The sequence below is a fragment of the Kitasatospora sp. NPDC002227 genome, from assembly GCF_040296285.1.
In the GTDB taxonomy this organism is placed as follows: domain Bacteria; phylum Actinomycetota; class Actinomycetes; order Streptomycetales; family Streptomycetaceae; genus Kitasatospora.
Genome location: NZ_JBEOWY010000013.1, coordinates 101,911 through 156,803 on the forward strand (window position 1 = coordinate 101,911; position 54,893 = coordinate 156,803).

General features: G+C 72.3%; 54 protein-coding genes (1 of these 54 running past the window's edge). 14 read left to right on the forward strand and 40 right to left on the reverse strand.

The annotated features are described in order from the left end of the window. The 3 genes from ABT095_RS14735 to ABT095_RS14745 all read left to right on the forward strand — a co-directional run. Nucleotides 1-670 (forward strand): tetratricopeptide repeat protein (locus tag ABT095_RS14735; protein WP_350529761.1); only part of this gene is annotated, 670 nt, incomplete at its 5' end. 395 nt (nt 671-1,065) lie between these two features. Continuing rightward, complete coding sequence (locus ABT095_RS14740) at nt 1,066-1,314, forward strand: HEPN/Toprim-associated domain-containing protein (protein ID WP_350529762.1); 249 nt, start codon at nt 1,066-1,068, stop codon at nt 1,312-1,314. Nucleotides 1,315-1,381: 67 nt separating this feature from the next. Beyond that, nucleotides 1,382-2,965: a hypothetical protein gene (locus ABT095_RS14745; RefSeq protein WP_350529763.1), complete on the forward strand. Its 1,584-nt coding sequence runs from the start codon at nt 1,382-1,384 to the stop codon at nt 2,963-2,965. Nucleotides 2,966-3,034: 69 nt separating this feature from the next. On the opposite strand, the gene ABT095_RS14750 is transcribed toward ABT095_RS14745, so the two are convergent. The 13 genes from ABT095_RS14750 to ABT095_RS14810 all read right to left on the reverse strand — a co-directional run bounded on the left by ABT095_RS14750 (nt 3,035) and on the right by ABT095_RS14810 (nt 15,283). Further along, on the reverse strand, nt 3,035-3,769 hold the full coding sequence (locus tag ABT095_RS14750) for a prepilin peptidase (protein WP_350529764.1): 735 nt from the start codon (nt 3,767-3,769) through the stop codon (nt 3,035-3,037). Next, nucleotides 3,766-7,065: a LysM peptidoglycan-binding domain-containing protein gene (locus ABT095_RS14755; RefSeq protein ID WP_350529765.1), complete on the reverse strand. Its 3,300-nt coding sequence runs from the start codon at nt 7,063-7,065 to the stop codon at nt 3,766-3,768. Before ABT095_RS14755 ends, ABT095_RS14750 begins: the two co-directional genes overlap by 4 nt. Before the next feature lie 39 nt (nt 7,066-7,104). Further along, entirely contained in the window at nt 7,105-8,103 is a 999-nt protein-coding gene (locus ABT095_RS14760) for a hypothetical protein (RefSeq protein WP_350529766.1), read from the reverse strand. Further along, entirely contained in the window at nt 8,100-8,786 is a 687-nt protein-coding gene (locus tag ABT095_RS14765; RefSeq protein WP_350529767.1) for a hypothetical protein, read from the reverse strand. The genes ABT095_RS14760 and ABT095_RS14765 overlap by 4 nt, the downstream gene beginning before the upstream one ends. Before the next feature lie 32 nt (nt 8,787-8,818). After that, a complete protein-coding gene (locus ABT095_RS14770; protein ID WP_350529768.1) occupies nt 8,819-9,259 on the reverse strand; it encodes a TadE/TadG family type IV pilus assembly protein in 441 nt (146 codons plus the stop codon). Beyond that, the gene (locus ABT095_RS14775) at nt 9,259-9,681 is read right to left on the reverse strand and encodes a TadE family protein (protein ID WP_350529769.1); all 423 of its coding nucleotides are present in this window, start codon (nt 9,679-9,681) and stop codon (nt 9,259-9,261) included. Before ABT095_RS14775 ends, ABT095_RS14770 begins: the two co-directional genes overlap by 1 nt. After that, entirely contained in the window at nt 9,671-10,108 is a 438-nt protein-coding gene (locus ABT095_RS14780; RefSeq protein ID WP_350529770.1) for a TadE family protein, read from the reverse strand. The genes ABT095_RS14775 and ABT095_RS14780 overlap by 11 nt, the downstream gene beginning before the upstream one ends. Before the next feature lie 35 nt (nt 10,109-10,143). After that, nucleotides 10,144-10,398: a hypothetical protein gene (locus tag ABT095_RS14785; RefSeq protein ID WP_350529771.1), complete on the reverse strand. Its 255-nt coding sequence runs from the start codon at nt 10,396-10,398 to the stop codon at nt 10,144-10,146. A gap of 170 nt (nt 10,399-10,568) precedes the next feature. Next, a complete protein-coding gene (locus ABT095_RS14790; RefSeq protein ID WP_350529772.1) occupies nt 10,569-11,501 on the reverse strand; it encodes a type II secretion system F family protein in 933 nt (310 codons plus the stop codon). After that, entirely contained in the window at nt 11,498-12,370 is an 873-nt protein-coding gene (locus ABT095_RS14795; RefSeq protein ID WP_350529773.1) for a type II secretion system F family protein, read from the reverse strand. Before ABT095_RS14795 ends, ABT095_RS14790 begins: the two co-directional genes overlap by 4 nt. Then, nucleotides 12,367-13,683 carry a TadA family conjugal transfer-associated ATPase gene (locus tag ABT095_RS14800; RefSeq protein WP_350529774.1) on the reverse strand — a complete coding sequence of 439 codons (1,317 nt, stop codon included), beginning with the start codon at nt 13,681-13,683 and terminating at the stop codon, nt 12,367-12,369. Before ABT095_RS14800 ends, ABT095_RS14795 begins: the two co-directional genes overlap by 4 nt. Beyond that, nucleotides 13,680-14,501 carry a hypothetical protein gene (locus tag ABT095_RS14805; RefSeq protein ID WP_350529775.1) on the reverse strand — a complete coding sequence of 274 codons (822 nt, stop codon included), beginning with the start codon at nt 14,499-14,501 and terminating at the stop codon, nt 13,680-13,682. The genes ABT095_RS14800 and ABT095_RS14805 overlap by 4 nt, the downstream gene beginning before the upstream one ends. A gap of 11 nt (nt 14,502-14,512) precedes the next feature. After that, nucleotides 14,513-15,283, reverse strand: coding sequence for a hypothetical protein (locus ABT095_RS14810; RefSeq protein ID WP_350529776.1), 771 nt, complete (start codon nt 15,281-15,283; stop codon nt 14,513-14,515). 858 nt (nt 15,284-16,141) lie between these two features. Between ABT095_RS14810 and ABT095_RS14815 the strand changes: the two genes are divergently transcribed. Continuing rightward, nucleotides 16,142-17,782, forward strand: coding sequence for a phosphoribosyltransferase (locus ABT095_RS14815; protein WP_350529777.1), 1,641 nt, complete (start codon nt 16,142-16,144; stop codon nt 17,780-17,782). A gap of 65 nt (nt 17,783-17,847) precedes the next feature. On the opposite strand, the gene ABT095_RS14820 is transcribed toward ABT095_RS14815, so the two are convergent. The 10 genes from ABT095_RS14820 to ABT095_RS14865 form a co-directional block, all read right to left on the reverse strand. Continuing rightward, nucleotides 17,848-18,855, reverse strand: coding sequence for a DNA-processing protein DprA (locus ABT095_RS14820; RefSeq protein WP_350529778.1), 1,008 nt, complete (start codon nt 18,853-18,855; stop codon nt 17,848-17,850). 184 nt (nt 18,856-19,039) lie between these two features. Further along, the gene (locus tag ABT095_RS14825; RefSeq protein WP_350529779.1) at nt 19,040-19,291 is read right to left on the reverse strand and encodes a hypothetical protein; all 252 of its coding nucleotides are present in this window, start codon (nt 19,289-19,291) and stop codon (nt 19,040-19,042) included. Between the two features lie 67 nt (nt 19,292-19,358). After that, complete coding sequence (locus tag ABT095_RS14830; protein WP_350529780.1) at nt 19,359-22,307, reverse strand: type IV secretory system conjugative DNA transfer family protein; 2,949 nt, start codon at nt 22,305-22,307, stop codon at nt 19,359-19,361. Continuing rightward, a complete protein-coding gene (locus ABT095_RS14835) occupies nt 22,304-22,939 on the reverse strand; it encodes a hypothetical protein (RefSeq protein ID WP_350529781.1) in 636 nt (211 codons plus the stop codon). Before ABT095_RS14835 ends, ABT095_RS14830 begins: the two co-directional genes overlap by 4 nt. Before the next feature lie 22 nt (nt 22,940-22,961). Next, nucleotides 22,962-24,092: a C40 family peptidase gene (locus ABT095_RS14840; RefSeq protein WP_350529782.1), complete on the reverse strand. Its 1,131-nt coding sequence runs from the start codon at nt 24,090-24,092 to the stop codon at nt 22,962-22,964. Then, nucleotides 24,089-26,809, reverse strand: coding sequence for a hypothetical protein (locus ABT095_RS14845; protein ID WP_350529783.1), 2,721 nt, complete (start codon nt 26,807-26,809; stop codon nt 24,089-24,091). Before ABT095_RS14845 ends, ABT095_RS14840 begins: the two co-directional genes overlap by 4 nt. Beyond that, complete coding sequence (locus ABT095_RS14850; protein ID WP_350529784.1) at nt 26,806-29,475, reverse strand: ATP-binding protein; 2,670 nt, start codon at nt 29,473-29,475, stop codon at nt 26,806-26,808. Before ABT095_RS14850 ends, ABT095_RS14845 begins: the two co-directional genes overlap by 4 nt. Beyond that, entirely contained in the window at nt 29,472-30,020 is a 549-nt protein-coding gene (locus ABT095_RS14855) for a hypothetical protein (RefSeq protein WP_350529785.1), read from the reverse strand. Before ABT095_RS14855 ends, ABT095_RS14850 begins: the two co-directional genes overlap by 4 nt. Before the next feature lie 110 nt (nt 30,021-30,130). Next, the gene (locus tag ABT095_RS14860; protein ID WP_350529786.1) at nt 30,131-30,457 is read right to left on the reverse strand and encodes a hypothetical protein; all 327 of its coding nucleotides are present in this window, start codon (nt 30,455-30,457) and stop codon (nt 30,131-30,133) included. Next, the gene (locus tag ABT095_RS14865; RefSeq protein WP_350529787.1) at nt 30,457-31,527 is read right to left on the reverse strand and encodes a hypothetical protein; all 1,071 of its coding nucleotides are present in this window, start codon (nt 31,525-31,527) and stop codon (nt 30,457-30,459) included. Before ABT095_RS14865 ends, ABT095_RS14860 begins: the two co-directional genes overlap by 1 nt. Nucleotides 31,528-32,349: 822 nt before the next feature. Here ABT095_RS14865 and ABT095_RS14870 point away from each other — a divergent pair. The 4 genes from ABT095_RS14870 (at nt 32,350) to ABT095_RS14885 (ending at nt 35,690) form a co-directional block, all read left to right on the forward strand. Beyond that, nucleotides 32,350-32,895 carry a hypothetical protein gene (locus ABT095_RS14870; RefSeq protein WP_350529788.1) on the forward strand — a complete coding sequence of 182 codons (546 nt, stop codon included), beginning with the start codon at nt 32,350-32,352 and terminating at the stop codon, nt 32,893-32,895. Nucleotides 32,896-33,315: 420 nt separating this feature from the next. Further along, nucleotides 33,316-33,846 (forward strand): hypothetical protein, encoded by a 531-nt coding sequence (locus ABT095_RS14875; RefSeq protein WP_350529789.1) that lies wholly within the window; start codon nt 33,316-33,318, stop codon nt 33,844-33,846. Continuing rightward, the gene (locus ABT095_RS14880; RefSeq protein WP_350529790.1) at nt 33,843-35,201 is read left to right on the forward strand and encodes a hypothetical protein; all 1,359 of its coding nucleotides are present in this window, start codon (nt 33,843-33,845) and stop codon (nt 35,199-35,201) included. The genes ABT095_RS14875 and ABT095_RS14880 overlap by 4 nt, the downstream gene beginning before the upstream one ends. 36 nt (nt 35,202-35,237) lie before the next feature. Continuing rightward, a complete protein-coding gene (locus ABT095_RS14885; RefSeq protein ID WP_350529791.1) occupies nt 35,238-35,690 on the forward strand; it encodes a hypothetical protein in 453 nt (150 codons plus the stop codon). Between the two features lie 96 nt (nt 35,691-35,786). On the opposite strand, the gene ABT095_RS14890 is transcribed toward ABT095_RS14885, so the two are convergent. Next, complete coding sequence (locus ABT095_RS14890) at nt 35,787-36,134, reverse strand: DUF397 domain-containing protein (protein ID WP_350529792.1); 348 nt, start codon at nt 36,132-36,134, stop codon at nt 35,787-35,789. A gap of 8 nt (nt 36,135-36,142) precedes the next feature. Beyond that, complete coding sequence (locus ABT095_RS14895; protein WP_350529793.1) at nt 36,143-37,003, reverse strand: helix-turn-helix domain-containing protein; 861 nt, start codon at nt 37,001-37,003, stop codon at nt 36,143-36,145. Nucleotides 37,004-37,218: 215 nt separating this feature from the next. Here ABT095_RS14895 and ABT095_RS14900 point away from each other — a divergent pair, with 215 nt between their 5' ends. The 5 genes from ABT095_RS14900 to ABT095_RS14920 all read left to right on the forward strand — a co-directional run bounded on the left by ABT095_RS14900 (nt 37,219) and on the right by ABT095_RS14920 (nt 41,160). Further along, nucleotides 37,219-37,893 (forward strand): hypothetical protein, encoded by a 675-nt coding sequence (locus ABT095_RS14900; RefSeq protein WP_350529794.1) that lies wholly within the window; start codon nt 37,219-37,221, stop codon nt 37,891-37,893. Beyond that, the gene (locus ABT095_RS14905; protein WP_350529795.1) at nt 37,890-38,924 is read left to right on the forward strand and encodes an ATP-binding protein; all 1,035 of its coding nucleotides are present in this window, start codon (nt 37,890-37,892) and stop codon (nt 38,922-38,924) included. Before ABT095_RS14900 ends, ABT095_RS14905 begins: the two co-directional genes overlap by 4 nt. A gap of 197 nt (nt 38,925-39,121) precedes the next feature. Then, nucleotides 39,122-39,340 carry a hypothetical protein gene (locus ABT095_RS14910; protein WP_350529796.1) on the forward strand — a complete coding sequence of 73 codons (219 nt, stop codon included), beginning with the start codon at nt 39,122-39,124 and terminating at the stop codon, nt 39,338-39,340. Nucleotides 39,341-39,897: 557 nt separating this feature from the next. Continuing rightward, complete coding sequence (locus ABT095_RS14915; RefSeq protein ID WP_350529797.1) at nt 39,898-40,359, forward strand: hypothetical protein; 462 nt, start codon at nt 39,898-39,900, stop codon at nt 40,357-40,359. 54 nt (nt 40,360-40,413) lie between these two features. After that, on the forward strand, nt 40,414-41,160 hold the full coding sequence (locus tag ABT095_RS14920; protein WP_350529798.1) for a hypothetical protein: 747 nt from the start codon (nt 40,414-40,416) through the stop codon (nt 41,158-41,160). 99 nt (nt 41,161-41,259) lie between these two features. Here the strand turns inward: ABT095_RS14920 and ABT095_RS14925 are convergent, their stop codons facing one another. The 11 genes from ABT095_RS14925 to ABT095_RS14975 all read right to left on the reverse strand — a co-directional run bounded on the left by ABT095_RS14925 (nt 41,260) and on the right by ABT095_RS14975 (nt 50,118). Continuing rightward, the gene (locus tag ABT095_RS14925; RefSeq protein ID WP_350529799.1) at nt 41,260-41,706 is read right to left on the reverse strand and encodes a hypothetical protein; all 447 of its coding nucleotides are present in this window, start codon (nt 41,704-41,706) and stop codon (nt 41,260-41,262) included. Nucleotides 41,707-41,750: 44 nt separating this feature from the next. Beyond that, nucleotides 41,751-42,650 carry a replication-relaxation family protein gene (locus ABT095_RS14930; protein WP_350529800.1) on the reverse strand — a complete coding sequence of 300 codons (900 nt, stop codon included), beginning with the start codon at nt 42,648-42,650 and terminating at the stop codon, nt 41,751-41,753. A 223-nt stretch (nt 42,651-42,873) separates the two neighbouring features. After that, a complete protein-coding gene (locus ABT095_RS14935; protein WP_350529801.1) occupies nt 42,874-43,608 on the reverse strand; it encodes a hypothetical protein in 735 nt (244 codons plus the stop codon). 174 nt (nt 43,609-43,782) lie between these two features. Next, complete coding sequence (locus ABT095_RS14940; RefSeq protein ID WP_350529802.1) at nt 43,783-44,115, reverse strand: hypothetical protein; 333 nt, start codon at nt 44,113-44,115, stop codon at nt 43,783-43,785. A 209-nt stretch (nt 44,116-44,324) separates the two neighbouring features. Beyond that, complete coding sequence (locus ABT095_RS14945) at nt 44,325-44,933, reverse strand: hypothetical protein (RefSeq protein ID WP_350529803.1); 609 nt, start codon at nt 44,931-44,933, stop codon at nt 44,325-44,327. Nucleotides 44,934-45,041: 108 nt separating this feature from the next. Beyond that, complete coding sequence (locus ABT095_RS14950) at nt 45,042-45,788, reverse strand: hypothetical protein (protein WP_350529804.1); 747 nt, start codon at nt 45,786-45,788, stop codon at nt 45,042-45,044. A gap of 176 nt (nt 45,789-45,964) precedes the next feature. Next, the gene (locus tag ABT095_RS14955) at nt 45,965-46,555 is read right to left on the reverse strand and encodes a DUF6248 family natural product biosynthesis protein (RefSeq protein WP_350529805.1); all 591 of its coding nucleotides are present in this window, start codon (nt 46,553-46,555) and stop codon (nt 45,965-45,967) included. Between the two features lie 147 nt (nt 46,556-46,702). Beyond that, nucleotides 46,703-47,530 (reverse strand): hypothetical protein, encoded by an 828-nt coding sequence (locus tag ABT095_RS14960; protein ID WP_350529806.1) that lies wholly within the window; start codon nt 47,528-47,530, stop codon nt 46,703-46,705. Between the two features lie 105 nt (nt 47,531-47,635). Beyond that, nucleotides 47,636-48,673, reverse strand: a complete 1,038-nt coding sequence (locus ABT095_RS14965; RefSeq protein ID WP_350529807.1) for a single-stranded DNA-binding protein — start codon at nt 48,671-48,673, stop codon at nt 47,636-47,638. A 140-nt stretch (nt 48,674-48,813) separates the two neighbouring features. Then, a complete protein-coding gene (locus tag ABT095_RS14970) occupies nt 48,814-49,206 on the reverse strand; it encodes a hypothetical protein (RefSeq protein WP_350529808.1) in 393 nt (130 codons plus the stop codon). 276 nt (nt 49,207-49,482) lie between these two features. Then, nucleotides 49,483-50,118, reverse strand: a complete 636-nt coding sequence (locus ABT095_RS14975) for a hypothetical protein (RefSeq protein ID WP_350529809.1) — start codon at nt 50,116-50,118, stop codon at nt 49,483-49,485. A 178-nt stretch (nt 50,119-50,296) separates the two neighbouring features. On the opposite strand from ABT095_RS14975, the gene ABT095_RS14980 reads away from it, so the two are divergent. Next, a complete protein-coding gene (locus ABT095_RS14980) occupies nt 50,297-50,920 on the forward strand; it encodes a hypothetical protein (RefSeq protein WP_350529810.1) in 624 nt (207 codons plus the stop codon). Between the two features lie 9 nt (nt 50,921-50,929). Here the strand turns inward: ABT095_RS14980 and ABT095_RS14985 are convergent, their stop codons facing one another. From ABT095_RS14985 to ABT095_RS15000, 4 genes are all read right to left on the reverse strand, one after another. Continuing rightward, a complete protein-coding gene (locus ABT095_RS14985) occupies nt 50,930-51,451 on the reverse strand; it encodes a hypothetical protein (RefSeq protein WP_350529811.1) in 522 nt (173 codons plus the stop codon). A gap of 151 nt (nt 51,452-51,602) precedes the next feature. Then, the gene (locus ABT095_RS14990) at nt 51,603-53,387 is read right to left on the reverse strand and encodes a ParB/RepB/Spo0J family partition protein (RefSeq protein WP_350529812.1); all 1,785 of its coding nucleotides are present in this window, start codon (nt 53,385-53,387) and stop codon (nt 51,603-51,605) included. A gap of 219 nt (nt 53,388-53,606) precedes the next feature. Next, complete coding sequence (locus ABT095_RS14995) at nt 53,607-54,227, reverse strand: hypothetical protein (protein WP_350529813.1); 621 nt, start codon at nt 54,225-54,227, stop codon at nt 53,607-53,609. 64 nt (nt 54,228-54,291) lie between these two features. After that, a protein-coding gene (locus ABT095_RS15000; RefSeq protein ID WP_350529814.1) for a hypothetical protein crosses the window boundary here: on the reverse strand, nt 54,292-54,893 show its 3' portion. It continues 199 nt past the right edge of the window; the window shows 602 of its 801 coding nt (coding positions 200-801); the start codon falls outside the window, past its right edge — the gene reads right to left on this strand; its stop codon occupies nt 54,292-54,294.

A 54,893-nucleotide genomic window follows, 5' to 3' on the forward strand; every position in this document is an offset into this window, starting at 1 on the left:
GGGCGCCGAGCTGCTGGCGCGGCAGGCCGCCGACGCTGGTGACCCCGACGCCTCGGCTCACCTGGCAATGCTCCGGGAGAGGTCGGGGGACCGTGAGAGCGCCGAGCAGCTGTTCCGGCAGGCCGCCGACGCCGGTTTCACCCACGCCCTGGTCCACCTGGCGCTGCTCCGGGTGGAGGCGGGGGATCGTGAGGGTGCCGAGCAGTTGTACCGGCAAGGCGCCGATGCTGGCCACACTGGCGTCTTGATCCACCTGGCGCTGCTCCGGGTGGAGGCGGGGGACCGTGAGGGTGCCGAGCAGTTGTACCGGCAGGCCGCCGACGCCGGCCACACCCGCGCCCTGATCCACCTGGCAGAGTTCCGGGAGGAGGCGGGGGACCGTGAGGGCGCCGAGCAGCTGGTGTGGCAAGCCGCCGATGCCGGCCACTCCCACGCTCTGGCCAGCCTGGCAGAGTTCCGGGAGGAGGCGGGGGACCGTGAGGGCGCCGAGCAGTTGTACCGGCAGGCCGTCGACGCCGGCCACCCCGACGCCCTGAACCACCTGGTGATCTTCCGGGAGAACGCGGGGGACCGTGAGGGCGCCGAGCGGATCCGGCGGTACGGATTGGAAGTTGATGGCTCCGCGGCCGAAGAAGATTCAGGGAAGACGCGAGGGTTAACCAGGAGGTAGCCCCAGATAGCCCCGCCGCGCCGGTGCGCGCCGTCCGTTAGGCGGAGTTGGCGCTCGCGCACCAGAGGCTCCGCTGCGGCAAGGTCGCTGGAGAAGGCGCGGGAGTGCCGACTGCCAAAGCGGTCATAAAGCTGAAAGTATGAGAATGATGGCGAAATGGGGCAAAAATCGAGCCACAGAAACGGCCATAGAACCGCCTGGCGCGATCAGCCCGGTATGGCGCGACCTTGGAGGCGCCGAGAGGCCGGCAGAGAGCCTTCTGCGGGATTTCGGCATCCCGGATTAGGCCCATGGGCCGGACACGAGCCGTCCAACACGACTGCCTGCCCCTGCGCAGCGTCCACCGCTCTCAAATCCCTGAGCGAGCCTGCTCCCGGCGGGAGGATGATGCCGTCATGGGACACCACTCCCACCTCCGGCTGTGCACGGCCGTCGCGCTCTGGTGCCGGGACTCCTACTACCGGGACGTCGCGGCGCTGTTCTCCGAAGGCGACCGCTACTGCCGGCCGGACCTGGACCCGGCCCCGGACGAGGAGGCCGTCGTCTACGGCTACGCGGCGACGATCCGCGGGATGGCCGAACGGCTCGACGCGCAGGGCGTCACGGTCGAAGGGCCTAGAACTTGCACGGCGACGGGCGGTTGACCCTCGGGCCTCTGGCCGCCTTCTCGAAGGCCGTCGCCACTCCGCCTGGGTCTGGAAGAATCCCATCATGGGGAGAACCAGGGGACAGTCGATCGACCAGGTGCAGCTACGCCTGCAGCCACTTCTGAGGGAGAAGCTCAAGGCGGTGGTGTTCGACGCGAACGCCTACGGGGCTGCTCGTCCGAACCTTGATCATCTTCGTCGGCTCGCCGCCCGCCTGGCGGGCATAGGGCTCGAGACCTGGCTGCCGCAGCCCGTCGCGTGGGAGTGGGCTGAGCACCTCGCTCTTGACTGGCGCGTCCTCAAGAACGCGGCGTCCGACGAGCGCCGACGGTTGCAGGATGCGGGCATCGACATCCCGATGCCCTTCGATGACCGCGAGCAGGTGATCGCAGCCGCACTGGAGAACCTGGCCGGCATCCCCCACGTGAGGGTCATCGAGATGACCGGCCTCAGCGCGATCGAAGGTCTGAAGGATCAGGTGCTTCTGCGCGAGCCGGCCAAGCTCAAGGGAGAGACGGCCAAGACCCGGGGGCACAAGACCGGCGCGAGCGACAGCGCCTGGATCCGCGACGTACTCGCACTGGCCGATCCCGACGAGATCCTGATCATCTCCAGCGACAAGGATGTGAAGACCGCTTTCAGGGCCTGGAACAAGCCCGAACCGACCACCCGAGCACTCCACGAACTGCTTCCGACCCTGTTCCACCTTGTCGTTGACGACGGCTCAGCACGGATCGCCATCCTCCGATACCTCCTCACCCAGCTTGAAAGGGCGACCGCCGACGGTGGACAGCTCGACCTCGGCCGAATCGACGGGCTGGAAGCCTCGATCGTTCGCGACTGGGACGGCGACAGCCCCAGGCCCAACACCTACGGCGCCGCCGTCACCAACATCCTCGCGGTCGCTGGCGTAGAGAACGTCACCGTCGAGGCCGACGAGCAGGACCCGGAGGACAGGCCGTCCAGCCGAAGTCACGGGCCACTCCACGTTGGTCCCGCCGATCACCACATCGCCCATGCCACCGCATACTTCCTGGCGGAAGGTGAGCGCGCCGTGCAGACGCTTCTCGACGAAGGAGACTCAGAGTCGTCGGTGCATCCTTACGGCAATGTCCTGGTGCGGGTGAACCTCAGCTTCGACTTCACCGACGGCGTCATCACCTCCATGGAGCCCGAGGCCGACGGCCAGGCGATGCTCGTCGACTATACGTACGACACCACCGAGGAGGCCGAGGCCGCAGTGGCCGAGGCCCTCAACGTCGTGCCCGGGTTCGCGCTGGACGACTACCTCGACGACACGCTGGCGGTGGAGTTCCCAGGCGCTCAGGCGCAGGCGGAGATCAGCATCCGGCGCGACACGGAGGACTGGGAGCTGACCGTCACCCTCATGACCGGGGACGACGACGACCTCGATGTCATCGGCGAGCTCACGGCCGAATGCCGGTACAACGTGGACTCGTGGTACGGCGGCAGCCGCGACGGATTCCAGGGTCCCGACGCCTTCAACGTGGGCGTCAACGGCCCCGATGAGTTGAGCTGGCACCACGGGTTCTGGGCACTGCCGGCCTGGCTCGTCCAGCGCATCGACTGGTCCGCTTACCAGCCACACGCGCCCAAGGACGAAGCCGAGGAGACCGACCCGTCTTGATCCACGGCCAAACCCCCGGCAACCGCTCCGTTCAGGAACGAAGCCGGGGGCTTCGCCGCCCCGGACTGGTCAGCCGAGGAACAGCGAGGTGACGACCGCCCCGGCGATGAGGGCCGGGCCGATCGCGATCCGCGAGCGCCTGGTGGCCTTGCCCGCCACCAGAAGGCCGGCCCCGTGGACGGCGCCGAGCACGAAGCCAGCCAGCACGCCGAAGGCAAGCGCCGACCAGCTGTGCCAGCCGAGCAGGGCGCCCAGCGCGGGCGCCATCTTGAAGTCGCCCAGGGCAACGCCGCCCAGCAGCGCCAGGCCGAAGAACAGCACGCTCAGCACGACGGCCGCTAGCAGCGCCCGGACGGTCACCGCCTGGTCCTGCCCGGTCGCGGCAGCGCCGGCCAGCGCCACCGCGACACCGGCATTCAGGGCCAGGGTGAGGTGGTCGGGCAGCCGGTAGACCACCAGGTCGATCAGCGCGAGGGGCACGCCGAGCAGCACCACCCACCACTGCGCGAGGGCCAGCCAGCCGTGCGCGCCGGCCAGGGCGACCACCGCGAACAACACCCCGGTCAGCACCTCCGGCAGGCCCGCCACTGGTCCGATGCGCCCCGAACAGGCGGCGCAGCGCCCGGCGGCGAACCGCAGCAGCACCGCACCGTTCGCGACCAGTGGGCTGGCCTCGCAGGCAGGGCAGCGGGAGCTTGGACCAGTGCCGAGCGGCCGGGTGTAGACGAAGACCAGCGGGCGCACGACCACGGCGCCCAGCAGTGCGCCGATGGCGAGGGCGAGCACCGCCGCCGGGGCGGTCATACGCGCTGCCCCTCGAGCAGGGTCTTGATCAGACGCTGGGTCTCCTGGTCCAGCGGGGCGTCCTGGTGCTGGGCGGCGACCTTCGCGGCGTCGATCACGGTGAACAGGCCCTGGCGGTTGCCCGCGGCGTGCTCCACCCGCATCCAGTCCCGGAACAGTTGCTCGTGGTCCTGGACCTCGATGCCCGCCGCGATGGCGCGCCGTGCCGCGTCCAGGTCGAGGCACTCGTCCCGCAGTCGCAGGCACGCCACGGTGTGCGCGGTGTCGTGGATCTTGGCGATCATCTCCTGCGCGAGCGGCACGGCCCAGCCGTGCTCGCCGTCCCCGCCGAACGGCCGGCCGCGGACCAGGTCCAACGCCTGCTCGAGGTCGGCGAGGCCCGCGACGCCCTGCGGCAGGCCGCGTTCGGCGAGGTACTCGAAGACGGTCCAGTCGCAGGAGACCTCGTCCGACATCCGGTAGGTGTCACCGGACTTGCGGGGCAGGTACGCCGCTCCGGAGGGGGCGGTGCCCAGGGTGCCGCGCAGCTGGGAGATGCGCGACAGGACGGTCTGCGGCTCCCACGGCGACTCGGGGTCCATGGCGTTGGCGATCGAGCCGTAGTCGCGGCCCGGCTTGAAGTAGAGGTAGGCGCCCAGAGCAGCGATCTGGGCGGCGTGGCTGCTGTCGGGCCGGCCGGTGTTGTCGATGCGGACCGGTCCGAGGACCTGGATCTGCGGGATGCCGGGACCGGCCATGACCGGCGGCCGGGGGGCCTGCCGGGCGGGCTTGGTCAGGGCCACCGGCGTTTCGGCGGTCTCCGCGACGGCGTCGTCGGCAGGCTCGTAGCCGTCCTCGTACTCGTCGTCCGGCTCCTCCAGATCGTCGAACTCGTCGACGGGCTCCTCGCCCACTCCGTCCTCGTCCTCGGCGTCGTCAGTCGCGGTGTTGCCGCTCAAGGCGGCATAGCCGGCCACCGGCGCGGTGGTGAAGGTGACGGGGGAGGGGACGGACGCGGGGCCGAAGCGGGGCGGAACCGCGTCCGGGTCCGGCACGAACTCCCACGGACCCACCGCCGGGCGTGCGGGCTCGGCGGCCTTCTCGAAGGTGGCCACCAGCTGCCGGTGGGCCTCCTCGGTGACGCGCTGCAGGACGACCTCTCCGTCGACCAGCTCGCACGACTGGGCGGCCAGCTCGGCGGCGTCCAGCACCTCCGCCTCGGGGAAGTACTCGGCGCAGCTGGCCGGCAGGATCACCGCGACCTGCTGGCCGCGGGCCTTGCTGAGGAGGTCGGCCAGCTCCCAGGTCTGCTCGCCCGGGTCGCTGGTGCTGACCATCAGCCACGGCAGCGGGCCGGGCTCGTCGGCCTGCTCGGCCTGGATCGCCTCGGCCAGCACGCCCGCCAGGTCGACGATGCCGTCCTTCGCGGACGGCAGGAACCGCACGCGGCCCTTGGGCAGGTGCGGGCCCAGGTCCTGCCCGAACCCCGCGGTCAGGACGTCCACATGGTCCGCCCACGGGCACGTCGCGGCGTCCAGCGCCATCGCGCGGGCGACCTCGCGGACCTGCTCCGCAGCGCCGTCCAGCAGGACGACCTGGTGGAAGGGCATGTTGGCGAGCAGCTGGACGCCGTCCTCGTCGCGTCCCAGGCTCAGCAGGCCCGGGTAGGGGGCCGGGACGCGGGCGGCGTGCTGCTCGTCCAGGAGGTCGGCCCGCTCGTCCAGCACCCACCAGCCGCCGGAGCCGGCGGTGAACGGGCTGACGGGCTCCAGGTCGCTGTCGTCCACCAGGAGGTGGAGGGAGTCCTCGGTCACCCGGGCGGCCCGCAGGGCGGGGAGCTCGTCCGGGGCGCGCTCGGCCAGCGTGCGCAGCGCCAGGTCCAGGAGCGCGACGGAGGCCGGCTCGGCGGTGTGGCCGAGCAGCATCTCCAGCGGGGCGGTCTCCTCCGGCACGGCGATCGTCTGGCCGGGCCGGCGCCTGCGGTGCTGCCAGAGGCGGCGGGCGGCGATGGCACCGAGCAGCGCGGCGCCCAGGCCCGCGCCGATCCCCAGGATCTGCTGGACGGAGACGGCCTGCTCGGTGTGCTCGGCCTGCGCGGTGTCGGCCGTGGTGGGGGCCGGGGTGGTTTCGGCCGGGGCCGGAGCCTGGGTGGCCGGGCTCTCGGTGGCCGGGGCGGGGGTGCTCGGCGTGGCGCTCGGGCTGGCGGCCGGGGCCGGGAGCTGCGCCGTGGCCGGGGCGGACGGTTCGACCTTCGGCGCGGGAGCGGCCGGAGCGACCGGTGCGGGGGAGGCGGGCGGCTGCTGAACCGGGGCGGGCGCGGGGGCCGGGGCCGCCGCGGCAGGGCCGGGGATGACGATGCGCTGGCCGGGGAACAGCTCGTTCGGATCGGTGAGGTGGCCGCCGTCCGGCTGGACCAGGTCGCGGCTGGCCTCCAGCAGTTCGGGGTACTTGTCCCCGTCGCCCAGCTCCCGCTCGGCGATGCCCGACAGGGTGTCTCCGCGGTGGACCGTCACGGTGTGCTCGCCGCCGGCCGCCGCAGTGCCGGTGCCGGTGGTGACCAGGTCGGGCCCGGAGGCGTCCGCCGGCATCACCAGGCGCCACCCGGGCCGGATCAGGCCGTCGGCGGTGATCTTCCGTCCGTCGTCCTGCACGTGGCCCTTGTTGAGCTCGACGATCTCGGCCCACCGCTGGCCCGAGCCCAGGTAGCGCTCCGAGATCCCCCACAGGGTGTCGGTGTGCGTGGGCGTCGACGCCTTCACCACGTACACCTTCGCCCCCGCCGAGCTCGACGCCGCCGGGACGGCATCGGTGGCCAGAGCCACGACGGCTGGCTGCGCCGTGGCGGGCTGCGCCGCGGCGAGGACGGACACGCTGGCCACCGGAGCCCGCTCGGGGACGGCGGCGGATGCGGCCGACGCCTGACCGACGGTCAGCGCACCGGCGCTGACCAGCAGCATGGTGGCCACCAGCGAGCGGGCCAGGGCCTGCGAGGGACCGGCGGCCGGGATCGGCACCGCCAGACTCATCCCGGACAGCGCCGCCTTCAGCTCGACGGCGACGCACAGCGCGAACTGCGCCCAGGCCAGCCACACCACCACCGCCAGGATGCTCAGCAGCGAGGAGGTGCCGATGCTCTGGGTGAGCGTGTCCAGCGACGGCACGTGGTCCGGCAGCGGGTTGCCGATGAAGCGGACCAGGCCGTACGGGATCGCGCCGAGGAGGGCGACCAGGGCGACGCCGGCCAGCACCGCGAGCACCACGTCCCCGAAGGTCCGTGAGCGCCCCGGGCCCGCCGGCCTCTTCTTCGTCGTCACCATCGGCCGCTCCTTAAATGATCTTTCTCCTCGCGCCGCACCTCAGCCGGTGACGACGGTCTGGATCTCTCTGACCGTGACATTCTGCGGGGTGCCGTCGGTCAAGCCGTTCGGCAGGGGGTTCGCCGGCGCTGCGTGCGGGTCCTTCGACGGCGTCCAGGTGACCTTCCACGTCACCTGGCCGGTCAGCGGGTAGCTGCCGCCGCGCGAGGACCGGTCGTAGGTGATGTTGCAGTCGCTGGTGGAGGAGTCGACCTGGTAGCCGCCGCCGGAGGCCACGAAGTTGTAGGTGCAACTGCGCGGCGAGGCGTCGTCGGTGCCGGCGTCGACCCGCAGCGCCACCGGCACCGCCAGCGTGGACGCCGCGATGGAGAAGCCCAGGTAGTCGAGCGAGGCGGTCACCGAGACCGGCTGCAGCGGCTGGCTGAAGGACACGTAGGTCGGCAGATTGACGGTCTGTCGATCGGCGGCCGGGCTGAGCTTGACCTGCGGCGCGGGCAGCTTGGTGGCCGCGTATGCGATCTTGGAGAGCATCTGCGGCGTGACCGCGAGCCTGCCCGCCGGAGCACTGCCGGCGGGCACCCACTGGATGCCGGGGCTCTGGGTGCAGCTGTCGGTCACCGGGAGGTCCCAGGACTTCTTGGTCTTGACCATGCCCCACCACGCGCCGGGCACACCCTTGTGGAAGTCCCCGTCGGCCTTCAACGCCTCGTACTGCTTGAGGGCGTCCGCGCCGCCGGAGGTCCCCGCCATGCCGGCCAGCACCGCCTGGAAGGCGGCGTCGAACTGCTCGGGGGTGTAGGTCGGCTCGTACCAGCATGCCGGCGGCACCCAGCTCCCGCCGACGGACAGCAGGTTCTTGGCCCCCGAACCCGGGTCCGTCACCGTGAGGGTGACGTGCGATTCGATGCTCCACAGGTTGGGAGTGCCGCCGCCCGGGTCGCCGCCGAAGTCCGCCCGCGCGGGAGTGGCCACGGCGACGAGCGCGCCCGCAAGCACCACGGCGGCGGACGCGCGTACCCCCCGGGCACCGCGGCTCATGCGTTCTGGCACCGCTGCGATCCCTTCTCGCCGACCGCCTGCGTCACCCGCCACACGCCCTTCGCGGACAGCTCCAGCCCGGTGTTCCACTCCGTGTAGTCCTTGATGCTCGGCGTCGAGGGCAACACCTTGCCCGTGGCCCTGTCCTTCGGGTAGCCCTTGCTCTGGTCTTCGCAGTAGGTGAACGCGGCGTGGGTGGCGTCCTGGACGGTGATCGTCGGCGCGTAGTACCGGGTGGCGCCGGTGATGGTCTGCCCGCGGCTGGCGAGCTGCTGGATGATGTTGGCCATGTACGGGCGCGCCATGCCGTCCCAGGCGTACTGGAACGCCGGGGCCTGGCCGTCGCCGGCCGCGAACGCCGCGTTGTAGGCGCGCAGCGCGTACGTCATCCCCTGCGCGACGGCGTCCTTCGCCTGGTCGCCGGAGGCCGGGAAGGCGACGTCGACCGTCAGGTCCGCGGGCAAGGTGACCACCGGGGCGCCGGCGGGCTGCGCCGCGCTCGCGCTCGGCGACGGCGATGCCGAGGTCGACGGCGCCCCGCTCTGGGCGCCGCTGATGTCGGAGGCCGGGCTCTTCGGGCTGCTGCCGCAGCCGACGGCCGCCGCCGCGAGCAGCGCGACGGCCGCCCCGGAACGGACGAGGGTGCCGAAGGCGAAGTTGCTGCGGTTGCTGGTGCTGGTCATGAAGGTCTCTCTCCCATCCCCTTGAGTCGGGATCATTGTTCCTGTACGGCCTGGGCGGTGGCGAACCCGTGGACGGTCAGCGAGTCGCGTCCCGTCAGGCGCAGCAGGACCGGGCGGTAGACGAGGGTCACCTCGACCTGGACGGTGTTGCCGCCGGCCGAGACACAGTGGGCTTCGACGCCGGGGCCGGAGCGGGCGGCGAACTCCTGCACGTAGCCGGTGCAGGCCGGGTTCGGGTCGACGCTGACGGTGCCGTCGGCGCGCAGCGCGTCCCGGCTGACGTGGTTGGCGGCGTACCGGGCGGACTGTTCCGCGATGTCCGCAGCACGGTCGCGCTGGTGGATCGCCTGGCCGCCGTCCACCACGAAGCCGGCCAGGAGCAGGAACAAGATCGCCCCGAAGATCAGGTAGAGGGCGGCCGATCCCTCGTCAGCAGGGCGGGCTCGCAGACGTGCGAGGAGAAAGGTCGTCATCAGCTGGTCCGCCGGTAGGTGTCGAGCGGAGAGGTGGAGGTGGAGCTGACGTGGGTGGTGACGTTCAGGCCCATGGACGCCAGCCCGCGCACGTCGCACGACACGACGACGGTGAACAGGCCGCCGGCCCGCCAGTCGCCCGACGGCTGGACGTTCACGTTCCCGCCGACGCAGACGCTGGTCGCGTCCGCGCGGGCGGCCCGCTCGGCCTCCCGCACCGCGGAGTTGTAGTCGCGCTGCAGGGCGCCGGCGCGGGCGGCGTCGCGGGCGGCGCCGTCCAGGCTCCCGTGGGCGCGGACGATCAGTCCGAAGCCGACCAGCAGCAGGGACATGAACAGCAGGATCGGGGCGATGATGACGAGCTCGACCGTGGAGGCCCCCTCGTCGCCCCGCAGGCGTGAGCGCCAGGTGTCAGCCGCCATCGGGGACGAACCTCTCGATCGGGCCTTCGCTGACGGCCGTGGTGGTCAGGTGGAGCCACGGGATCACCGTCTTGACCTGGGCCTGCACGGTGACGCGCACCGTGTCCGGCCCGGTCTGGTCGGTGCTGATGACCGCGCCGCCGGCCAGGGCCGGGCCGAGGCTGTTGATCCGGTTGACGGCGGTGTCCCGGGCCTGCCCCCGCCACCCGCCCGGATCGGCGTCGGCGGTGGCCCGCGCCTTGCGGGCGCCGGCCTGCGCGGCAGCCTGGACGACCTGGTCGCCGAAGAAGTACAGGGCGAACTGCACGAGCAAGAAGAGGAGGGCGAACAGGATCGGGGTGGTGATCACGAACTCGATCGAGCTCATGCCACCGTCCCGGCCGCCGTCCCGACGCGCCGTCAGGCGCCGCCGGAGCTGCTGCATCATGTCCGTCCCCCTCTTCCTCCTCGTGGTCGTGCCGGTTAGCTGCAGCCGCCGTTGTTGGTGCTGTTCGCGCCGGTGATGCACTTGCCCACGTCACCGGCCTTGGTGCTGATGGCACCGCTGATGACGAGCGCGGTGGCCACCAGGATGGCGATGATGACGGCGATGCCGATCACCCACTCGACCGCGCTGAAGCCGCCGTCCTCGCCCTCGGCGCGGGCCCTCTCCAGGCGACCCTGGAAGAAGACGGCCAGGAACTCGACGGCCGGGTGGGACTTGATGATGTGGTTCATGGTGCGGATTCCCCTCGTTCTACGGATCTCCCCCGCCCCGGAGTGCGGGCGGTGGGGCTGGGACAGGTGGGCCGGGACGTCGGTGGGGCCGGCGGCCCCGGTGGCGAACCGGAAGTCTGGTGGTGGCCGGCGGAGCGAGGCGGCCTCGCCCGGCTCCGCCGGCGGAGCGGTCACATGTTGGTGACCGCGGTGATGGCGGGGTAGATCAGGAAGATGAGCAGGCCGCACAGCAGACCGATCTGGGCGACGAGCATCATCTGGGACTGCGCGCCGGCCTGGCCCTCGGTCTCGGCGAGCTCCCGCTCGCGCAGCGTCGAGGCCCGAGCCATCAGCGACTCCCGGATGCGGGCCCCGTCGTCGGCGGACAGCGAGATCGCCGACCCGATCTCCCGCAGATCGGTGACGCCGATCTCCTCGCCCAACTGCTCCAGAGCGGCGGCCTGCGAGATGCCCTTGCGGCGGGCGTCGGCCAGGCAGCGGCGCAGCCGCACCATCTGCCAGGTGTCGGTCAGCTCGGTCGCCGCTCGCAGAGCCTCGGGCAGGCCCCGCCCGCCCGCCAGGCTGTTGCCCACCAGGCCCAGGAACTGCGCCAGGGTGTGCAGGAACTCCGCCCGCCTCTCCTTCGCGTCCCGCTTGACCTCGAGGTCGGGCAGGACGAAGAACAGGGCGGCGAACACCAGCGCCAGCCACAGCGGCATCAGCGGGCTGCTGGTGAAGCCCGCGAACCAGAGCCCCGCGAACACCATCGGCCCGAAGAACAGCCCGACCAGGCCGAGCAGCACCTTCTGCGCCAAATAGTTGTCGAGTGGTCGCTCCAAGATCGACAGGTCGGCGCGCACCGACCGCATCTCCCAGCCCTGCTTGGCGTAGAACGCCGCCACCCGCACACCCAGACGCCCCCGCAGCTCCCGGGCGCGCTCACCGCGGTCCTGGCCACCGACCTCGCTCGCCGGGATCACCCCGGCCGCGGCCAGCGACATGCGCGAACGCGCGTCCACCCGGGCCACCGTGGCGGCAGGCCCGGGCCGGCTCGGGAACAGCGCCCGGGCCAGGAGGAACAGTCCGGCGCCGATCCCGGCGCCCACGATCAGAGCCAGCGTCATCTCACCCCACCTGCCCGGACCCGGACGAGGAACCGTGCCGGCTCCGGGACCTTTGCGAGCCGGCGCAGCCAGGCCAGGCTGCCGGCGAAGAAGAAGAACACGACCGCCAGAACCAACTGCCCCTGCACGGAGGCGTACGGCTGCGTGTAGGACGGGTTGAAGACGCGCAGGCCCGTCACGATCGCCACGATGACCGCGGTGACGATCTGGACGCTGCGCCGGGTGGGAGAGCGGCTGGTCATGATGCGCCGGCGCATGCCCACGTCGGAGCGCGCCTTGTGGGCCAGATCGGTGAGCACCTGCTTCAGACCCGCGCCGCGCAGGCTGGCACTCTGCTTCAGCGCCGCGATCACCTCGTCCGCGCCGCCGTCGTTGATGTCGTCGGCGAGCAGGTCCAGGGCGTCGGGCAGCGGCATCCGGGTACGCACCCGGAAGTCGAGCCGGTCGAGGTGCGGCTTCAGGACGTCCGCCGCGTTGCGGGCGGACACAGCGATCGCCTGCTCCAGACCGGCCGACCCGGCGACCGTGTCGCGCAGCGACTCCGTCCACGTCGCCAGCGCCTCGACCTTAGCCAGCGCGGCCTTCTCGCCCTTCAGGCCGCCGAACAGCTGCGACCAGAACATCACCAGCAGACCCGCGGCGATCGCGGCCACCGGCCACCGCAGCAGCACGAGCACCACCAGGCCGACCAGGACGGCCGCAGCGCCGCGCCGCCGCAGGAAGCCGGCCAGCTGCTGCCCAGTGCTCTGCCCGCTCCCCGCCTTGCGCGGCCAGCCGACGATCGCGGCGACCAGCAGGGCGATGCCGCCGCCGACGCCGAGGCCAGCCAGCAGCGCCAGCATCATGAAGGGGCTGAGGACGTCGCTCACGCCGTCCACCCCGCGAACGCGCCGTTGGGGTCGTAGCCGTGCTCCATCAGCTCCTCCAGGCGCCGGTCGGAGATGACCGCGCCCTCTTGGACCTGGCCGCTGCGGAACTCGAAGATCTCGCTGCTCAGCACTCCGCCGTCGTTGCCGTTGACCTCGCGCACCGAGATCACCCGGCGCTGCATGTCGTTGGTCAACGGGTCGCGGACCCGCTTGATGAAGACGACGAACTCGATTGCGCCCGCGATGAGCCGCTGGGACGCCTCGGCGCTGAGCCGCTCGGCGGCCTGTACGGCGTACGTGCTGATCTTCTCGAAGACGTCCAGGCTGCTGTTCGCGTGGATGGTGCTCAGCGAGCCGTCGTTGCCCTGCGACATCGCGTTCAGCATGCTGACGATCTCGTCGCCGAGCACCTCGCCGACGATGACCCGGCTGGGGTTCATGCGCAGGCTGCGCCGCACCAGGTCGGCCATGCTCACCCTCCCCACGCCCTCGGAGTTGGGGAGCCGCTCCTCCAAGGCCACTACGTCGGGGTGCAGGTCCTCGAAGTCGTGCAGGCCCAGCTCCAGCGCCCGCTCGACCGTCACCAGCCGCTCGTCGAACGGGATCTCGTTGGCCATGGCGCGCAACAGGGTGGTCTTGCCGGCGTTGGTGGCGCCCGCGATCATGATGTTCTTCCGGGCACGGACCGCCGCGCCCAGGAACCGCGCCAGCTGCGGGGTCAGCGTGCCGTTCGCCTCCAGGTCGGCGAGGGTCACCCGGCTGAGCCGGGCCCGCCGGATCGAGATGGCCGGCCGGTTCGAGACGGAGATGATGGCCGACAGGCGGCTGCCGTCGGGCAGCTTCAGATCGAGCTCGCAGTTCAGGTCGTCCAGCGGGCGGCTGGAGAGGCCGGAGAACGCGGCCAGGGTGCGCACGTCCTCGACCAGCTCGGCGTCCGAGTCGGCGATCGGGTCGACCTGCTCGCGCTTGCCGTTGGCCCAGCCGACGAAGACCCGGTCGCAGCCGTTGATGTCGATGTTCTCGACGTCCGGGTTCTCCAACCACGGCTGCAGCCGTCCGACGCCGTACATCGCGGCGTGCACCGCGTTGACGACGGCCTCGTCCTCCTCGTTGCTGGGCAAGGGCTCGCCCGCGAGGTACAGGCGCTGGTTGTGCTCCTGCACGAGGTTGGCGATGACCTCCCGCGCGGCGACGCGCAGATCCGCCGTGCTGAGCGGCTCGCCGTCCTCCTCGGCCCGCCGGCTCCGCTCGCTCATCGCGTCGCCGGCCTGGACCCGCAGGGACTTCACCAGGGTGTAGTCGATGGTCGTCACTGCAGAACCCCCTCAGCACTCTCGTTCTCCGTCACGGCCTGCTCCGGCACCCGGCCGAGGCCGAACTGCGTGCCGAGACTGCCGATGGTCTGCCGGACGGAAGCCACCAGCTGGGTGCGGTGGATACGGCCACGGCGCCGCCCGGCGAGCTGCTCGGCGGCCTTCGGATCGAAGGCGATGACGCCCGCGACCTGCGCGGGAACCTGACCGGCGGCCAGCACCTGGGCGGCGTCCCGGGCCGCAGCCGCCTGCTGGCGGGCCGGGGCGATCAGCAGAACGCCCACCGGAGCGCCGCTGCGCCCGGCCGGAGAGAGCACGTTGTGCAGGGAGGCCACCCGGGAACGCAGGTGGGCCAGGTCCTCGGCGGTCGTCCGCGAGACGACCAGGACCAGCGAGGCGTACGGGAGCAGCTCGTTGACGGGGGATCCGGGGTGGGCCCGGCCGATGTCTGCGATCACGTCCGTGGTGCCGGGGGCTGCCAGGGCGCGTCCGAGTGCGGTCCACCGGCCGCTCCAGCCGTTGGTCTGCTCGGGCCGGGTGAGTCCGACCAGGACGTCCAGCCCACCGGGGAGCCGCTGGCTGTGCTCGTGCACCAGCTCGGGGGTGATTCCGCCGCGGCCGGCCAGGGCGAGGGAGTTCATGCCCCGGTTCGGGTCGAGCACCGACCCGTCCTCGGCGCCCTGGCGGTACACCAGGTCCCCGCCCAGCGGGTCGAGTTCGGCGAGCAGCGACTGCCGGGGCCACTCGGCGGCCAGGGCGAGCGCGGTGGTGGAGGCTCCGGGGGAGCCCTTCGCGGAGCAGACGACGATCAAGGCCATGGTCTTCTCCTCTACTGGCCGCTGGCGGGGAGCAGCACCAGGGCGACGTCGCCGGAGGAGGACGCCTGGGTGATGTCGCCCGCCTTGGCGGCCGGGACGACGATGGACAGGGAGTACGTGGAGGCTACCGAGCCGTTGGCGGGGCGGAAGATCTGGCGCACGGTGGCGGAGGGGGCCAGCTCGACGGCGCCGGCCGTGCCGGCGGGTGCCCCGGAGGCCGGGGTGCTGCCCGCGGCGGGGGCCTTGGCGTCGCGGCCGACCCACATCACCCGGACCCGGTCGCCCTCCTTCAGGTCCTGCGGGTACTGGCCGGGCTTGAGGGACAGTCCGACGATGGCCTGGTCCCCGGCGACGCCGGTGGCGTCGGTGAGCATCGAGCCGACCAGCAGGGTGCCGGCGGGCACGTCGGAGGCCGTGAAGTACTTCGAGGTGAGCAAGGTGCGCTGCTCCCACGGGACGTACTTGAGGCCGGAGTCCTTGGAGATGCGGACCTCGGAGATCGCGTCCTGGGGGATGTGCTGGCCGGGGGCGACCCGGGTGCTGACCTCGACCGCGCTGACCTTCTCCCCGGCCTGCTGGTAGAGGTAGGCGGAGCCGAGGGCGCAGCCGGCGATGACGAGCACGGCGAACGCGGCGACGCCCGGGCGGCGCTCGCGCACCGGCGCGGGGATCCGGCTGGCCGGGGAGGTCGGTGCGGCGGTTCCGGCGGCCGTCCTCTGCGCGGGTGCGGTCGGGCCCTGGCCCGATTCCTGCCTGCCGTTGTTGGTCCCCGTTTTTGGCATGCTTCTACCCCAAGCCGCTTATGTGCCGGTCCAATTACATTCCCTGGAGCACGGCCCCCCGTCGGGGATATCGACGGTGGTGCAGCGACCGCCCCCTGGGATTCGTCGATCGGCCGCAGTGGTGCGGCCGACCCCTCCATGCCTTAACCAGGCAAGAACGGCTTCGGTTACCCGAGGCCGGAGACATCCCCGATCAGTTCTATGTCCGAATTGTTCGTATATGCGATCAGCATGTGATGGCAACATGCGTCACACGAGTACGTCCGGGTCACCATACGAAACTTCTGGCCAGGATTACACCCAGTTTTGGCCAAGGTCGTCCATGTCACTGGCATAGGCGATGGCATAAGGTGCAAATGTGTATAAGTCGGACACTATTTGCAATCCCTTTGCAATCAAGCTGTTTCTTGTCAGCGTCAAGACAAAGGGTCCCGGCCCCTTCCCGGCCCTCCCGGACAAAGGCCCGCAGGCCAGCCCGCCCCCGGAAGATCCGCACGCGAAATGTCAGTCCGGGCCGGGCCACGATCCGGATTCCGGTGGCCGGCCCGCGCTCCTGCGGCGCGGGCCGGCCACCGGCGATGCCGGGTCCAGAGCGGCGCGGAGCCGAGCACGGCGGCGGCCTGCTCCAACCGCTGCCGGCCCGTCGCCGAGGCGCTCTGCAGCAAGCTGTCCCTGGAGGTTCTCCCGGGAGCGGCCGGCCCGGAACAGATCCTGGAACAGCAGGGCGAGCAGCAGCTTGTCGGTCGGCCCCGTCCCGGCATCCCGAACTGCGCCCCGGCTGTCCGCGCCGTGCGAGATCATGTGAGTACCAAGCGGGACGAAGCGCCCCACCACGGTGGGGCAGGGCGGGCGGGTGCCATGGCGAATTCAGTACGGGCAGTGGTCTTCGACCGCAAGGCGGTCTTCCAGACCGGAACCATGTCCCCCCATCCCGGCATGGCGCAGGTGCTGCACCTCCTCGACAAGCGCGGCATTGGCTGGGTCCTCCTGACGACCGACCCGTTCGATGCGCGGCAGTGTGCCCTGGCCGGACTGCCCGAGCCGACCCTGCACCTTTCCAAGGGCGACATCCCGGGCCAGAAGAACCGGGGCAGCGACCTGTGGATCACCGAGGTCGCTGAGCGGCTCGGCCTCCCCGTCACCCAGCTCGCCCTGGTCGGTGCGACCGATCTCGACTGGCGGACCGGCGTCAACGCCGGCGTCGTGTTCATCCGCGCCCTCTGGGCCACCGGAACCCTCAGGCAGGTCGCCCTGACGGCACAGGACCCGGCCCACCTCTACTGGATTCTGGACCGGCACCTGCTCCACGAACCTCAGTGGCTCTTCGCCATGGACGACGAAGCGCGGAACTACAAGGTGCGCTCGCTCTTCCCGCCGGAGGTGCGCTTCGACGGCACCAACCCGAGCTCCTTCACCCTGCAGCACGTCTTCACGTACGACATCGACGTGACGGCCGGCAACAGGAGCGCCCGCGACATTCTGATGCTGCACGTGCTCTGCGCCGCCTACCTGGAAGGGCTGCTGCCGGCCCGCGCCTGGTTCTGCGTGTACCCGAGCAGTACGCCGGGAGCGGTGAACCACCAGCTCGCGGACTTCATCAAGGTCGCCAAGGTCATGACGGGCGCGTCCTACAAGGACGACCTGCTCGTCCGGGCCACCCAGGCCACCGACACCAGCCGGGCCCGCGCCCAGAACCGCCACGGCGAGGTCACCATCGCGACCCAGGCGAACACCGTCCACCTCAACCCCGCGCACCGGAACACGCTGGCGAGGGGGAAGACCGTCGTCGTCTTCGACGACTTCACCACCGAGGGCATGAGTCTGGACTGGGCGAGGAGTCTGCTCACGGAGGCGGGCGCCACCCAGGTCATCGGCGTGACCATCGGCAAGTACCGCAAGCCGTACACCTTCTTCTCCCCCCGGCCCGGTGTCGAGATCGACCCGTTCACCCCGAACACCAGCCTGACCCCGGCCGACTTCACCGTCGACCAGCGCCAGGTGCCCTTCGGCACCGGTCCGGTCGACCTCGTAGCCGAGACGATGCGCCGCGCCGTGGCCGGGGACACCGGCTTGCCCGAGATCGACCTGGCTGCGGCCACCACCGCGCTCACCCCGGCAGAGAACGAACTCCTGGACGGGCTCGTCGCGGCGTCCAAGGTCCCACGGCCGGTTCCCACCGGCACCGTGACGCCGATGCTCAAGCGAAGGAACGGCCGGCAGCAGCACATCATGGACTTCCTCGACAAGCTGGCAGGGCTTGGCCTCCTCACGTGGAGGGCCGATTACCACGTGGAGCAGTCCATGCCCCTGTGGTGGGTGTCTCTTGACGGCAAGCCTGCAGTTCGGTGGTACAACAGCCGCGAGGTCGAGACGCTGATCGGCGAGCTCTGCGCCGTCGCCGGGATCATCTGGGAGCCCGTGCTCGCGACCTTCGGCGAGACCCAGCGCCTTGAGGCCGTCGCCCGCATCGAAGCGCGACGCAAGGCAGCGGGCCGATGACGTGAGACCGGAGCCGGCCCGCTCCTCGGAGAGGGGCGAGTCGGCCACCGGCGAAAGCGCCTCGGCTACAGGTCGCCGATGGTGAGCTGCTCGAACGGCTCCTCGGGTTCCACCTGCTGGACGGGAGCCGAGCCGAGCCGTCCGAGGACGTCGTCCACCGTGGAGACCTCGACGGCCCGGCCGTCGGCCACCATCTTGGCGGCCCAGGTCTCCTGCGCGACCAGCGAGCGCAGGAGGAAGACGTGCTTGCCGTGCTCGGAGGCGATCCGGGCCTGCATCTTCGCGCCGGAGGTCCGGGATGCCTCGATCACGATGCTGCCCAAGGCACTGCCGGAGGTGACCACGTTGCGCCTGGGGAAGGTCCACGTCGCCGGCCGGGACTGGGGCCAGAACTGCGAGAACACCGCGCCACCGGAGTGGACGATCCGCTTGGCCAGTGTCTCGTTGGCCGCCGGGTAGACCTTCGAGGCGATGCCGTGGCCGAGCACGGCGACTGTCCGGCCACCCGCGTCCAACGCGGCGGTGTGCGCGGCGGTGTCGATCCCGAGTGCCAGGCCGGAGAACACGGCAACGTCGGCGGCTACCAGCTCTTTCGACATCCGCTTCGCCCGGCTCAGGCCGTCCTCGGTGGCGCCGCGGGTACCGACGACGGCGACCGAGCGGTGGTCCGCGTCGGCCAGTTCGCCCAGGTAGAAGAGGAACGGCGGCCGGTCGGGGACGGCGCGCAGATTGGCGGGGTAGGCATCGTCCAGCACGGTGACGATCCGCGCGCCGGCCGCCGCCGCGCTCTCCAGCTCGGCGGCGACGCGCTCACGGGCCTCGGGCAGATGGGCGAGCGCGGCCCGCAGCAGGGGGAGGCTCTTGTGCGCCACCTCGGACTGCTCACGCAGGTTGCCCTCGAACATCGTCCAGAGGCCCTCGGGGCTCTCGGCGCCGCGGGCGAGCAGGCTCCAGTCCACCGACTTGTCGCCGAGACGGAGGGCGCAGAGCGAAAGCAGCCCAAGGTGCGCCTCGGGAAGCTGGTTGGGCAGCAGCCCCTGCTTCGAGGGAGAAGCGGGCACAGAGGAATTCATGATCATCCTTCTACTTGCGGCCCGTAGCTGTTCGAAGGGCAGTGCAGTGACACCTGGGCCTGCTGCCATGATGGCGCACCCCACCCACAGTGCTCCAGTCATTGCACCGCCTGGTCGGCGGCTTCCCCGCCTCCGCTCCGGCTGTCCACCGGAGCAGGAGGCGGGGAAGGAGATAAGTGCCGGGTCAGGTCGGCACCGAGAGCGTCAGCACTGCCCGGTTCCACAACTCCCGGCCTGCCAACGTGGGAACGCACACGTCAAGGTGGCCGTCCTGATAGTCGCGGGCCTCCTCCTCGGTGCTCAGCCCGTGCTGGACGTGACCGCAGCCGCCGCAACCTCCGGCTTGCTGGCCAGGCCACCAGGTGAAGTCCGGCCCGAGCGGCAGCCCGTCCAGTCTGGCCTGCTGAAGTGGGGCGCCGGCGAGGGAATCAGCCATGATCAAGATCCTTCCTGTGTCGCAATTCCGGGAGGGCTGCGGAGCCCGTGGCAGACACCGCAGCGGTCTAGCCCAACCGGGACGAGTGCGTTCCCGGTGTGCCCTCGCCCGGGTCCGGACCGGGATCGGGCTCCGTACGGGGAGCGGAGGACGAGTGGGGCGTCGGCTGCGCGGACTGCCCCGGCGCAGCGGCGGGCGTCTGGCCGGTCTTGCGCAGGTCGACCCCGGTGGCGGGCTGCTCGGCGCCCTTCTTGTCCTCGGGCTTCTTGTCCTCGGGCGGTGTTTTCGCGGTCGCGGCCTTCTGGATCGCCTTGAGCGCGTCCCCCGTCGGCATCTTGCTGTGCTGCGCGAAGTACGCGACGACGCCCTGGTGGTAGCCGGCGCGGCGCAGCAGCACCGTGCGGGTGCGCCCACCCGCGGCCCGGGCGGCCGACCCGGCGAGCTCGGTGACGTGCTCGCGCGCCAGCAGGTCCTTGAAGACGCGCTTGACCTGCATCCCCTCCAAGCGAAGCGGTCCGACCTGCTGACCGTCGACCATCATCGTGGCGTAGTAGTGGTACCGGGGCAGCTCGGCCATCAGGATCGGGTCGACCTTGCCGTGCCACTCGTCGGCCACGATCCGGATCGCCCCCTGCGAGCCGGCCGTCGAGCTGATCGCCGAGGCGTTCTGCAGCAGGCTGTCCCGGGTCGTCTGCCCGACGCGCTGGAGCAGCTGGGTCATGACGTGCAGCCGGACGCCGAACTTCCGCAGCTGCTCAGCGATGTCGGCCAGCACGCCGCCGACCGCCTTGTCGAGACTGATCAGCTCGTCCGCGAAGATGTGCACCGGGCGGCGCTTGTCCTCCGCGAGGTTCTCCCGGGAGCGGCCGGCGCGGAACAGGTCCTGGAACAGCAACGCCAGCAGCAGCTTGTCGCTCGGGCCCGTCCCGGCCGGGCAGATCCACACGAGCCTGCGGGCGTCCATCGCCTTGCGGGCGTTGTAGCCGCTGACCGGCGATCCGAGGAACGCCCGGCTCACCGGCTGCGCAGCGAGCCGGGTGATCGGGTTGATGATCACGCCGTACGCCGACGGGTCGATGGTGGTGAACGTGGTCCTCCACCAGCGGGCCTGCTGCTCCGGCAGGTGGGAGATGATCCAGTTGCGGAAGAAGCCGTCCTCCAGCAGCGTCGGGATCTGGAAGATCGTGGCTTGAGCCTGGGCGTTGGACCTGGACTGCTTCTGTGCCTTGGCCAGGGCTTCGGCGTGGGCCTTGATGGCCGCCTCGTCCGTGGCCCTGCTCTTCGGAACCTTGATCGTGACCAGCGCCGCGTTGTACGCCACCAGCGCCTCGCACGCCTTCGTCAACAGCGTCAGACCGCGCGGGGTCTTGCTGTCGTCCCACGCCATCGACGCAGCCATCCCGTCGACGAAGGCCCGCACCACCTCGTGGGCGACCTGCCCGTGTTCCATCCCCAGCGGATTCCACGTCGGCACCAGGCCCGACATCCCGCCCCGGCCAGTCAGGTCGAGGTGGCACACCCGCTTGCGCAGCGAGTCGTGGGCCAGGTACTCGCGAACCTTCGCCCAGGAGTCGCCGTGCGGGTCGATGAAGAAGACGGACCGGCCCGCGGCGGCCAGCGCCAAGGCGCGGACCTCGGCCTGCTCGGTCTTGCCGAAGCCGGCCCGGCCGACCGCCACAGAGAACAGGTACTCCGCCTCCGGGCTTGCCGCGATCCGGCTGCGCCCGTCGGGGGAGCGCAGGATGCCGTGCGGGACCAGGTCGCTGCCCAGCACATAGGTGGGCACCTCGGAGGCCAGCACCGGGAGCCGGCAGTGGGCGGTGACCGGCTTGAGCAGGCCGTTCAACTCGCCGATACCGACCCAGTTCTCCTTCCGCGGGCGCACCCGGGCGTTCGCCCACCGCTGGTCGAACGGCTTGCGCCGGCCCCGGCTGTTCGCGGTGATCCGCCACTTGGCGAAGGCGCTCGCCTCCTCGCTCCAGACGTTGCCCTCCCCGAAAACATCCAACGCTGCGGCGAGCCGGGCCAGACGCAGCTCGGCCCGGTCCTCCTTGTCCGAGGCGACGCGCACCAGCAGCTGCACCCGCACCAGGCTGCGGCGACTGCCGCCAAGCCGGCCCAGCACCTGCGCACGGTCCACGCCGCGCCCGCGCGGCGAGGGCGGGGCCGATCGCCGCACGCTCTGCTGGCCCGGCTCCAGAAGCTGGGTGAGCTGGTGGCGCCAGGAGTCCTCGAGCTCGGCGGCGTCCGCCGCCGCCCGCCGCGCCTCCTTCTTGTTCTCCTCCCGGCGCTGCTCCCGGGCCTCGTTGACCATCTGGAAGCGCTTGAGCATCAGCCGCAGCCGGGGGACGGCCTGGATGTCCAGGCAGATCTCGGCGAGGTCGCCGGCCTCGGTGCTGAGGTCGGCGACCGCGTCGACCAGGCCCTGAAGCGGGTCCGGGTCCATCGGGACGTCGCGCAGCGCCCGGGCGGCGTGGCCGCGCAGGACGAACTCCGCCCGCACGACGTGCTCCCGCTCGTTGTCCTCGGGGAGCGGGGCCTTGGTGACGGTCACCTCCTCGTACTGGGTGATCTTCATCAGGTGATCGGCGGCGGCGGGGCCCTCCACCGAGAACTCCAGCGGCACGCTGCCGTCGGCCCGTAGCCGGATCCGGGCGGACCGGCCGGCCCCGGGCGCCCACCACGGGCCGGCCTTCGCGACCCGCAGCAGGGTGGTGGCGTAGCGGTGCAGCTCTTCGGGGGTTGGGTTGAACCTGGTGCTCGGGGTCAGGATGTAGCGGGTGCGGTCGGCCAGGGCCTTGGCGGTCAGCCGGTGGTGGACGACGGCCGCCGCGACGGCGAGCAGGACGGCCAGCGGGATCAGCCAGAACGAGTTGGCGCCGATCCAGGAGGCGGCGCCGGTCAGCCAGTCCAGCGCGTCGGAGCCCGCGTTGAGCAGAGCCGCGCCGAAGCTGCCGTCCTGGCCGGCGGGCGCGTGCGAGCCGCCGGTGGCGGGGTGAGGGATCGGGGTGCTCATCGGGTCGGCTCCCAGCCGGTGGCGGTGCGGGTGAGATAGAGGACTCCGGGCCGGCTGGCCTGGAAGTCGCCGGAGGGGTCGGCTCCGGCCCACAGCAGTTCCACGCGGACGCGATCGCCGTCGGTGCGGGCGGTGACGGCCTGCACGCGGACCTGGGTGTAGGGGCGCAGCGGGACAGGGGTGGGCGGGAAGTACTGCGGCCACTTCGCCCGGTCGGCGCCCGTGGTCTCGGCGGTCCACACTTCCTGGGCGAGCGTGCGGACGACGGCGGCGTCGGCGCTCGGCAGGTTGCCGGGGTGGTCCCGGACGAAGGCGGCCTCGATCGCCGGGTCCGCGGCGGGGCCGTCGGCGGCGGCCGGGGCTCCCGACGGCATCGCGCTCGCCGTCGCCGCCGCGGTCGGCGTCGGGGAGGACGCGGTCGCCGCGACGGTGGGGGCGGCGGCCGGTGCCGGGGGGAGGCCGGCGCCGGGGGTGGCCTCGGGCACCGGCTGCTCGGCGGCGGTGGCCGTCGCGGTGGCGGCCGGTGTGCGGTGGCCGGACGGTGCCGGTTCGGTGCCGGGGGAGAGGAGGGTCAGGGCGAGCGCCAGCAGCAGGGCGGAGCAGGCGGCGGGAACCAGCACGCGAGATGACATGGACATGTAATTCCTTGTTCCTTCAGGAGAGGACACGGGCCCCGCCCGCGTAGTCGTAAGGCCATACGGCCGCTTCCTTGACGCTGTCTCCCGGCTTGGGCGCGTTGATCATCCGCCCGCCCCCTATATAGAGGCCGACGTGGTAGATGCCGCGGCTGTTGCCGAAGAAGACCATGTCGCCCGGCTGCAGGGCCGAGACGCCGGCCGACGCCGGAATCCGCGTGCCGACGTTCGCCTGGTCGGCGGCCACCCGCGGCAGGTGCACCCCGACCTGCGCAAAGCTGTAGAGCATCAGCCCACTGCAGTCGAAGCCCACGACCAGCCGACCGTCCTGCCCACCCTCGGAGCAGCAGACCCCGGTGCTCTTGCCCTGCTCGTTGCCGCCGCCCCAGGAGTACGGCACCCCGGTCTGGCTGCGCGCGGCGTCGATCACCCGCTGCACCCGCTCGGAGACGGGGCCTCCGCCGCCGGTCGAGGTGCCCAGGCTGGCGAACTGCTGCCGCCAGTGCAGGACCTCGTCGACGTAGGCCATCGACGCGTTGTACTGGTAGATCGCTGCGTTCAGCTGGGAGGGGTCGGTCAGGTCCCGGCCGTTGCCGCACAGGTACAAGGCCGCGGCCATGGCTTCGTCGTCGATGTTGTTGGGGTTGGCGCCGCCGCCCGGGCGCACCTTGTCGGCGTAGCCGGCGAAGGTGCTCGGGAGGAATTGGAGCGGTCCCACCGCGGCGTCGTAGGTCGAGTTGCCGTCCCACTTGCCGCCGTCGGTGTCCCGGACGGGGGTGGTGTTGCCGCCGGCCCCGCTGCCGTCCAGGATCGGCCCGACGATCGGCGGGCTGATCATGCCGTCGTCGGCGATGGTGTGCCCGGCGGCCTGGGTGGACTCGACCTGCGCCAGTGCCGCGAGCAGCTGCCAGTCCAGCCCCTTGCAGGAAGGGGAGAGCGTGGGCATCGCTGCCACCGCCCGCACGTAGGCGTCCATCATCCGCTGCGGCACCCCGACCACCGTCCCCACCGGGACGGTGACCGGGTCGGAGCCCTGGTTGGCCTCCATGTCGAGCATCCCGAGCCCGCCGACCGCACCGAGCGCGACCACGCCCAGCACGCCCAGGCAGCCGATCTTGCGGACCCACTTCGGCCGCCTGATGCGGATCACAGCAGGCCCCCGAGGTCGGGGAGATCCAGCCCGCCGGGCTCGCCGTCGTCCATGCCGTCCCAGACCATGTCGTCGGCGGTGTTGGACGTCCGGCTGAAGCGCCGCCGGACCTCCGCCGCCGCGTCACCGGCGTCCGGAACCGGAGGGGCCGCCGGAGACAGGGGTGCCGGTGCGGACAGCACCTCACCGGTGGACGGGTCGTACACCGTCCCGTCACCCGCCACCTCGGCACCGTCGCGGAACGCCTCCGGGCCCAGGGCCGCGGCGATGTCGGCGTCCGATCCGGCACGGAACTCGCTGGCAGGCGCGTCCTCCCACGGACTCGGCGAGCCCCCCAGGTCGGTCCCGGCCGGAGCGGGCAGGTCCTCCGGGTCGAAGCTGCCCTCGCCGGGTCGGACGGTCCGCACCACGCTCGGGCGGTCCGGGTCGGGCAGCCCGTCGCCGCCGGGCACCACGGTGGTCGCATGGATCAGGCCGGCGATCACCCCGTTGCGGGCGGAGGCGACGACGTCCTCCGGGCCGTGGACGTCCGACCAGGTCCGGTAGGCGTGGTACGCCGCGTTGTACGGCTCCCGCACCGGAGTGCCCATGTCGTGAGCACCGGCCCGCCAGTCGGCAACGTGCTGCGCCCTCTCCTCGTTGTAGTGCCGCAGTTGCTCCTGGACGGCCGTCGATCCGTTGGCCACCGTGCGCCGGGCCCGCGTCCAGGTCGCCGGCAGGCCGGCGCTCAGGTCGTAGCCCAGCCGCACGGCCTGGCCGCCGCGGATGGCCAGCCGACCGGCTCGCGTCTCCAGCAGCTTGTTGTGCAGCAGGTGCCCGACCGGGGTGGGCCGCGACGGGTCGTGCAGGATCTCGCCGGTCGCGTGGTCGAGCACCAGGTGGCCGCTGCCGTCGTTGACGGGCTTGCGGCGCTTGGCCATCACATGGTCGGGCAGCGGGTTGCCCACCACGGCGTGGTGCGCCATGTTCAGCGGAAGGGCCAGGTGTGCCATCCCGCGGCGCACCTCGCCGAGCGCACCGGCCGCCATGCCCGCGGCGTTCATCGGGCCGAGACCCGGGTCGGCCAGCGAGGCGAGGCCGGAGTGGATCTGGGCGCGGCGCAGCAGCGCGGCGTGGGCCGGGGACTGGGCGCCGAGCATGCCCACCCCGCCGATCCCGCCACCGCCGCCGGAGCCGCCGCCGCCCTGGCCGACACCCATCCCGGACATGGCCTGCGACATGGCCAGGCCCAGTCGGGAGCTGTCGTCGCCGAGGCCGGAAGAGCCGCCGATCCTGGCGTACCGCATCCGGCGGGCGAACTTCTCGCCGATCTGGCCGGCCGCGGCGAGCAGACGGCGGTGGAACACCAGGACGACCAGGGCCAGGCCGACCATGAGCATCATCCGCTGCACCATGACCGTGCCCTCCTGGGAGGTCAGCACGGCGTCGGTGCTCAGACCGAACGCGGGCAGCATCACCGAGACGGCGAACTCCGTGGTGACCGAGGCCAGGAACACGCCCAGCCACTTCCACACCACCGCCCTGTTGGCGCCGGGGAGCATGCCCCACATCAGGGCCACCGGTGTGACGGTGGCCGCGCCGACGTCCGCGAACTGCGTGCCGAGGTGGACCAGACACATCATCAGGACGACCGCGGCGATCAGCAGGGTCGCGACCAGCACGAGAAGTGCGCCGAAAACGCGGTCCCAGTTGGAGTTGACGCTGTAGTTGTAGGCCGCCTTCCCTTCGTCCCCGTGCTTCTGCAGCTCCTTCTTCAGCTCGTCCCAGCTGCTGGTGGACTGGCACATGGGTTCGCTGCCCGGCAGCCAGGAGATGCAGCCCGGCTGATCGTCACCCTTGACGCCCTTGATCTCGCCGTGGATGTACCGCTTGTGGATGTCGGCGAGCTCGCGCACCCGCGGGTTCTCGCTGTTCGGATCGGCGATGACGCCGTACTGGAGCAACTGGTAGGGCTGGACCACGAGCGTCTTCGTCAAGGTCATCCGGATCGGGCAGCTCGGGTCGTCCTTGTCCTTGTCGCTGGTGCAGCCGGGTTCGACGCCGTTGACGTTCGAGGTCATCTGGGCGGCCTCGCGTGCGGCGGACTGCGTCTGAGCCAGCGGGCCCTCCGGCCCGAGGATCGCCTTCGGGGTGAAGGCCGGCAGCACCACCACCGCGCTGAGCGTCAGGGTGAGGGCGATCTCGCCGAAGCCCTTCGCGAACTTGCCCCGCATGACCCAGATCAGCCCGATGGCGAAGCCGCCGGCGAGGAACAGGGCGTGCAGGTTCAGGTCGTTGCCGGCCACGAGGAAGTACCGGCTCGAGAGCTTGTCCGCAGTGCTGGTGAGGGAGCTGACGATCGGGAACTGGTAGACCCACTTGATCATCACGCACATCAGGCCCACCAGCAGGCGGACCAGCGAGAACAGAGCCCCCATCAGCAGGTTGCAGACGTGCGACCGGAAGTCGGTCACGCCGCCGTTCTCGCTCTTGAGGTCGTAGTTGTCCAGGGGCGCGCCCTCGGAGCTCATGACGTTGAGCGGCGCCAACAGCCCGCCCGGCTCGGTGCCGTCCGCGGCGGATGCCGCGTTGGCGCCGCCCAGGACGAACAGGAACACCATGCCGACCGTCAGCAGGACGGTCCGGCGGCCCGGCCACATGACCCGGCCCCACTCGCGTACCGCCCGCGCGCACCGGATCGCGGCGGCCACCCGGCGGTTGCTCGTCAGCTTCTTCATCGGACACCTGCCCCGGTGCGGGGGGCGGCGGGACGCTTGGCCAGTCGGCTGCGGCCCCGCTGCGGGGCCGGCGCTCCGGCCCCCTGGTACTGCGCGGAAGCCGGGCCGGACGCCGGCTGGGGCGCTGCGCCGACCTTCGTCGGGGTGGTGAAGATCCCGTCGTGGATCCGCTTGACCGGGGGCGCGATGACGCGGATGCGGCCGATCTGGCGGGCCGGGTCGCGCAGCAACATCTCGCCCTCGCGCCCCTTCTGACCGACCGGCGACAAGCCGGAGGTGACGGTGCGGACCGTCTGCTCGTCCGCCGGGTGGCCCAGAAACTCCAAGCCCTTGCGTGCCAGGACCGGGTCGCTGGTGCGCGCGAGGAACTTGTAGGTGAGCAGACCGCGTACCGTCTCGTCGCCGAGATCGTCCGCGTCGTGACCGCCCAGCAGGACACCCGCCCAGTGCTTGCGGCCGTCGTGGACGACCTCGCTGACCAGGGCGTGACCCTCGTGACTGGAGGTCAGCCAGTAGCACTCGTCCATCACCAGCGCCGCGAACCGGTCGACCTCGGTGAACGCCGTCTGCCGGGCCACCGCCGCGATCAGGTACAGCACCGCCCGGCCGATCAGCGCCTCCAGCGGCTGCGCCCGCAGGATGTCGGGGTTGCCGAGCGCTTCCTTGGGGGGCAGGGTCAGGCCGGCGGTGGTGAAGACGACCAGGTCCGCGTCCAGGTCGCCGGACAGCGACAGCGCGGGCAGGCTCTCGTCGAACACGAGCCTGGCGAGCGGGGCCTCCGCCACGATCCGCAGCATGTCCAGGACACCGGCCGCCTCCTGGCCACGGGGGCTGGACTCCTCGGCCATCACCGCGAGCTCCTCCAGCACCCGGGCCATCGACGGACGGGCCGACTGCGCCGCCGCCTTCACCGCGCGGTTCAGCACCGACCCGGCGACCGACATCGGGCCGACCCCGAGCTGCAACGTCAGGTAGGAGAAGGCGGCGTGCTCCCCGGTGCCGGCCGGCAGGACCCGCAGCGGGTCCAGCGACAGCCGGGCCTCGGCCGCGTCGATCACCTGGCACCGGCCCGGGGCGGCGTGGTGGGCGAACCGCGCCCACTCCCGCAGCGGCGTGCGGTCCACCACGATCGCCCGATCGCCGCGGTCCACCAGACCGATCGTCAGCAGCTTGAGCAACACGGACTTCCCACTGCCGAGGTCACCGATCACGCCGAGCGAGGCGCTGGCGTTGCGCTGCGGCGCGGACGCCAGGTCCACCAGCACCGGCCGCACCGTCCCGGTGTCCTGGCTGATGCCGATCATCGGACCGCTCTCGTCGCCGATGTCGCCGCCCGTCAGGGCGCCGCCCATCGCCCACCCCTCGCTCAACTGGAACTGGGTGAACTCCTTGAGCCGGCCGACGGGCGCTGCGCCGGGCAGGCCGAACTCGAACAGGCGGGCCTGGCCGCCGCGGGTCCGCACCGCCCGGTAGTTCGCGCCGGCCAGCTGCGAGCGCAGCTCCCGGGCCCGACGGTCGCACTCGCGCGGGTTACCGGCCCACACCGACAGCGCCGTCACCGACCGCACCTCGCACTCCACCGAGGTCAGCGCGAGGAGGCTCTCCTCCTCACCGAGCTCCTCCGCCGACCCGAACAGCGAGTCCGGCGCGCCCTCGGGGTGGGAGGAGTACTGCTCGGCCTGGTCGATCAGCTCCCTCTTCTTCTTGCTGATCTGCTGGCGGGCCTTCGCGCCCTCGATCACGTCCAGGTCCACCACCGCGTCCACGGGGTAGTCCAGCTGCTCCAGCTGGGCCAGGACGTCGGCGGCGTGCGCGGCCACCGTCTTGGGGATCTCGGCCAGCGCGAGGTGCGCCTGGTAGCCGGTCCCGTCCTCGGTCTCGACCTCGAGCCAGAGCCGGTTGAGGGCGGACCCGTCGACGGTCTTCTTGAACATCGAGCGCCACCCGCCGGTGCGCCCCGCACCCCCGGGCTGGCCGCCCTCCTGCAGCCGGACCTGTCCCAGGTCCGCGTAGGAGGGGCTGCGCAGCACGCCGTGCAGCAGGCGGCTGCCCCGAAGGTCGGACTGCTCGGCCTCCAGCAGCAGCGGCGGCTCGGCCACGCCCCGGTAGACGGAGTGCTGGTGAATCCAGACGACCTCCGCCGGCCGGGCCTTGCGGATCGTCAGGCCGCCGCCGAGAGACGCCTCGACCTGCTCGGCCTGCGCGAGGTAGGACCGGGCCTCCTCCCGGGTCACCGGCGGCGCCTCCTGGCCGACCGCTTCGCCGACCTGGGTGAAGGCGGAGTTCGCGAACGCGGCGAGCTGCGCGCTGCGGTCGGACGGCACCAGCGGGATCGCCAGCCACAGGGTGCGGCGGTGCATCTCCCGGCCGCGCACCATCTCCAGCGCCGCATCCGCGGTCTCCGCCGCTCCCTCGTAGCGGAACTCGTCGACGCCGTCCTTGATCCGCAGGGCGATCTCGCCCGGGTCGATCGCCGCGCACAGCGAGTAGATCCGCGCGGTGCCGAGCATCGAGCGCACCAGGGAGGTGACCCGGCTGAGGATCTCCTCGCGCTCCAGAGCTCCCGCGTACCGGCTGCCGATCGGCGTGACCCGCCAGAACGCCCAGACGTTGCCGCCGGTCGACCACACCAGGTGGCCGTGGATGTGCCTGATCGCCACCCTCATCGCTTCGTTCCTGCCTTCCGTGCCGTACTGGTCTGTGGGGGGTTGCTCGCGGCCTGGGCGAGCAGGAGCTCGAGGGCGGTCGGCGCCGGCCCGGGCGCGCTTCTCGGCTGCGCCGTACGTGCCGGCCGGGTGCCGGTCTTCGCCGCCACGGGCCTCGGCCGGGGCCGGGCCGCCGCCGGTGCGGGACGGGAGTTGCCGGCCGCTCGGCCCGGCTTCGTCGCCGTGGCCCTCGTGGCGGCCGGCGCCGGTGCGGGTGCGGTCTGGTCGGCGGGCTCGGCCTCCTCGATGCCGAAGCTGCCGTGCAGCCACTGCTCCGGCAGGGGCCTGACCGCCCGGCCGCCGATCCGGCCCGACCGCGGGGCGACTGCCAGGGCGAAGGCGTCGAGCAGGGCGGGACCGGGGGAGCGGCCACCGATCCGGGGGTGCCGCGCAGCCCAGATCGCCACCGCCCACACGATCACCGGGACCGGCCCCAGCGTCGGAGCCCACCAGGCGGCGGTCTTGATCAAGGTGAAGGAGCCGACCGCGGCGATCCCCAGCTGCATGGGCGTGTAGGGGCCCATCGGCAGTCGGAAGTCCCCAAGCCGCCCGAGAACCCACGGGTGGCGGCGGGCGCGGGTATAGCTCCGGCCGACCTTCGGCCGCGCGGCGGTGCTCACAGCTGCCCCGTGAAGACCCTCGGCAGCGCCGGGGCGCCCTGGACGTCGATCGGGCTGCTCTGCTGGGTGCCCGGGTCCTTGAACTCAGACCCGAACATCGAGCTGAGCTGGTAGCGGCCGGAGAAGATCGCCCAGCAGATCACCAGGCCGATCACCGCGCCGATGCCCGCCTTGATCGACATCTTGCGGATCACCTGGACCAGGCAGATCAGCACGAGGGCGATCATCAGGCCCTTGGCCGTCCAGTCCAGGAGCGTCGTCACCCAGCTGTCGCCCATGTTCTTGAAGGCGCCGGCCAGCATCACGTTGTTGGTAGGACCCATCACCGCACCCCCGTGGCGGAAGCCGACGCCGACGGCGACGGAGAAGAAGAGGAAGGAGAAGAAGAGGAGGAGGAGGAGGGGGAGCCGGCCGGAGCGACGGCGGCCACCTCCCAGCGGCCGGCTCGCGCCTTGAGCCGCAGCGGGTAAGTCAGGGGCCACTGCCCCGCACCGTCGGTGGCGCGCACCTGGGCCTGGACCTCCAGCACCGCGCCGTCCACCGGAGAGGGCGGCACGGGGGTGCGCGCGGCGAGCGACTGGAGCTCGACCTTCGAATAGACCGCTCCGGCGGCCGGGATCCGCACGCCCGGCGTCACGTACCGGGCGCTCTCCCCGACACCGGTCAGGTAGGCGGTGAGGTACTCGGCCACCGCCTGCTGCAGCGGGCCGCTGCCGACCTGGGTGCCGTACGGCTCCACGTCCGATCCCGACAGCGAGGCAGGGCCGGCGACCTGAGCCGGCGCGGACGTCACCGCCAGCGCGTCGGGGGAGCCGCCGCTCGCCGGGCCCCGCGTCATCGACACGGGCACCGCGAAGTACCGGACGACCAGCGGGCCGGCCGGCTGCGTAGCCCCCGCAGGGGACTGCGTGGACTGCGTATCGGCGGGTGCGGGGCGCTGCGCAGTGCCCGCAAGGGTGGCCGCAACGGTCACCAGCCAGGTGTGTCCGCCCATGGCGGAGCTCCGCACCGCGACCACCCGCTGCACCGAGAGACGGGAGCCGTCGGCGGGGGCGGGGAGGTCGACGCCCGGGGCCATGGCCCGCAGCGAGTCGCTGCCGGAGGCCGACTGCGCATCGCCACGCAGCCACAGGTCGATGAAGAGTTCGGCGTACCCGATCGGCGGCTGGATGACGTTGACGGGGGGTGCGGAAGCCGCGGCGACGGGCTGCGCCAGCGCCTGCGGGATGGTGACGGCCGCCGCCAGAGCGAGCGGACCGCACGCCAGCGACGCCCACAGCGCGTAGCGGGCGATCCGCGTACGGCGCTGCCGGCTCCGCAGGTGCTCCGCCGGCGGGGAGAGCTGCTCGCCCCGTGGTTCCGGGGCGCTGCGGCGCGAGGGGGACAAGGACATCGGGGCCTCTCAGACGATCGACGAGTGCTGTCGATCGGAGGAAACCCCGCGGCTCTAACCGGTTTTCTGTCCAAGATCCGCCGGATTCGTAACGGATGGACAACGGGTGCTGGTTAGTTTGAAAACCCGCTCTGACCTGCAATGGAAAGGTTCGCGCCCGGGGCGGGCCGGGCGCGGAGGGCAAACTAACCAGCCCGCCGGCGCCGCCGGGGCGAAACTAACCGGTCCACCGGAGGCCACCGGGAGCGAAACTAACCAGGCCCGCGCGGTTCTAACCGGCCCGCCCGACGAAACTAACCGGGCATCCAGGCGGAGGGCGGCAAACTAACCAGCTCCTCGCGCGGCCGAGGTCAGTCACTCTCCGCAACAACCGACGGGCGGGGCTGACCTTCACCGACAGCGGCCCTCAGCCCTGGCCAAGTACTGCGAAGCCGCACGCAGTCCGCTGTGAGGAACCCGGACGCCGCCTCGATCCGGTCGTGCGCCGTCCCGCCACAGGGCTCAGGGATACGTCGCACACCTCCGGCCCGCAGGGCACCCCGCGCACCCCGATCGGCTCCGCACCGCACCGGACTCCCCGCCGGAGCGCCCGCTGCGCAAGCCGACGCAGCGGGCGGAGGGTGCGTAGCCCGGCCCGGCAGCGCGGCCTGTTCGACTGCGTGTGCGGACGCACTCCGCACCGCACCTCCCGCACTCCGCACCCGCCGGAGGCGAACCGTCCGCACCGCACACCCCCGCACCCGGGCGGCCTGCGGGACGCCGCCGGGCGGCTCCGGCAGCCCGGGCCGACACCGGAACCGGCCGCGATCGTTGGACCATGGCATGGACACCACCGGCCTGACCCCGCAGACCGACACCACCGTGCCGGAGCTGATCCGGCTGTGGCTGGACCCCGACTCCAACGAGCGGCCCTTCCGCGCCACCGCCCGCCTGCTCCGCGAGGCGGAGCACCACGGCGTCGGCATCGTCTGCGCGGTCGCCGAGGCGGGCGGCCGGCTGTGGCACCGCCAGCGCGGACCGAAGGTCCGGGCGGACCGGCTGCTGCAGGTGACGGCCTGGCGGCGCGACCTCGGCTTCCCCGAACTGCTGACGCCGACCGCAGACGCTCTCCAAGCCTGGGCTCAGGCCGCAGCCGACCGCCAGCTCCCGCAGGACGCCGACGCCGACGCCGCTGTCCGCGACGCCCACGCCCGGGCCCGACGGATCGACCCGACCTTCGGGCCCGCCGTGGTGCTCTCGCTGTCCGCGGTGACCGCCGGCCAGCTGCTCGGCCCGCACGTCCCCGGGCAGGACGTCACCACCCGGGAACTGCTCGACCAGCTGCGCGCCGACCCTGCCCGCAGCCGCCCGGAGTCCTCCGCCTGGTGAGATCCGCCCCGAGCCCCGGCAGCCGCCCGGCAGACCGCTGCGCTCGGCACCGCCCGGCAGACCGCTGCGCTCGGCACCGCCCGGCAGACCGCTGCGCTCGGCACCGCCCGGCAGACCGCTGCGCTCGGCACCGCCCGGCGACAGCGCAGCCGCCCCAGGGGCTTCGGACCGCGTGCCCGGCCGACCGCTGACCGCAGCAGTCCAACTTCGCTGACCCGAAGTGCCGCCGGTCCGACTTCTGTGGCACCCGGTCCAGGCCCGCTGTCGCACGACGCCCTCCGAGCAGCTGGTTAGGTTCACCGCGTTCTAACCGGGCGGCCGTTGTCCATCCGTTACGAATCCGGCGGATCTCGGACAGAAATCCGGTTAGAGCTGCGGGGTTTCCTCACTCGACGATCACCGCCGACCGAGGAGTCCCGGATGCACCACCTGTCCGCCCCGAACACCTGCCGGCGCCCGGACCGCCGGGAGGGCCGCCGCTCCTTCGCCGAGTTCCTCCGCGCCCTCCTGCCCGGCGCCAGGGGGGCGGCCACCACCGGCTCCGAACCCACCATGGGGCTCGCGCCGACACCGCAGCGACCCACCACCGCACCGCCGACGCCGGCCGAGGTGGCCGCCGCCCGGACCTCGATCGCCGCCGCGGTCGAGCAGCACCGCCTGGTCGACGCGATCCGACTGGCCACGGCCCACGTCGACGGCATGGCCGCCCGCTTCGGCACGACCCACGCGCACACCATCGAGGCCCTGGAGGTCCTCGCCCACCTCAACGTCCTGACCGGCGACGAGCACCGCGCCCTCGTCTTCTACGTCCACGCCGCCGACCGCCGCGCCCGCTGCACCTCGCTGCCCGCGGCCGACCCCGTGCCCGGCCTGGCCGCCCGTGCCCGTACCGCGCTCCGAGCGCCCGTCGGCCGGCCCCGCCGTCAGCACGCCGCGACGGCCGCCCGATGAGCCTCAACCCCGAAGTGCGCCGCGGCGGCAACCTGCCCTTCGGCATGGTGGCCTCCGTCTGGGTCTGCGATCCGCGGTACTCCACGAACGCCCGCACCCTCTACTGCATCCTCGTCACCTACGCCGACACCCAGGCCCGCAACACCGCCATGGGCCGCCCCTACCGGCGCGAGCTCGCCCGGCAGCTCGGCGTCAGCCTCGCCACCCTCGACCGCACCCTGGACGAGATGGAGGTGGCCGGCATGGTCACCGTGGAGGAGCGCCTGGACCCGCGGTTCCCCAAGCACCACGACGCGAACATCTACCACCTGCACGACGCCGGAGTGATGTGGCAGGGCACCACGGCCTGGGTCGACCCGCTGCCACCGGGAGTGAAGGCCGCCGACGTCGCGAAGGCCCGGCTCGCGGAGCGCCGGAAGGCCAAGCGTGAGGCCGGAATCCAGCGGACCGGCGGAGTCCCCAAGGGCGTCAGCACCAAGGCGAAGAACCGGGCCCGGACGGCGGAGGGTGGCAGCACCGGTGCTGCCACCCCCGGCAGCGTGGGTGCTGCCACCCTGGCAGCACCCACGCTGCTCAATGTCTATAACCCCCTCCAGAACCCTTCTCGAGACGCCTTCCGGACGCCCGAAGGGCAGGTGACGGGTGGTTTCGCACGCGCAGGCACGCGCGCGGGCTCCACGCCCCAAGCCGAATCCGCGCCGGGCGGCGAAGCCGCGAACCGACAGATGAAGTCCCCGAAGCACCGCACCACCCGCACCACCGCGCCCCGGCCGGTCCCCGGCGAGCAGGACGCCTACGACCTCCTCGACTCGCTCGGCCTCTGGGAGCGGGGACGGGCACCGAAGATGATCCGCGACCGGGTCCGCGACCTGCTGAAGACCGGCCGTGCCCTCCCGCACATCCAGGCCCGCGTCAACGCCGGCTGGCTCCGCGCCCAGGGCCCCGAGCGGACCCGACTCCCCGAGGGCGACCCGTACCGGATCAAGCGGCCCGTCGCCTACCTGGCCACCGTCCTGGAGATGGGCCACGACTGCCGGCGCCCCGACTGCGAGCGCGGAACCCTGCTCACCACCGGCCAGGAGTGCAACGCCTGCAACTTCGCCCGCGCCGAGCGCGAGGCAGACCGCGCCGCCGCCCGGATCGCAGCCGACACGGACGCCCTCGAAGCCGCCGCGCAGCGCCCCACCCCCCAGCAGCCGCCCACCGACCCGGGCGTCCCGGAGCAGCGCACGGCCACCTGGCGCTGCGCCGTCTCCACCTGCGCACGCCCCGGCACCGGGCCGGTGCCCGACGTCCCGCTGTGCCACGACTGCCTCGAGTCGGTGCAGCAGGCAGTCCAGGCCGTCCGGCGCTGACGACCGGACCCACCCTCACGAACACGGAGATCTCCCATGCGCTGCACCACCGGCCTGCCGGCCGCCGACCTGCTGTACCTGCTGGCCCTGGCCGTCGTCGCCACCACCGCGGTGGCGCTGGGCACCGCCGGGAAGCGCCGCACCGCGCCTCGGCACGCCGCGCCGAAGCCGACGCTGCCGCGCTCCCCGGGCACGGTCGCTCCACCGCCCCGGCCGCCGTACCCGCCGGTCCCGCCGCTGTGGTACCGGATCGAGTACGAAGCCGGTCGCCGCGCGCTGGTCGAGGGGCGGATCGACGCCGCCGCCCAGCGGGCCGCCACGCTGGTCGAGGACAGCACCGCGGCCTTCGGGCCGGAGCACCCCTACACCCGGTGGGCGTGGGACACCAGGGCGGCGGTCGTCCGGGCGGCGGTGGTGCGCCTGCGGTCTGGCCCGGGTGCTCCGGCGGTCAGTCGGGCCGGCGCGGCTGGGGCGGGCGTCGGCCGGTGAGCGGGACTTGCCCCGTGCGGTACGAGCAGAGGCGCGTCGTACGGATACAGCGATGGCCCGGAACGCGGGAAGCGTTCCGGGCCATCGCTGTGCTGATCACGCGGCGAGGTCGAACTCCCGGCACCGGACCCCGGACATGAAGCAGCGGAACTCGTGGTCGGTGAAGGTGTGCACCTGGGCCGTCGGCGTCGCACTGTCCGAGACGGCCACTCCGCCGACGATGAACTCCAACCGGATCCGGTGGCCGGTGAACACCCCGCTCCGGAGCTGGTCGAGCCAGCTCGCCCACACGTCCGCCGGGTAGATCTGCGGGGCAAGCAGGAGGTTCTTGCTGTCGCGCAGACCGACGTAGCCGTCCTCGTGGGCCACCTCGAAGCAGCCTTGGGCGGACTCCGAGGCGCGGGCCTTGAACCAGCGGGCGTTGCTGAAGTCTGGAGTGGTCATCTCGGTGCTCACATCTCTTGCCTGAAGGAACGAAGGAACTCCACCGACTCGGCGGGGTCGAGCGCGGCGCCGCACAGTCGCCCGAACAGCTGGGTGAACCGGCGGACTTCTTGGGGCCGGTGCAGGTAGAGGTTGCCGCCGATGGTGTCGCAGTAGACAACCTCGGGTTCGGAAGGGTCCGGGAAGCCCATGAGGGTGAAGCCGCCGCTGGGGCTGCCGTGGCTGCCCTTGGAGAAGGGGAGGACCTGCAGCGTCACGTTGGGGACGTTCTCCGCGCAGTGGACCAGGTGGTCGAGCTGCTCGCGCATCGCCTCGACTCCGCCGGCAGGTCGCCGCAGGGCCGCCTCGTCCAGCACGACCTGCAGCTCGACAGGGTCGGGCTCGCGAGCGAGGACGCGCTGCCGAGCGAGGTGGGCTTCGACCAGGCGGTCAACCTCGTCCGCGCCTGCCGTCGGAAGCCCGGCGCGGATGATCCCGGTGAGGGACTTCCTGGTCCGCAGGAGGCTGTGCACCGTGCTCAGGCTGAAGACCCGCAGTGTGCTGGAACCCTCCTCGAGTCCGAGATAGGTCTCCATGTCCGGAGGGAACGCTGCTTCAAAGGCTGTCCACAGCCCGCCCTCCGGCGCCGACCGTGCGAGCGCGAGCAGCTCGGACCGCACCTCAGCCGATACCTCGTAGGCGTCGAGCAGGCCCTTGAGCTCGATCAGCTGGACGTTGCGCTTGCCGTTCTCGATCCGGCTCATCGTGCTGTCGCTGCGCTGGATGGCCGCTCCGGCCTGCTCGGTCGTCAGCCCTGAAGTTTCACGTAGCTCCTTGAGCCTCCGGCCGACCTGGCGCCGGTGCTGCACCGGCCCGCTGGGTACCGCCACCTTCACCCCTCCCCTCTGTCGACGGGCCAATCTTGCCGCAACGGATGTGCCACGGGTAATCGCTGCGCCCACCGCGTGCCCCCTCGATTCGAACAAGGTCGTGAAGTTTCACAGAGAAGTTGCAGGGAGAAGTTTCTAGGGTCATTCTAGAGTCACGGAGCCATAGCGGTCGGTGATCGTCTTCCTCGGCCGCAGTGCAGACGAGGGGTGCCGCCATGTCCAGCAGCACGGAGACCACCACAGCGCGCAGCGACCGGCCGACCGATCGAAGCCGCCCCTCGCTCATACCTACGGCCCCGAACCGCGGAGCCGTCTGGCTCGACCGATCCACCAGGCATCAGGACAGCCTGCTCTCCGTCTGGGGCAGCCACCCTCATGGCCTCGCCCAGGCATCCGTCCACGACGCCACGTGGGACGCCATCCAGACCGACCCCAACCTCGGGCTGCGGGCGCTGGCGGACCTGAGCGCCGTCATCACCCCGGGCCCCGTGCTCCACCTCGACCTGAGCGTCGTCTTCCTCATCCCCACCCTCACCGCGCCCTGGCACGCGCTGCTGGCCGGAACCTCCCGCAGCGCCGCCGGCGCCTGGAACTGGGGAGCCCGCCTCACCGCCCACCTCGGCGCCGCCGCCGACACGCTGCTCCTCCCGCAGCCGGGCCTGCTGCGCCGACGCAAGCCCCACTGGCTGGTGGAACCGGACGGCACCGGCAACGTCACCTACGCCGGCGAGCTGGCTTCCGCCCTCCACACCGCCTACGAAGCCGTCCTCGCCCCCGAAGCGCTCCGACTGCTCCACCCCGAGCAGCCCGCCGAGCGGCCGGAGCGCCCCCTGACCAACTTCGCTGCCTTCCTCGGACGACGGCAGCAGCAACCCGCGGAGGCATCGTGACCACGCCGATCACCACCGACCCGCACCCCACCAGCAGCGGGTGGGCCTACCGCCCCGCGGAGTTCACCGACCAGACGGTGCCGCTCCTGCGCACCGACATCGGCACCCGCTGCGGGCGCTCCCTGCGCAGCAGGTACGGGCTCGTGGACGAGAAGACCCTCAATCAGGTCCTGGGGGACTTCGGGGTCATCGCCTCCGAGCTGCTCACCAACGCGCTCCGGCACGCGGCGGCCAAGGGATTCGGACCGGTCGAGGTGATCGTCGCCCTGGAGCCGGACGACCTGCTGCTGGTCGTCCACGACGGCAGCGGGCAGGGGCCGCTCCTCGACACCACCGACCCCGGCCAGCACGCGGGCGGACTGGGGCTCCACCTGGTCATGTCGCTGACCGACGACCGCTGGGGCTGGAAGGCCACGGCCCGCGGCAAGTTCGTCTGGGCCCGGTTCTCCCTCGACACTCTCGTGGCCGACGGCGAGCAGCACCGCGGCGATGCCGCCCCGGACCCGGCCGCCCGGGCGACTTCCCTGACGCCAGCACACGACGGTGCGCTCTGGCTGTCCCGGGCCCTCCCGGAGGGGGAGCGCGACCGGCCCTTCACACAGTGGGGCAGCGGCGCTCCGGCCGGTATCCCGCTCGGCTGGACCTTCCGGGCCGTCGTCGTGGCCGCCGGGCACGCCCAGCGCGCGATCGGCCACCTGACCCTCGCCGGGCTGCCGCTCGGACCGGCCCTCCTCCACAACCCCGTCGACGCACCGCCGACCGTGACGTTCCTGGTCCCCACCGCCAGCCCGGACACCGCCCCCGTCGACATGGCCTTCGTGCCGGACGGCTCCCACCTGCTCTGCCCCCGACCCGGAACGGTCGGCGGCGAACACCGCTGGATCGTCGCCCCCGACGGCAGCGGAGAACTCACCGACCTCCAGGTACTGCACCAGGCGCTCGCCGCGACCAGCGGCCCGCCCTGCCACCTGCCGCACCCGACCCGCCCCACGACCGGCCTCGCCCTCGACAGCGAGGCCGCCGCGTCCTGACCACCCAAGGAGGAGATCACGTGAGAGTTCCACACCGACCGGATCGGATACCCGCACTCCGGCACCCCGCCCGACCCCCGGCGCAACCGCAGCGCCCTTCGCCCGCCGTCCGCCCCCTGGACGACGGCATCGAACAGCTCGACAGAACGCGCTTCCGCCTCCCCGACGGAACCGTCCTCGCCCAGCCGACAAAGAAGATGAGCAACAACCTGAACCGCGGCGACTGGGTGCTGGTCCACGGCTGGCCGTACCGGATCTCCGAGCTCCGGGGGCGCCCCGACGGCGGCAAGCACGTCCACCTGCTCCGCGCCGCCCGGCCCGTGAGCCTGAGCCGCAACGACAGCCTGCCGGTCCTCTCGGTTCTCGGGCGCCCCGACTCCGCGCCCGGGCAGCACCGACCCCCTGCCGAACCGTGATCCCCGTGCTCCCGCACGCCGGCCTGACGTCCGATCGGCGACCCACCGAACCGAGGATCTTGAACGATGACTCCGCCCGTCGTTGAACCGGCACAGCTGCAGCCCGTGCGGCCCGCAGCACTTCCGCTTCGCGGCGGGGGAACCCAGCCGCTAGTAGCGGTCTACGCCCGCGCCCTGCGCTCGTCCGCGCCGCAGAGCGCGTTCACCCGGTGCCGCAGGGAGGCGGACACCCGGGGGTGGACCGTCTCCACCCTTCTCGGCCGCCGACCTGGTGGAGCGGACCGGCACGTTCCTCGTCGTCCTGGACGGCGGCCCCGGCGGGCGCAGCGCCTTCGGCTCCCCACCCGCTGCTCAGGTGTAGTCAGGCCGAAGCGCCGGTGGCCCCGTTCGGACCACCGGCGCGACCGCCACCCCCCTTGGGCTGGCCCGTTCTCGCTTCACCGCCGGAACGGCCCCTTCCTGCACGTTCGGCCGGGGCGCACAAGCCCTCCGCGGTCGGTTCACCAATCCGAGCAAGACTCCAACGTCGCCCCGCGATGGGCGGGATCCTGGTCACCATGACCACCAACCCCGTCCGCACAGCCCCCCTGACGCATGAGCCCCCGTTCGGTCTCGCCGTCACCCGCGGCTACATCGAGCCCGCCGGGTGGCTGCTGAAGCTGGTCCTCCAACCCCGCACCCCGGCAGCACAACTCGACGACCTCTCCGGCCTCGGCTGGCCGACCTGGGGGCACGATGTACTGCTCCGAGATCCCCGGTGGGTCATCTCCATCGACGGCGCCACGCGCCGACTGATGCAGATTGTCCGACTCAACGATGCGCAGGACGCCGTGCAGAACCATCTGTTCGACCTCGGTGCCGGCATCCCCCTCGACGATCGTCTGTGGTCGGCCGTCGAAGGCGAGCGACCGGTCATCCTCTGCGGGCCGTTCCGCGGCGAGACGACCACCGAAGCCATGGACGCCGCGAAGGACGCCGGCACCCTGCGGGGCATCGCTGCCCGCTCCCTGATTCGCTGACCTCCGGCCACCAACCCGCCATGAGAACCCGCAGCCCTTCGTAGACTCCCGACCATGGCCAGCCCCAGGCAGATCCCACCCCCGCCGCGACTCACGCCCCGCTGGCGGGACCTGCCCTGCCTAGCCGCCGTCTGTGCCCACGCCTACGCCCCGCCCCGCTTTCCGCGCGGGCCGATCCGCAATGCCCTCGCGCCCGTGTGGCTGATCCACCTCGGCGTCCAGCACACCGCAGGCAGCGTGCTCGCCGTCGGGCCGTCCACCCTGGCCGTCCTTCGCCCCCGCCCCCTCGGCCTGCGTATCCGCGGCGCTCTCGTCGGAGTGCTTGGCGTGCTGGTGATCCTGCCCGCCGTGATCGTGCCGACCGCCATCGCCGCCACCGTCGTCGGCAGCGCCCTCGCCGGTCCCACCGGCGCGGGCGCCGTCGCGTACACCGTCCTCGGCGCCGAGATGGCCGCCCTCGTCTGGCAGCTCGCGCACCTCCTCAAGCGGGCCGGACACGGTGTCGAACTCCGCCGCGAACTCGCGATCCTGCGCCGCACCGGCCCGTGGGGAGAAATCGGTGGCCTCGCCGGCGGCCGGGACGGGCAGGCCACCCGCTACCTGGTCCGCCAGACCCTCGCATGGGCCGACGAACAGGGCCTCGGCCTCGCCGCCGTCGCCGCCAACGAACGGCTCACCCGCGCCTACGCCCTCGGCGGGTTCCACCCCGCCCGCCCCGGCTCGCCGGTCCTGCTGCGCCCGGCCGCCTTCCCCGCCGCCGACCTGGCGGATCCCCTCACGTCAGGGCGGCCCGTGAGCTGAGCCCGGCAAGCATCCGGGGCCACAGCACCTTGCCCGCCGACGGCGGGACAACCACGTTGCGGCCCCGGGCCAGCCCGCGCCAGCGACCGCGTTGTTCGGTCAGGCGGTGCGGGCGACGGCAGGGACGGCCGCCAAGGCGCGGGCCAGAACCTGCTGCCAGGCGTCGTTGTCATCGGCCGGCGCAGTGGTGGCCCACCGCGTACGCAGTTCATGGAAGACCTCTTGGAGGGCGGTTACGTCGCGGTACGCCTCCGGCGGGCAGGGCTGCGGCCGGCCGTCGGTGTCCACACCGGAGAGCACGACCGGCCCGTAGAGCCAGTAGTGCGCGGCGAGGTCCCGGCCCAGCCAGGCGCTCGCCAACGCGGTCGCCATCACGTTGCGCTCGGCTGCGCCGCTGTCCCGGGTCCACATCCGGACGCGGCGGTGGTAGTTCCCTTCGTTGACGGGACCTCCGAGCAGGGAGCGGATCTTGGCGAGGTAGCCGTCCGGGTCCAGCGGGACCTCCTCGCTCACGGTCATGGACGGGGAGATGACCAGTACGGTCACGGTGTTCAGCCTTCCGGTTGTGTTGTGACGGGAGTCGGGTTGGTTCACAGGTCCATCCAGCTGCGGGGACCGCTCTCCGGGTTGACGAGCGGGGTCCACACGGATGCAGAGGCGCCCAGCTTCTCGATGTCCTCCAGCAGCGCTGCCCCGGCCTTGACGGACTGCAGCATCCGGGCGACGAGCGGGTTGTCCGCGGCCACCATCTGCAGGTCGCGCTCTCGCTGGCGCAGCGCCACCGTCCCCGACCCGGTCAGGACGAACAGCAGCCGGGGGAATCGCAGGTAGTGGTGCTGCCAGGCCGGCAGCGCGTCCAGCGCGTGGGAGGTGCCGCGGTGGTGGCTGGGCACTGGGGTCAGTGAGTGGAAGCGGGCGTACGCCATCAGCTTGCTGGCCAGGCGCTCGGAGACCATCGTCGCCCGGTCGACCTCGACGAACGCCCGGTGCAGGGTCCGGCCGGGGCCGCTGGTCGCGTACTGCATCAGCGCGTCGGCCGTGAGGCTCTCGGCGCTCCGCTCGGCGATGCGGTGGTTGATCTCGGGCAGCCAGTCCAGCGGTCCGTACTCGTCACCGCGGGCGCGGGCGTCTTCGAGAAAGGCGACATGGGCGCGCAGGACGTCCAAGGTGTGGCCGGTACGCATCCGTGCCGCGAAGGGGTCGGTGGGCGCCGGCGGGCAGGTGCGGCCCTGGACTTCGGGGAGCAGCTCGGTGGTCGACCGGCCCTGATCGGTGAGGTACCAGACCAGGTTCCGACCCGGGCCCGGCATGTCGACGCGGCCCACCAGAGCGCGGGCGTGAAGGTCGGACAGGCGCCGGCGGACCCACTGGACGCTGACGGTCGGGGAGATCAGCAGGTGCAGCTGGCGGGTGGTGGCCATGCGGTGCTGGAACAGCGCGCACAGCGCGAGCCGGGAGAAGTCGGCGGTGGTGGCGGGGACAGCGGTCATGGGGACTCCACGGAGGCGAGGCTGAGTGATCACCCCAGGTAACCCCGCTGTTCTAACCGGATTTCTGTCCACCGCAGGCCAGGATCGGTAACGCTTCGGCCACGTCGGCTGGTTAGAACGGCAGAACGCGGTCGGGCGGCGCCGAGAACCGGCTGGTCCAGTGCGACAGGAGAGGCGGACTGGCAGCTGCCTGGTGCGGTGCCGGCGCCGAGCTCGACGACGGCTACTTCTTCTCCGTCGGGCTCGGCGCCGGCAGGCCGAGGTTGGCCCGGGCCTCGTGCAGGATCCGCAGCGCCTGGCGGTCGGTGACGTTCTGCGTCGTCGCGATCGCCTTGACCATCTCGGCCTGGGGGAGGTTGGGCAGGGCCCGCAGCAGGCCCTCCGCCGCGGCCAGGCGGGCGATCGCCGTCGGCCGGATCCGCGGCCCGGTTGTGTCCTTGGAGCCCTTCTTCCGGCCGGCGTTCGGGCTCTCGCCGCGGCCCATCCTGGTCTTGTCCCAGTCGAGGAGGGTCTTGCGGTACCAGAACCGCGAGCCGTTGATCTCCAGGTCGGGGGCCGGCGCACTCGTTTCGCGAGCGTCGTCAGCCCGTGAGACGTAGGTGTTCCAGGCGCGCTGCGTGATCTTGGAGCCCGCTTCGTGCAGTGCCTCCCACGCTTCGACGACGTCGAGGAGGTCCTCGTCCTGGTACTCCGCCGGCTTCGGGTGCTGCGGGTCGGCGACCGGGAGGACCGGGATGTCCTGCTGGTCGAAGGGGAGCTCGCGCTGGGCGGCCAGGGCGAGCAGCTGCTCCTCGTCCCAGAGCCGGACGATGCGCTGGGCGCCGGCGCGGTGGAACGCCTTGATGGTCGCCGGGAAGAGCTTCTCCCAGAGCCGCTGGTTCTGGAAGTAGTTGAAGCTCTTGCCGAAAATCTCCGCGGCGCGTTCCACGGTGGCGGGCGTGCGGCCGGCGGGGATCATCGCGTTCTCCTTCTCATACAGGTCGTGGTAGTTGGAAGCTCTTCGCCCTCTCGGACATCAAGAACTGTAGCAGGCGTAACTCATATGGCCTAGGCGGTCACCGGCGGTGATCTTCGGCCGGGGGCCGGCCCGCAGGCGCTGCCTTCGCTGCGGCAGGCCCGTGAGCTGGGGGGACTAGCTGTTCGGTCGCCCGCCGCCGCGGCGGCGAACCTCGAGAAATTCGTACCCCTCCGAGGAGTCGCGCACCGCCAGGCCGGCGTGGACGAGGGCGTCGGCCATGCCGGCCCGCGCGTCCATCTGGTGTTCGGCGGCCCGGCAGGCGAGCAGCACCATGGCGAAGGACCCGCCCTCGAGCGGGCCGTGCCCCTCGGTGCTGTAGTCGCCGGCGTCCGCCCACTCGTCGATCGGGCAGCGCTGTCCGCCGGTAGTGGCCGGTGTCCAGCCGCGTGCCGCCAGGGCGCGGTCGACGTCGGCCTCGGTGAGGCCGGCTGCCGTGTTCGTGCTCATCTCGTCCTTCTTCCTGCTTGTCGCCCGGGCCCGCCGCCGGTGCGGCGGCGGCGGGGCCTGGTTAGAACGGGGAAGGGCTGTGACCTGCGATGGAAAGTTCCACTGCAGGTCGGCCCGGGGTGTCGTCGGGGAACTAACCGGCCTTCGTCGGGCCTGGTTAGTTCCCCGGATCCCGCCGCGCCCGGGGTGGGCGGAGCGGTGCCGCCTGGTCAGATCGGGACCGCGGCCTCGAAGGTGCCGGTCCCCTCCAGCTCGCCCCTGACCGCCAGGCCGGCGACCCGCAGCGAGCGGGCAAGGGCGCTGGGTTCGGCGTCGTCCCAGTGGGGTGCCGGAACGATCACCACCTCCGTCTCGGCCGCGGCCGTGGCCACCCGGAACCCGGAGCGAAGCGGCAGCTCCCCGAGGAACAGCGCGGGGCGGTGCCCGGCGTCGACCAGGACCTCGACCGCTCGGCGAACCGTCGCGCTGCCCGCGGCGTCCGGCAGGTGGCCGACCAGGACCCGGGCCTCGCTGTCCAGCGGGTCCAGGACGACGATCCGGTCGTGGGCCGTCAGTGCCGCGTAGCCGTGCCGCAGCAGGACCTCCTGCACCCGCTCCTGTTCGGATGTCGCGATGGCGGCGCCGTCGGGGGAGCGGAGCGCGAGCGGTCCGGCCGCCGCAGGCCGTCCCGCAGGCAGCAGAGCGACGTCCAGGCGGCCGTAGCCGGTGTACTGCAGGACCTCGCCTATGGCCAGGACGCTCGGTGTCCGGACCGCGACCTCCACGTCGGTGGGCAGGCGCCGGTAGCGGCTTCCTTCATCCGGATCTCGGGTACTCATTGTTGCTCTCCTCGTTGCTGCAGCGGGATGTTCGGGTCGAGCCGCCACACCTGCCAAGTGGGCGACATGGAAAACAATAGCATGATCAATCATTGGCTCGGGTGGTGATTACCGCCCCTCCCTGAAGGAACTCGCCGGCCCGTGCACGGTGAAGTCCACCTCGGCCGGAGCGAACTCCACCACCAGCAGACTCCCCGGTGCCGGCCGGCGTGCTTCGGACGCAGCGGACAGCCACCCCGCCGCCGTCGCGGCCTCGAAGCCATCGTCCCCGTCCTCCAGGCCCAGCAGCAGGATGCGGCTGCTCCCGTCGACGCCGACGACCAGCGCGCCCTCGGGCAGCCAGCACCGCCCGCCCTCGTCCTCCCCGGCCCGGAACTCCGCCCGCGCCGGGGCCGGCCAGCCCCGCGCCGCGCACACCGCGCGCAGGTCCCCTCCGAGTCCCGCGACCGCCCGCCTCTCCAGCTCCTGCGCCACCTGGTCGCCCAGATCGCGCAGCTTCGCCCAGGGCGCGGAGGCCAGAGAGCCGGCAGCGGTGTCGGGTCCGGCGGTCCGATTCGGTCGGCGCCCGAGGCGGCGCCACCAGGACGGGCTGGGCGACCGCCGGCTGCTGCGCTCGATCCTGGCCTCCCCGGGCAGGGCGACCGTCAGGTGCGCGAGCCGGCCGTGCCGGTCGAGGAGGGCCGGGTCGGCGTCCTCGGCGACGATCCCGACGAAGACCTCGCCGGCGGCGCCGACGTGGAGTCCCACGCTGACACCCGCCGTGGTGAGGACGTCGACGCCGTCCGCGCAGTCGGGGTCGGCGCGGCTGAAGACGGCGGCGGGGCGCAGGCACAGCTCGGGTGCGGTGCTGATCATGACGGTCTCTCTCTCGGGGTCGGGGTTCGAAGGGCAGGGCCGGTCGGTCCGGCCCATGTGCATGGGGTGCGGCAGCGGGGCCGGGTGCGGATGGAGGAGGTCGAGCCGGGAGTTCGCCTTCTTGGGAATCCGGGCCAGGGCGGGGGCGGATCGGGCTCCGCCCCCGCCCGGCGTCGTCAGAACAGGGCGCCCTGCGCCTGGTCGACCGGCGCAGCGGAGCGGTTGCCTCGGCGGCCACCGGCGGCTGGGGTGCCGGCGGACTGGTCCGAGGGGCGCGCCGGCGCGGGCGGGTCGTCGGCCTCGGGGGCGGCGGGGTCACTCTTGGGGCAGGGGCAGCGGCACCACCACACGCACGGCGAGCCGTCCGGCCGGACGATGAGCTTGGCGACGGCCCGGCCGCGGGTGTTCTCGACCCAGTCGGTGTTGTCGTCGACGTCCGGGGCGCCCCGCTGCCGGTGGACGCACAGATCGCACCGGTTGTTCAAGCAGTTCCAGCAACTGCCCTTCTGGCAGTGGGTCCACCGGTAGAAGCCGAAGGGGTACTTCGCCTCGATGGCCCGGTAGCGCCGGGGCCAGACGTGCTCGCGCACCCAGGCGCCCTCGGCCTCGCTCATCGGCGACGGGCTGGGCACCGGGTCCACGATGCCCATGATCAGGGCCGCGACCAGGTTGGACAGGCGGGTGCTCCGTACGGCCTCCTCCTCGTCGGAGGTGAGGGTGCGCTGCGGGCGGCCCGCGGCGGGGTGGGCGGGGTGCTGCACGTTCATGATCGGGTTCTCCGGGGGTAGAGGCGTTCGGTCCGTGGATCCCTGGGGGACCGGCGTCCGCCAAGGGCTGGGAGCCGCGGCACGGTGGCGCCGTCCCCGCCGGCCGGGGCGCGCCAGTCGCGCGCCCCGGGGGCTGCGGGTGAAGGGTCAGCCGAGCAGGGGCAAGAGCATCAGGGCCAGGTCGAGGTCGACCTCGACCGTGAGGACGGCGAGGGCCTGCTCGTCGGGCGGACCGTCGGTCACCTGGACGCCGACGGTTACCCGGCCCTGGCCGGGCCCGTACAGCACGTCGCACGGGCCGGTGCTGGAGCTGGCCGGGTCGTGCCACAGCACGGGGTGGCGGTCCATCAGCCACGTCGCCGCGAACAGGGCGGCGGCCGTCAGCCCGCCGGGCTCCGCAGGCGGAAGTGCGGCACCCAGCAGCGCGCTCAGCGCGGTCAGCGACAGGCGGGTGGCCTCGATCTGCACCTGCTCCGGCCCGTCGATCCGGACCCGGACCGTGCGCCCGGAAATCCTGAAGGCGAGGAGGTGCCAGCGGTCGACACGGGAGTGGGACGCCCCGACCGCGCCCGGCGGGATGTGCCGGGTGAGGGTGCCGAGGGCCTGCAGCTCCTGCTGCTCGCGCATCCCGCTGTTCAGGGGAGCGGGGCGCAGCGGGCCGAGCTGGTCGCGGGCGACGGCCAGGGCGAGCGTGCGGGCGTCGGCCCACCGGTGCTCCACCACGGTGGCCGCAACCAACGGGCCTTCGTGCTCGCGCTGCGCCCGCACGGAGACTCCGTGCGCGGTGTCCGTGAACGCCACGGTGCGTACCCCGTCGGTGATGCGCACGGTGTCGGTCCAGGAGGGGAGGGATTCGGTGGTGGTGCAGAACCGGCGGGGAGCGGCGGTGTGCCAGGGGCCGTTGCGGTCCGGCAGGTGGGCGGCGGCCTGCTCGGCCAGGGCGTGCAGTTCGCCGGCGGGGAGTGCGGTGGACATGAGCGTCCCTTCGGGATCGGCCGCCGGGGCCTCCGGCGGCCGGGTTCGGGTTGATGCCACCCGATGCCAATCGAGCGACATGAAAAATAATAGCAGTCTCAGGCACTATTGGGAAGCAGGGGAAGACGCCTCGGCCATCAGGTCCAGCCCGATCGACTCCACGTCCAGCGACACCGCCGACCGCGCCCCGCCCGCGTACCGGTGGTAGCGCCTGCGGCCCCGGATCACCACCCGCGAGCCCCGGTGCAGCGCCGCGCCGATCCGCAGGGCGGCCGGACCCTTCACGCTGCACACCAGCAGCTCCGGGAGCGCCGGAGCCTCCCGTACGGCCTCCGGGTGGTCGACGTGCAGCTGGAACCGTGCCACCGGCGCTCCGTGCTCATCCTGGCGCAGGTCCACGTCCAGCCCCAGTACCCCGGTGAGCAGTTCCATCGGGGACTCCCCCGGAAAGCCGTCCTCAACCTCAACAGCCCCTTCGGCCCGGTGCCGCATCGCCTTGCGGGCCTTCGCCGCGCCGCTTCCCTGGGTGTCCCGCCGCGCCTGCTCGAGCGCCTCCTTGCAGCGGGCCGCGACCGAGTCGGCCAGGTCGACAGCCCGATGCAGACCCTCCTGGGCGTCGGCCGCGACGCCCTCCCGGCGGCCGACGGCCATCAGCCGCCCGTACTCCCCCTCCAGGGCGGCGCAGGCCGCCTTCAGGACGTCCCGGGTGCGCCAGTAGTGGTTGACGTGGTTGAACGCGCAGCAGCCGGCCTCGCCCTCCGTAACCCGCACCGACGCGACAGGCCAGCCGGTTTCGTCCCGGGGCTCGATCCTCACGTCCAGGTCGCAGGTCACCCGCCGGTCGTGCAGGCCGCGCCCGGAGTGCCGGTACACCGTGGTCGGGAGCGGGCCCGTCTCGCAGAGGAAGGCGTACAGGCTCGCCGCCGTCGCCTCCTCGGCCCCCGCCCGCAGCTGTGCCAGGTAGAGCGCGAGGGTGCCGAGCAGCCACGGAGCGGTTCCGTACGGGGCTGCGGGCAGGCACAGTGCCAGGTGCTGCTCCACGCCCTGCCGCCCCGTGAGGGTGGCTCGGACGGTGGCCAGTGACGGGCTGAATCGGCTCAACCGCACGGAGGCGGCGGGCGGTCGGGTGGTGGTCTCGGGCATGGCGGCCTCCGGGAAGGTGCGGGGTGCGGGTTGACGCACCTCCGGGGCCAGCCGGGGTGCGAGGTCTCCGTGAGGGCTGCACCCTTGGGGACGTGAACAATAATAGCACGTCTAGTCACTATTTGGTGGCGGTGATCGAGTCATCTCCGAGGCCGGGCCGCGGGGTGAGCAGCTCCTGGGCCCGGTGCTGTCGGTGGTTGCGGCCGTGGCCGCGTGCGATGGCCGGGTCCTCGCTGCCCGGGGTAGTGCTTCTTCCACCCGGCGAGCACCACCAGGTCCTCGTGCTGGCGGTCCGGCGGGCGCTGCGGGCCGGGCGGCTCCAGGGTGACGGTGTGCGTCGCGGTGCCCGCAGGCGTGGCGAGGACCCGGGTGATGGTGAGGGTGCCCCGGCGGTCGCCGCCGGCCGTGACCGTGGCGTCGTCGAACAGCAGGGCGGTGGCGATCAGAGCGTCCGCCTCCGGGGCCGACAGGTGCATGGTCCGGCGGGTTCCGTCGAAGTCGGTGACGACGGCGGTGGAGGCGGAGGCAGGCACGGGTTCCTCCTGGGTGGTGGTGAGGTGGGCGGGGGCCCGGCGGCTCACCGGGGGCGGGTTGGGCCCGTGTGCCGGGGGGCGACTCCGGCGGTGGCTGGCCGGTGTCCGGCCGCGCTCCTTCTGCGGGAGTGGTGGGGCAGGGGGTGAAGGAAGGGTTCCGCTGACCGCTCGGCCGGCCTGGCCGGCGCCCGCCGGCCGCGGCGCGGTCCGGGGGCGGGTGCCCGGCCCGGGCGGTGGCGCCCGGGCCGAGCGGTCAGCGCAGCCCTTCCATCTGGGCTACGGGATGCGGGTGCCGGGGCAGGCGAGCGGCTTGCAGGCCGCGTCCGGCTTCACCCCGGCTCGCTTCGCTGCGAACCACCGGCGCACCCGGAGTTCGGCGGCGGCCTCGTCCGGGGCGGTGACCTCGAAGGAGGCGAGACCGGCCGAGTAGAGCTGGAAGTACAGCTCCTCTCGGTGCTTCTTCTCGCTGGCGGCAAGGGCGGGGTAGATGGCCAGCGTGGCCATGGTGTCGCCACGGTCGACGACGGCCACCGTCCAGGCGTCGTCGGCGGCGGCCCGGTAGCCGTCGCGGACGGCGGCCTCCAGTGCCTTGAGGAAGCCCTTGGTGTTCCGGTCGGTGGTCTCGGTCCAGTCCAGGTAGCCGTGGCCGACGGCGTACATGCCGTCGGCGTCGGCGTCGACCCGTTCGACGGCGCTGCCGTCGGAGCGCGCCACCGTGAGCGCATCGGCCTCCCAGAGGAAGCGCAGGCCGTGACGGCGCAGACTTGTGCCCAGCTGCTCGACGGTCTCCCGGCTGAAGCGCAGCCGCAGGGCGCGGTCGGGGCCGCGCTCGCCCGCCACTTCGGCGGGGAAGGCCCGCCGGGTGCTCAGGCCGCAGGACACGGAGGTGCGGAACCACTCGGGTTGGGTCATGATCTTTCGTTCTCTCTGCTCGGAGACGGGTTGAGCCGGACGCGGGTGCCACCCCGATCCGACATCATCAATTATAGCATAGAGAATCACTATCGCCGTGCTCTGCCGGGCCGAGCAGCGCAAAAGGCGGGTACCGGCTTGCACCCGACTGCGTCAGGGGTGCGTGATAGACAGGGCCGTGACCAACAGCCAGAACGGCCCCGAACAGACGCTGGAACTGGGGCGCCAGCAGCTGCGACAAGGCGACCGCGAAGCAGCCGAAGCGTTGTTCCGAAGCGCCGCGCGTGCCGGTGGCCCCGAGGTGGCATGGCAGGTGGCCGACCTCTGGGCAAGCGTGGCCGATGGCCGGGCCGCGGAGTGGCAACGGCTCGCGATTGCGGGCACGGCGCACGGAAACGGCGTGGAGGTCGATCCCGACGCCCTGCCCATCCACACCGTGGACTTCGACGTCGACCTCTGCGCCGCCGTCGACCAGCGATGGGAAGTCGCGGTCCGCACCGACGAGCGGCACCGCGCCCTCTCGGCTCTAACAGCCGCCAAACCGCGCCTGGGGCGGGTGACCGACGCCGGCCGCGAATACAGCGAGGAGGAGTACGCGGCGGCACTCGACTCGGTGGACTTCTACTCGCCCAACTACGTGACCGTGATCGACGACCCCGACACTGAACCGCGGGTCCAACTCGACTGCAAGGACGGCGTCATGCCCGCCATGGCACGCGAGGTCCTCCGCATCCTGGTTGAGGAGATGATCGCCGCCGGGGCGACCGGTGTCCTGCTCACGCCGGCCACCGGAAGGGTCTGACCAACGGAGTCAGGATGCTCCCGCGCCTTCGACCGCTGCCACGGGGTGGGCCGGGCGCAGCGTCCGTGGCCAGGGCTCCTCCCGGAGCGGGCGACCCTTCTCGCTCAGCAGCAGGCACTCCACGCGCAGCGGGAAGTCCTCGTCCGCGAGCTCCGGCAGGTCCTCGGGCAAGTCGTCGAAGTCGAACCCGAACGACGCGAGCAGCACCAGCAGATCCGTCAGAACCTCCTCCTGCACGGGGTCGGCCGGCGCCCACAGGGCCGCCAGGTCGGCCGGCACCGTCGGCAGACGGCTTTCGTCGAACCGGTGCAGAACCCGGCCCTCCGGGCCCAGCACGCTGTGCGGCCGGGGCGCCTCGTCCACGTCGTGGTTCCGCTCCACCACCAGGTAGGCCGCTCCCGGGAACTGCGCTGCCAGCGTGGCGGCCACCGTCCGTGCCGCGCCGGCCGCCGCAGCGCAGAACTGCCTGCACAAGGTCTCGAACCGCTCCACGGGCACCCGGGCCCTCTCGCGCTGAACCAGATCCGTCATGATCCTCACCCTTCGGTCGCGTAGCCCTGTCCGGCAGGCGGTCGCGCGCCGACTGCCGCAAACGGCCGGCCCGCCCCGTGGCGGACCGGCCCGATCGGTCCCGGGCAGGCGGCCGGGCCTCCACCCGGCCGCCGCCCCGTCCGGCTCCGCCCTAGGCGGCGAGCACCGGGTTCAACTGCCGCTCCTGCTCCACCGGCACCTGGGCCGGGGCCTGCTCCGCCTGGCCATCCTGCGGCTCGCCCTCGTTCTCCGCAGCAGGGGCCTCGCCCCGCTGCTCCTCGGGCTCCCGGTCGGCGTCGTCGTCCAGGGGCTCCCCGGCATCGTCCGCCACGTCCTCCCCCGGGGCGTCCGTCGCTTCGAGGGCCAGCGGGGCCCGGTCGGCGTCCTCGGCCGAGTTCAGGCTGGCGAGGTACCGGTCGATCATGTCGGTCTCGATGTCGGCGGGGGTGTAGCCGAGGCGGTCACGCATGAAGATCAGCAGCTTCGCCGGGGCCTCCTTGATGCCGTCCCAGACCTTGTTGACCCTCATGGGGCGGGTCTCCAGGGCCGCGAAGATCTGGGCGAGCAGCACCTTGCCCCGCCGCTCCTTGCCGATCCGCCCGGCGTGCGCCTTCAGGCGTTCGGCGGCGTCCGCCTCCAGCGCCTTCTTCTCGTTGTGGTCGGTCGGTGCGAGGTCGGTGCCGCTCGGGAACAGGCCCAGCAGGTCCGCCATGAACACCCGGTTCGGGTTCGTGAGGAACGCCGCGAGCCACTTCGGCATCTCGGTGGTGACCTCCAGGATCAGCTCCCACTCCGCGTCGGAGACCTTCGCGCCCTTGACCGCCGCCTTCTGGGCCGCGCGCCGGACCTCGGTGGCGGCCTTGAACGCCACGTTGCCCGCCTTGACCCGGCGCAGGATCTCCTTGTCCTCCTCGCTGGTGGCAGCCTTGCCCATGCTGGCCCGCGCCTGCGGGCTCAGCTCGTGGTGCTTCTTCCAGTCGGCGCACAGGTGGACCGGCTCGCCGTACTCGATGAAGTAGGCCCGGCCGGGGCACTCCTCCACGTGCCGCTCGGGCTTGATCGCCCTGCCCAGGCCGGTGACCAGGTCGCGCAGCGGGCGCTGGGGCTTGCCCTTCCAGTCGTACTCACGATCCACCTCGGGCACCCCGGCGGCCTTCAGCGCCTCGATGGCCTTCTTCCGCGCCACCTGCTTGTCGCGGGTCTGCCGCAGCTGTGCCATGGCGTGCTGCCAGTGGCCGTCCCCGCCGCCCGCCTTCAGGTCGCGGTTCATAGCGTGCACGAGGTCGTTGATGGAGCTGGAGACGTCCTTGACGGTGTCGTAGTCGGCCATCTGCACGAAGTCGAAGTCGTTCTCCGACGCCCTGCGGAAGGCGTTGGGGTCCATCGCGGTCGCCTTCTTGGCGGCTTTGAGCTGCTCGGTGGTCAGGCCGAGAGCCTTCGCGCGCTTGGTCCGCTCCTGGGGGGTCATGCGGACGGCCGCGAGCTGGGTGACCTTCCGGGCGACGTTCGAGGCGGTCATGTCCTTGCGGTGCAGGTTCTCCACCAGGGACTTGGTCAGCGCCTCGGCGGTCGCGCCCTTGAGGTCGCGGCGCAGGATCGCCGGGAGGGCGAACGCCTCCTCGTGGTCCTCCTCGGCCAGCTTCACGGCCTCCAGCGCGGTCTGCCAGCGACGCTGTCCCATCAGGACGCCGTACTCAGGGAGCGGCTTGCCCGGCTTCGCCAGGGCCTCGGCCTGCTCCTTGGTGAGCGGGCGGATGATCACCGGGGTGTCGACGCCGCCCAGCTTCACGGAGTCCAGCATGGCCTGGTCGAGTTCCACGTCCTCGTCGCGCACGTTGTGCGGGTCCAGCACGAGCGTGCGCGGGTCGACCTGCATCAGCTCCATGGGGCGGACGCGCAGGCCCTGCGGGGCGGTGGGCGTAGCGGTTTCGGTCATGGCGGTGTGCCCTTCTCGACAGGAGTGTTCGGGTTGAGCCGGAAGGAGTGCCACCCCCTTCCGACATCAACAACAATAGCAGTTGCAATCACCAATGTCGAGCGGGAAAGGCGCATCGGCGCAGGTCAGAAAGCATCAGCACCCCCTACGGCCGCTCCTCAACCGCCGGAGCCCAGCCGACCCCGATACCGGGCCGACGACGGACCGGCCGGCTCGCGGTCAGCACGGCGCCGTGTCGTGGACGTGCATCCGGTAGAGGACCCGCAGGCGCACCGCCAGCCTCGCGGTCGCCACCGGCCGGTCCGGCACCGACGGCCCCGCCACGATGAACCGGCGGGCGCGCACCGGCAGCCGCCACTCGCCCCGCCACCAGCAGCCGGCCGGGTGCACCGCACACCCAGTGCTCCAACCCGCCCCAACGAAGGGATGGCCGGCGTGCACCGCCAGGTCGTTGTGCCCGCCTCTGCCGTACTGCTGCTCCACCCGGCCGAGCGGCCCCTCGAGCACCCACGTCCCGCTGCCGAGCTCCACCCCCCGGTGGACGCGGACCTCTTCGCGCAGGGACAGCCGGGGCAGGACGGAGAAGGGGGCCCGGCGCACCGGCCACACCGTGACGGTGGAACCTGCGCCGCCTTCGTCGCGCTCGGTGGCGTAGCCGCGATCGCGCAGCGCGGTCCGCACCGCGCTGGCCGCAGGGCCGCAGTCGGTGCGAAGGATCCAGCGGCCGTCCTCGCAGGGGCCGGCCTCGATGCGACCGGTGGTGAACGCGGCATACCCGGGACGGCGCCGCAGGTCCACGGCGCTGCGCGCGATGTCGGTGATCGTAGTGGTGTCGAGCACGGGGACTCTCCTGGTTCTGTGTGGGGACGGGGGCGGCCCGGGCCGGGCCGCCCCCGGGCGGGGGTCAGAGCTCGATCTCCAGCGCGTAGTCCTCGGCGGGCGGGCGCCACTCGGCCAGCGACTCCACCGCGCGCACCAAGCCCGTACTCCAGCTGAGGTCGACCTTCCTCGTCCACCCCGATTCGCTGACCAGCACGACCGCGTCCAGGTCGTACAGCCCCTCCGCGCCGGCGAACGGGCCGTACCCGGACACCACGGCCCGCGCCGGCAGCTTGCCCTCCACCCGGAAGTCCTCGACGGCCGCGCGCAGCTCGCTGCGCACCAGGGTGGTGAGGCGGGCCCGGATCAGGTCGGCCGCGGCCCGGTGGGTCTCCTCCAACTGGGGCAGGGAGAAGTTGTCCAGGTCCCGAGTGGCCGGGAGCAGCAGCCCCGGGACGGACGGCGTGCTGCGGGGCGGGGTCAGGCAGGCCAGGCACTGGGCTGGGCGGTGGTACTCCTTGGCCCGGGCCATGACGAAGTCCTGGACGGCGGCCGGGGCGCCGAGCACGCCGGCCCGGACCGCCTCGAACCAGTCGTGGGGCTGGACGTCGTCGAAGTGGCCGGAGTCGGTGAGGTGGAACCTCACGGCGGGCAGGAGGGAGTCGGTGTCGGAGTGCACCGCGGTGC

What these genes read in the sequence shown, in the direction of transcription:
- ABT095_RS14920 (WP_350529798.1), top strand. Translation starts at nt 40,414, where the DNA reads ATGGCCAGCCCCAGGCAGATCCCACCCCCGCCGCGACTCACGCCCCGC.
- ABT095_RS14815 (WP_350529777.1), top strand. Translation starts at nt 16,142, where the DNA reads ATGGCGAATTCAGTACGGGCAGTGGTCTTCGACCGCAAGGCGGTCTTC.
- ABT095_RS14780 (WP_350529770.1), bottom strand. Translation starts at nt 10,108, where the DNA reads ATGATGCAGCAGCTCCGGCGGCGCCTGACGGCGCGTCGGGACGGCGGC.
- ABT095_RS14930 (WP_350529800.1), bottom strand. Translation starts at nt 42,650, where the DNA reads ATGACCGCTGTCCCCGCCACCACCGCCGACTTCTCCCGGCTCGCGCTG.
- ABT095_RS14805 (WP_350529775.1), bottom strand. Translation starts at nt 14,501, where the DNA reads ATGGCCTTGATCGTCGTCTGCTCCGCGAAGGGCTCCCCCGGAGCCTCC.
- ABT095_RS14825 (WP_350529779.1), bottom strand. Translation starts at nt 19,291, where the DNA reads ATGGCTGATTCCCTCGCCGGCGCCCCACTTCAGCAGGCCAGACTGGAC.
- ABT095_RS14960 (WP_350529806.1), bottom strand. Translation starts at nt 47,530, where the DNA reads ATGTCCACCGCACTCCCCGCCGGCGAACTGCACGCCCTGGCCGAGCAG.
- ABT095_RS14860 (WP_350529786.1), bottom strand. Translation starts at nt 30,457, where the DNA reads ATGGGTCCTACCAACAACGTGATGCTGGCCGGCGCCTTCAAGAACATG.
- ABT095_RS14975 (WP_350529809.1), bottom strand. Translation starts at nt 50,118, where the DNA reads ATGACCCAACCCGAGTGGTTCCGCACCTCCGTGTCCTGCGGCCTGAGC.
- ABT095_RS14990 (WP_350529812.1), bottom strand. Translation starts at nt 53,387, where the DNA reads ATGACCGAAACCGCTACGCCCACCGCCCCGCAGGGCCTGCGCGTCCGC.
- ABT095_RS14955 (WP_350529805.1), bottom strand. Translation starts at nt 46,555, where the DNA reads ATGAACGTGCAGCACCCCGCCCACCCCGCCGCGGGCCGCCCGCAGCGC.
- ABT095_RS14785 (WP_350529771.1), bottom strand. Translation starts at nt 10,398, where the DNA reads ATGAACCACATCATCAAGTCCCACCCGGCCGTCGAGTTCCTGGCCGTC.
- ABT095_RS14950 (WP_350529804.1), bottom strand. Translation starts at nt 45,788, where the DNA reads ATGATCAGCACCGCACCCGAGCTGTGCCTGCGCCCCGCCGCCGTCTTC.
- ABT095_RS14755 (WP_350529765.1), bottom strand. Translation starts at nt 7,065, where the DNA reads ATGGTGACGACGAAGAAGAGGCCGGCGGGCCCGGGGCGCTCACGGACC.
- ABT095_RS14765 (WP_350529767.1), bottom strand. Translation starts at nt 8,786, where the DNA reads ATGACCAGCACCAGCAACCGCAGCAACTTCGCCTTCGGCACCCTCGTC.
- ABT095_RS14880 (WP_350529790.1), top strand. Translation starts at nt 33,843, where the DNA reads ATGAGCCTCAACCCCGAAGTGCGCCGCGGCGGCAACCTGCCCTTCGGC.
- ABT095_RS14870 (WP_350529788.1), top strand. Translation starts at nt 32,350, where the DNA reads ATGGACACCACCGGCCTGACCCCGCAGACCGACACCACCGTGCCGGAG.
- ABT095_RS14790 (WP_350529772.1), bottom strand. Translation starts at nt 11,501, where the DNA reads ATGACGCTGGCTCTGATCGTGGGCGCCGGGATCGGCGCCGGACTGTTC.
- ABT095_RS14985 (WP_350529811.1), bottom strand. Translation starts at nt 51,451, where the DNA reads ATGACGGATCTGGTTCAGCGCGAGAGGGCCCGGGTGCCCGTGGAGCGG.
- ABT095_RS14910 (WP_350529796.1), top strand. Translation starts at nt 39,122, where the DNA reads ATGAGCAACAACCTGAACCGCGGCGACTGGGTGCTGGTCCACGGCTGG.
- ABT095_RS14835 (WP_350529781.1), bottom strand. Translation starts at nt 22,939, where the DNA reads ATGTCATCTCGCGTGCTGGTTCCCGCCGCCTGCTCCGCCCTGCTGCTG.
- ABT095_RS14965 (WP_350529807.1), bottom strand. Translation starts at nt 48,673, where the DNA reads ATGCCCGAGACCACCACCCGACCGCCCGCCGCCTCCGTGCGGTTGAGC.
- ABT095_RS14770 (WP_350529768.1), bottom strand. Translation starts at nt 9,259, where the DNA reads ATGACGACCTTTCTCCTCGCACGTCTGCGAGCCCGCCCTGCTGACGAG.
- ABT095_RS14830 (WP_350529780.1), bottom strand. Translation starts at nt 22,307, where the DNA reads ATGAGCACCCCGATCCCTCACCCCGCCACCGGCGGCTCGCACGCGCCC.
- ABT095_RS14845 (WP_350529783.1), bottom strand. Translation starts at nt 26,809, where the DNA reads ATGAAGAAGCTGACGAGCAACCGCCGGGTGGCCGCCGCGATCCGGTGC.
- ABT095_RS14760 (WP_350529766.1), bottom strand. Translation starts at nt 8,103, where the DNA reads ATGAGCCGCGGTGCCCGGGGGGTACGCGCGTCCGCCGCCGTGGTGCTT.
- ABT095_RS14820 (WP_350529778.1), bottom strand. Translation starts at nt 18,855, where the DNA reads ATGAATTCCTCTGTGCCCGCTTCTCCCTCGAAGCAGGGGCTGCTGCCC.
- ABT095_RS14740 (WP_350529762.1), top strand. Translation starts at nt 1,066, where the DNA reads ATGGGACACCACTCCCACCTCCGGCTGTGCACGGCCGTCGCGCTCTGG.
- ABT095_RS14810 (WP_350529776.1), bottom strand. Translation starts at nt 15,283, where the DNA reads ATGCCAAAAACGGGGACCAACAACGGCAGGCAGGAATCGGGCCAGGGC.
- ABT095_RS14855 (WP_350529785.1), bottom strand. Translation starts at nt 30,020, where the DNA reads ATGCAGCTGGGGATCGCCGCGGTCGGCTCCTTCACCTTGATCAAGACC.
- ABT095_RS14745 (WP_350529763.1), top strand. Translation starts at nt 1,382, where the DNA reads ATGGGGAGAACCAGGGGACAGTCGATCGACCAGGTGCAGCTACGCCTG.
- ABT095_RS14875 (WP_350529789.1), top strand. Translation starts at nt 33,316, where the DNA reads ATGCACCACCTGTCCGCCCCGAACACCTGCCGGCGCCCGGACCGCCGG.
- ABT095_RS14850 (WP_350529784.1), bottom strand. Translation starts at nt 29,475, where the DNA reads ATGAGGGTGGCGATCAGGCACATCCACGGCCACCTGGTGTGGTCGACC.
- ABT095_RS14750 (WP_350529764.1), bottom strand. Translation starts at nt 3,769, where the DNA reads ATGACCGCCCCGGCGGCGGTGCTCGCCCTCGCCATCGGCGCACTGCTG.
- ABT095_RS14940 (WP_350529802.1), bottom strand. Translation starts at nt 44,115, where the DNA reads ATGAGCACGAACACGGCAGCCGGCCTCACCGAGGCCGACGTCGACCGC.
- ABT095_RS14890 (WP_350529792.1), bottom strand. Translation starts at nt 36,134, where the DNA reads ATGACCACTCCAGACTTCAGCAACGCCCGCTGGTTCAAGGCCCGCGCC.
- ABT095_RS14945 (WP_350529803.1), bottom strand. Translation starts at nt 44,933, where the DNA reads ATGAGTACCCGAGATCCGGATGAAGGAAGCCGCTACCGGCGCCTGCCC.
- ABT095_RS14865 (WP_350529787.1), bottom strand. Translation starts at nt 31,527, where the DNA reads ATGTCCTTGTCCCCCTCGCGCCGCAGCGCCCCGGAACCACGGGGCGAG.
- ABT095_RS14900 (WP_350529794.1), top strand. Translation starts at nt 37,219, where the DNA reads ATGTCCAGCAGCACGGAGACCACCACAGCGCGCAGCGACCGGCCGACC.
- ABT095_RS14935 (WP_350529801.1), bottom strand. Translation starts at nt 43,608, where the DNA reads ATGATCCCCGCCGGCCGCACGCCCGCCACCGTGGAACGCGCCGCGGAG.
- ABT095_RS14915 (WP_350529797.1), top strand. Translation starts at nt 39,898, where the DNA reads ATGACCACCAACCCCGTCCGCACAGCCCCCCTGACGCATGAGCCCCCG.
- ABT095_RS14885 (WP_350529791.1), top strand. Translation starts at nt 35,238, where the DNA reads ATGCGCTGCACCACCGGCCTGCCGGCCGCCGACCTGCTGTACCTGCTG.
- ABT095_RS14775 (WP_350529769.1), bottom strand. Translation starts at nt 9,681, where the DNA reads ATGGCGGCTGACACCTGGCGCTCACGCCTGCGGGGCGACGAGGGGGCC.